This is a genomic window from Xanthomonas sp. XNM01, from assembly GCF_014851915.1.
Lineage (GTDB): Bacteria > Pseudomonadota > Gammaproteobacteria > Xanthomonadales > Xanthomonadaceae > Pseudoxanthomonas.
In genome coordinates, this window is the sequence record NZ_JACVAP010000002.1 from 55,933 (window position 1) to 113,603 (window position 57,671).

The window sequence follows — 57,671 nt, forward strand, 5'->3', positions numbered from 1 at the left end:
TGGGCCTGGAGGAAGCCGGCGTGGCGCTGGGCGAACACGGCGAGGTCGTCGTCGACGCGTACGAGAACACCAGCGTCGAGGGCGTGCACGCGGTCGGCGACGTCAACGGCAAGCTGGCGCTGACGCCAGTGGCCATCGCCGCTGCGCGCCAGCTGATGGATCGCCTGTTCGGCGGCAAGCCCGACGCCCGGCTCGATTACGCGGACGTGCCCACCGTGGTGTTCTCGCACCCGCCGGTCGGCACCGTCGGCCTGTGCGAGGCCAAGGCGCGCGAGCTGCACGGCGACAGCGTGCGCGTGTACGAGAGCAACTTCCGGCCGATGCTGCACGTGCTGGCCGATTCGCCGCAGCGCAGCGTGTTCCGCATGATCTGCGCCGGCGAGGACGAGCGCGTGGTCGGCCTGCACCTGCTGGGCGAGGGCGCCGACGAGATCCTGCAGGGCTTCGCGGTGGCGCTGAAGATGGGCGCCACCAAGCGCGATTTCGACCGCACCGTCGCCATCCACCCGACCTCGGCCGAGGAAGTGGTGCTGATGCGCTGAGCGTCGGCAGGGCGGCGTACGTCTGCAACGCCGGGAATCCGCGATCGATGGTCGGCGCTTCCATGGCCCGTGCGCTCCTTCGCTCCATGCAGCGGCCGCCGCCATGCAGCGGAGAAGATCCACCGGGCCCGATGGCGCCGCGCGGCGGTCGGACCCTTGCTTCCACGCATGGTGAGGCCTACGTCAGCCTTGAGGGCGTGGCGGGCCGGTCGCCGCGACGCGCGGCGTACAATGCGCGCATGGACATCTACACCCTGCACCAGGGCACCGCGCCGCTGCTGATCAGCCTGCCACACGACGGGTCGGCGCTGCCCGAAGAGCTGCTGCCGCGGCTCACTGACGACGCGCGTCGCGCCCCGGATACCGACTGGCACGTCTCCACGCTGTACGCGTTCGCCCGCGAGCTGGGGGCTTCGATCCTCGTGCCGCGCCATTCGCGTTACGTGATCGACCTGAACCGGCCGCCGGACGACGTCTCGCTGTATCCGGGGCAGAACACCACCGGTCTGTGTCCGCTGGTCCAGTTCAGTGGCGAGCCGGTCTACCTGGACGGCCAGGCGCCGGACGCGGACGAGATCGCGCAGCGCGTCGAACGCTACTGGCGGCCGTATCACGACACGCTCGATGCCGAACTGGCCCGCATCCGCGGCGAGCATGGCCGCGTGGTGCTGTGGGAGGGACATTCGATCCGCGGCAGCGTGCCGTTCCTGTTCGAGGGCGCGCTGCCGGAGCTCAACCTCGGCACGGCGGCCGGGGCCAGCTGCACGCCGGCGCTGCAGCAGCGGCTGGAAGCGGTGCTGGCCGCGCAGGACCGCTACAGCCACGTGGTCAACGGGCGCTTCAAGGGCGGCTACATCACCCGCCACTACGGAGTGCCCGAAACCGGCGTGGAAGCCGTGCAGCTGGAACTGGCCCAGCACAGTTACATGGACGAGTACAGCTTCGACTACCTGCCCGAGCGTGCCCGCGCGCTGCAGGACACCGTGCTGCGGCCGCTGCTGCAGGCGGCACTGGGCTGAGGTCGACCTGCGCTGCCGCCTCGGGCGGCGGCGAGGGTCATGCATGCGCATCGTGGCGGTCCGCGACGCGGACGCCGACACAGGTTCGATCAGACGTGAAGCAGCTCCCCGGCCCGGCCACCACGCGGTACGCCTTCATTGCCGTCACCGATGCAGGGCGCGACGCCTCGCGCGGGACATCCGGCTCCCGCTCCGCGGTGCGGGACGCATGCCACGGCCCGGCGTTCCACCTGCCGCACCCGGACGCAGCGACCGCGCCACGCGCAGGCGTCGGCCACGCGCTGCGCGGGAGCCGGCGATGAGCCGCTCCGCCGGTATCGCCCCTGGCGGTGGCACGCACGCGGATCTGCGCGGCATCGCACTGGCCGCCCTCGGCGCGATCCTGTTCTCCGGCAAGGCGATCATCGTCAAGCTCGGCTTCCGCTATGGCACCGATGCGGTGACCCTGCTCGCGCTGCGGATGCTGGTGGCGTTTCCGTTCTTCCTGCTGATGGGCGCCTGGGCGGCACGCAGGTCGGCGCAGCCCCTGGCGCGCGGCGACCGGCTGCGCATCGTCGGGCTGGGCTTCTTCGGCTACTACCTGGCCAGCTTCCTCGACTTCGCCGGGCTGGCGTACATCACCGCCACGCTGGAGCGGTTGATCCTCTACCTGACCCCGACGCTCGTGCTGCTGATCGGCGTGCTGGTGTTCAAGCGCCGGCCCGGCCGGGTGCAGCTGATCGCGCTCGTGGTCAGCTACCTGGGCGTGGCGCTGGCCTTCGGGCACGACCTGCAGACCGGTGGCGAAGGCATCGCGATCGGCGGCGCACTGGTGTTCGGCAGCGCGCTGGCCTACGCGATCTACCTGGTCGGCAGCGGCGAACTGGTCGCCCGGGTCGGGCCGGTGCGGCTCACCGCCTACGCCAGCAGCGTGGCCAGCGTGCTGTGCATCGGCCAGTTTCTGCTGCTGCGCCCGCTCACGGCGCTGCAGCTGCCGCACGAGGTGTACTGGCTGTCGCTGCTCAACGGCACGCTGTGCACCGTGGTGCCGGTCCTGCTGGTCATGCTGGGCGTGGCGCGGCTGGGCTCGGGAATGGCGGCGCAGATCGGCATGCTCGGCCCGGTCTCGACCATCGTGCTGAGCCTGCTGCTGCTCGGCGAGCCGATGGGACCCTGGCAGGTTGCCGGCACCGTGCTGGTGCTGGCCGGCGTGATGCTGGTGACGCGCGCACCCAGGCGCGCTGGCTGATCACGGGGCGCGTTGCCTGTAGCACGCGCCCCGCGCGTGCTTCGCGCGGAGGCACATGCGGCACGAAGCCATTGCGCGGCGTGCGTGGCGTTACGCCGCTGCGCCCGCGCCGTGGGTCGCATCGATCTGGTCACAGTGACGTGCCGGCCACGTGCCGGGGCGGTGCGCGGTCTGCACGCGCCCGGCAATCGGAATGCTGACCGATAACAGATGACGTGGTCGGCGAAGCATCGCGCCGGGTGCGTGGCTGCGGTCAGGCGCGATGGCGCGATCGCGCAAGGCTGCCGGTACGGATGCGGGCCGGTTGTGCAGCACGTCGGTGCAATACCGTTCTCGGCGGTGGCTGTCGGGTGCGTCGGTCCATCACCGTTTGTTGCTGCGGGTGAGGCAGCACCCGCGACAGCATTCAGAGTGAGGCCGGGATCACCGAACCTGCGGACTGACATGTCCGCCCGTGGCGGCTCCGTGTGTGCAGGCGGCAGCACCGCGACCGCTGTCGGGCAAAGCGCGCGCGACGTCCGCCGGCACGCAGCGCCAACGCGTCCGGACCCGTCGGAGGGTGTGTGAGGAAGCGTGAGCATCGGCGAGTCTGCGAGAGCATATCCATCGCAGGTGCACGCCATCATCCGCCGGCATGAGCGGACCAGCGGGCACGATGTGAATCACGAAGTGGATGCCGGGCGGACGCCGGCTCGTCTGTCCGCCGTCGCGCAGGCGCCGCTGCGCTGGCTGCGCGCGGTGCCGGTGAGCGACCCGGTCGACCGGCGCAACGCGCCGATGCTGCAGATCATCCTGGGACTGCTGGCCCTGCTGCCGCCGCTGCTCTGGGGCTACCGCCTGCTGGCGGTCGCGGTGCCGATGCGCGACCAGGAGTACGTGGCGATGGCCAGCGGTCTGGCCCTGTCCGCGCTGGCGTTCTTCGCGTGGTGGTTGGTACGGCGTGGCCGGTTCCGGCTCGCGGTGGGCATCGTGCTGTCGCTGGTGGCCTTGATCGTGCTGCTGACCAATGTCGCCAACGGCATGGGATCGGGCAGCCACGAGCTTCCGCTGATCAGCGTCTGGCTGGTCATGGCCGGCCTGCTGCTCGGACGCCGTGCGCTGTGGGCGCTCTACCTGTGGCTGATGGTGGCGTTCGCGCTCGGGACCTGGACCGACATCCGGCGCGGCAACGACCCCTTCAGCCGGGGCGACCTGATGGTCGGCTGGGTGATCCAGTGCCTGGTCTTCCTGTTCGTCGCGGTGGTGATCGACCGCAGCGTGGCGGCCCTGCGCGAGAGCCTGCGCCTGGCCACCGAGCGCGGTGATGCGCTGGCGCAGAGCAACCTGCAGCTGCAGGGCGAGATGCAGCGGCGCGAATCGCTGCAGACCCAGCTGGTGCATGCGCAGAAGGTCGATGCGGTCGGGCGCCTGGCGGCCGGCCTGGCCCACGACTTCAACCACCTGCTGGGCCTGGTGCTCGGCTATGCGCGGCGGGGTCGCCGGCACAGCGTGGAGGCAGCGGCGGTCGAGGCCTTCGACGGCATCGAGTCGGCGGCGCGTCGCGCGCAGGCGGTCAGCCAGAAACTGCTCAGCTTCAGCCGGCTGGACGACGCGCACGCGGAGGTGTTCGATGCCGCCCAGGTGATCGAGGCCATGCGTCCGATGCTGCGCCAGCTGTTCGATCCGGGCGTGGCGCTGGAGATCGCGACCGGCGACGCGCCGCTGCCGATCCGCTTCGACCGCAGCCAGCTCGAACTGATCGTGCTCAACATCGCCGCCAACGCCGGCCAGGCCATGCCCGGCGGCGGCCGCTTCGGCATCAGCGTGGCGCGCGATGACGCCTGGGCGGTACTGGTGCTGGCCGACACCGGACACGGCATGCCCGCCGAGGTGCGCGAACGGATCTTCGAGCCGTTCTTCACCACCCGCGCGGCCGGAGAGGGCACGGGCCTGGGCATGTCGGTGGCGCACGACCTGATCGTGCAGGCCGGCGGCGACATCGCGGTCGACAGCATGCCGGGGCAGGGCAGCACGTTCCGGCTGCGCCTGCCGATGATGAAGGCCGATGGTCTTTCGGACGCGTGATCGAGGGGCACGTGCGCTGACTGGAGCCGACACGACGTCCTTGCGATTGCTTCATCGCCGAACGGGCGGGCGTGGTGCCATGCGCCGGATCATGTGCGCGGCGTGGGAGCTGCCTGGGCTGCGACCGCCATGCCTGATGCCTCCGCTGCGGCCGAGCCATGGCGGTCGCGTTCGGGCACGCTCCTGACGGCGCGCTGGTGGCGTGGAATGGAGGCGGGTGCGCTGCGCTGGATCACAGGTGTCATGTGGAGTTGCAGTGGTGGCGACGACCAGCCCGGTGGGGCGTTTGGACGAGAGGGGAAGACGGTGTTCGCATCCATGCGCAGTCCTGCCGGCCCTCGCGTCTGGAGACTCCTGTAGGAGGCCGCTCGAGGCCGACCGCCATGCCAGACGTCGTATCGATGCGTCCGCATGGCGACGGTGGTCGCGCAGGAGCGCGCCGCTTGCACGGGCGGCGACGCAGCCCGCACCTGCGATGCGCTGGCCTGGCTGCGCCGCAGGTGCGGGCAGCCCCGTGCCCTCATGTCACGTCGATGCGGTCATCGCCTCAATCGTCGCCTCCCTTCGGCTGCCACGCCGACACCAGCTTCTGCTGCACGTTGCCGGGGACGGGCTCGTAGTGGCTGAAGTCGATGCTGTAGCGGCCGCGCCCGGCGGTCAGCGACTTCAGCTCGGCGGCGAAGGATCCCAGTTCCGACAGCGGCACCTGCGCATGCACGACGGTCTCGCCGCCATCGCCCCCGGTGCCGGTGATGCGCGCACGCTTGGCCGACAGATTGCTGGTGACATCGCCCAGCTGCGCTTCCGGCGCGACCACCTCCAGGTCGACGATGGGTTCCAGCACCAGCGGCCCGGCCTTGGCGATCGCATCGAGGAAGGCCTTGCGCGCGGCGGTGACGAAGGCGATCTCCTTGCTGTCCACCGCATGGTGCTTGCCGTCGAGGATGGTCACGCGCACGTCCTGCAGCGGGTGGCCTGAGACCGCGCCCGAGGCCAGCACCTGGCGCACGCCTTTCTCCACCGCCGGCATGAACTGGCCGGGGATGGTGCCGCCCTTCACCGCATCGACGAAGACGAAACCGGCGCCGCGTTCCAGCGGTTCGATCCGCAGCAGCACCTCGCCGAACTGGCCGGCGCCACCGCTCTGCTTCCTGTGGCGGTGGTGGCCCTCGGCCGGCTGCGAGATGGTCTCGCGGTAGGCGATGCGCGGCGGATGGGTGGTCACCTCCACGCCGAAGCGCGTCTTCAGCCGCTCCAGCATCACCCGCAGGTGCAGCTCGGAGAGCCCGCGGATCACCGTCTCGTTGAGCTCGGCATCGTGCTCGACCCGGAACGCCGGATCCTCGTCGGCGAGCTTTCCCAGCGCCTGCGCCAGCTTCTGCTCCTGGCCGCGGCTGGCCGCCTGCACCGCCAGGCCGAACATCGCCTTCGGAAACGCCACCGGCGCCAGGTGCACGTGGTCCTGGTCGTGGCTGTCGTGCAGCAGCGCGTCGAAATGCACGTCCTCCACTTTGGCCACCGCGGCGATGTCGCCGGGCACGGCCTGCTCGATTTCCGCGTGCTCCTTGCCCTGCAGCCGGAACAGGTGGCCCACCTTGAACGCGCGCCTGCCGTCGTCGACGAACAGCTGCGTGTCGCGCCGGATCGTGCCCTGGTAGACGCGGAACACCCCCAGCTTGCCCACGAAGGGGTCGTTGACCACCTTGAACACGTCGGCGATCACGTGGTCGTCGGCATCGGCATGCGTGTCCAGCGGCGCGCCGCCGTGGCCGTTGCCCTGGCGCAGCAGTGGCGGGTTGGCTTCGGTGGGGTCGGGCAGCAGCGTGCGCGCCACGTGCAGCAGCGCCTGCACGCCCACGCCGGTACGCGCCGAGGCGAAGCACACCGGCAGCAGATGGCCCTCGCGCAGGCAGCGTTCGAACGCGTCGTGCAGCGCGGCGGCGGGGATGCCGTCCTCGCCGTCCTCCAGGTAGCGCTCCATCAGCAGGCCGTCGATCTCGACCACCTGGTCGATGATGCGCTGGTGCCACACCGACACCGGTCCCAGGTCGGAGCAGCCCTCGGCATTGGCGAAGCAGTCGATCACGCCCAGCCCGCCCTCGATCGGCAGGTTCAGCGGCAGCACCGCGTTGCCGAAGGTGTCCTGCAACTGCGCGAGCACGCGCCGGCAGTCGGCATGTTCATGGTCGATCTTGTTGACCACCAGCACCCGGCACAGGCCGCGTTCGCGGGCGCGCGCCATCAGCCGGCGGGTGCCGTGCTCGACGCCGGTGTCGGCATCGACCACCAGCAGCGCGGTCTCCACCGCCGCCAGCGCCGCCAACGCCGGGCCGCGGAATTCCGGGTAGCCGGGCGTGTCGATCAGGTTCATGTGCACCGGATGGCCGTCCACCGCCTGGTCGATGCTGGCGATGGCGATGTCCATCGAGTGGCCGCGCGCCTTCTCCATCGGATCGAAGTCCGACACCGTGGTGCCGCGCTCGATGCTGCCTGCCGTGGTCAGGGCGCCGCCGGCATGCAGCAGGGCTTCGAACAGCGTGGTTTTGCCGGCGCCGGGGTGGCCCGCCAGGGCCATGTTGCGGATGTCGTGGGTACCGTAGGACATGAGGCCGTCTCCCGTTGTCTGGTGAGAGGCCCATGCGCGACAGGCGGGCGGCAGACCGGAAGGCCTGCGGCGTGTCGGGCGGGAACGGGGAAGGGCATGGCGGCATCCCCTGAGCGCCGCCTGCCGTGGTCTGCCCCCGCGCGCCGGCCCGGCGCGGCCCGCACCAGCGTCGCGCAAGGGCGCTGGGGGCCGTCATGGCTGTCCGGAGCGGGCCGCTTCCCGGACGGGGTGAACCCGGCGGGCGGTCATGGCGGACCGCCACCTTAGCGCGTTCCCCCTGGCAGGCACGTTGCGACGCACAAGGGCGGGTGCTGCGCCGGTGCGACGGCCGGGCAGCGCCCGCATCGCAAACGCCCCTGATCCCGGGCGCAGTCCACCGGTGGCCCGGCCGGGCTCTTCCAACTGCGGCTCCACCTCGCCCCGGCCGGAGCGAGGTGAGCGCCGTGCGCGTTACCGCCCCGCACGCTCCGCCCACGCGGCACCTGTGCCGGCATCGCGGTTTCGGGGCTTCGCTGCCGAGGACGTCCGCTTTCTCGGGGGGAAGGGAGAAACTTGCCCGTCAGCGCCGGCCAGGCAGCCACGCGCGAAGGGCTGTTCGTCAGGCAAGGCGTTGCGCGCACTTCACTTGTGCGGGCCCGCTGCAGCTGATGCGTCCTCTCTGCAGCGCAAGGTCAGCCGGCCGAGGCCGACGCAGCAGGAGCGGCGTGCCGGGCAGCCGTTCCCCCATTCGTGGGATGCGCGCCCGCCACGGTGGGCTAACACTCGCGTGGCTAGTGTGACCGACTCCATTCCAACCCCGGGAACATGACGACCATGGGCATTTCGCGCACCGCACACGCACACTGGGAAGGCGACCTCAAGAGCGGCAAGGGCCTGCTGGACACCCCGCAGAGCGGCCTGCTCGACAAGACCCGCTACGGCTTCAACAGCCGCTTCGGCGAGGAGAAGGGCACCAACCCCGAAGAGCTGATCGCCGCGGCCCACGCCGGCTGCTTCACGATGGCGCTGTCGGCCAAGCTGACCGAGGCCGGCTTCCCGCCGACCAGCATCGATACCCGCGCCGATGTGGACCTGTCGATGGAAGGCGGTCCGACCCTGTCGGCCATCCGCCTGAAGACCAAGGCGGTGATCCCGAACATCGACGAGGCGAAGTTCCGCGCGATCGCCGACGACGCCAAGCAGAACTGCCCGGTGTCCAAGGCGCTCTCGGCGGTGCCGATCACCCTGGAGGCCGAGCTGGGCTGAGCGCGTAGCGCCACATCGCGCCGGCCCACAAGGGCAGGGCAGTGGCAGTACCACGACGGCCGCCGGGCAACCCGCGGCCGTCGTCGTTTGCGCTTTCACGCCTCAGCCTCGATCGATCCTCCGCAGGAGCGGCCGGCGCAGCAGACCTCTGTAGGAGCGGCCCCAGCCGCGACCGCCATGCCGCCGAGGTTCCGCACACACCGGCCAGATGGCAGTCGCGGTCCCCCGAAAAGGGGGGGGGCAAGCAAAGCCCGCTCCTGCAAGGACGCAGCCAACCGGCACTGGCGACCCCTCACGCGCCGCCACCCCTGTAGGAGCGGCCCCAGCCGCGACCGCCATGCCAAGGTTCCGCACACACCGGCAGATGGCAGTCGCGGTCCCCCGGAAAGGGGTGCAAGCAAAGCCCGCTCCTACAAAGCGCATCTGCCTGCGGGCAAGGTGGCACCGGGCACCCGGCGGCAGGGCGGCAGGGCGGCCGCCCGCGTAGCGCTGCCTGCCCGTCCCAACCGTCGCCCCATCTCCACCGTGCTGAACGCCCCGCCCACGTCCACCGGACGCAGGGTGGCCCCCGCCACCCGAAACCCGGATAATCCGCAAAAGCCGGTCGGGGCCGCTTCGCCTGAAGCACACCCGCCCGGCTTTTTCCGTGTCTGGGCTCCCGCGATGCCCGAAGCGCCCCGATGGCGCTTCGCCAGGGCAGGGCGACGATCCCCGGCATGGCCCCAATCCCGCGGCCCCGATGGCCGCAGCAAAGAGGAGTTACCCGTCATGGGTCAGTCTGTTGTCGTGATCGGCGCCCAGTGGGGCGATGAAGGCAAGGGCAAGATCGTCGATCTGCTCACCGAAGAGATCGGTGCCGTCGTGCGCTTCCAGGGCGGCCACAACGCCGGCCACACCCTGGTCATCAATGGCAAGAAGACCGTCCTGCACCTGATCCCGTCCGGCATCCTGCGCGACGACGCGCTGTGCCTGATCGGCAATGGCGTGGTGATTTCCCCGGCCGCCCTGATCAAGGAGATCGGCGAGCTGGAAGCGGCCGGCGTGGAAGTGCGCAGCCGCCTGAAGATCAGCCCGGCCGCGCCGCTGATCATGCCGTACCATATCGCCCTGGATCAGGCCCGCGAGAAGGCCGCCGGCGGCAAGGCCATCGGCACCACCGGCCGCGGCATCGGCCCGGCCTACGAAGACAAGGTGGCGCGTCGCGGCATCCGCATCGCCGACCTGCATTACCCCGACCAGCTGGCCGAGAAGCTCAAGGCCGCGCTGGATTACCACAACTTCGTGCTCACCAAGTACCTGGGCGTCGAGGCGGTGGACTACCAGAAGACCTACGACGAGGCGCTGGCCTTCGGCGAGTACGTGCAGCCGATGAAGTCCGACGTGGCCGGCATCTGCCACGACCTGCGCAAGCAGGGCAAGCGCATCCTGTTCGAAGGCGCGCAGGGCGCCCTGCTGGACATCGACCACGGCACCTATCCGTACGTCACCAGCTCCAACACCACCGTCGGCGGCGCACTGGCCGGCACCGGCGTGGGCGCGGATGCCATCGACTACGTGCTGGGCATCGCCAAGGCCTACGCTACCCGCGTCGGCGGCGGCCCGTTCCCGACCGAGCTGGACGACGAGATCGGCCAGGGCATCCGCGACCGCGGTGCCGAGTACGGCGCCTCCACCGGCCGTCCGCGCCGCTGCGGCTGGATGGACATCGTCGCGCTGAAGCGTGGCGTGGCCATCAACGGCATCTCCGGCCTGTGCATCACCAAGCTCGACGTGCTCGACGGCATGGAGAAGCTGAAGATCTGCATCGCCTACGAATACCGCGGCAAGCGCACCGAGTACGCCCCGCTGGACGCCCAGGGCTGGGACGAGATCACTCCGGTCTACCTGGAATTCCCGGGCTGGAGCGAGAACACCCACGGCATCACCGAGTGGGACAAGCTGCCGCCGGCGGCCCGCGCCTACCTGCGCGCGCTGGAAGAACTGGCCGGCTGCCCGATCAGCATCGTCTCCACCGGCCCGGACCGCGACCACACGATGGTGCTGCAGGACCCGTTCGCCTGATCCATCGCGATCCGTAGAGCGGGGCTCGCCCCGCTGCTCGAAGAAGCCCCGCGAAAGCGGGGCTTCTTCGTTCAGGCCTCCCGTTTCGCGACCGCCTGTAGAGCAGGGCTCGCCCCGGCTGCTCATCACCATCGCACGCGAGCGCAACACGCGCCTGCGCCCGCAATCCCGATGCGCCCCCAGCCTCCACGCCGCGAACATCGCGGGACCGGACAAGGACACGCCGCTCGGCCGCTCGCCACCGCCTGCCACGCCGCCGCCGCAGCGTTTCACCACAGAGGCTCAGGATCCGCTAGGATGCGCGCCTGAAGGGGAGTAGCTCCGCGCGCGGACGTCGTCATTACGGGCCATCGGCCCCGGCGCCGCGGCAGGCCAGGCGGCCTGTGAGTCAGACCTTCGCCCATGACGGCGAAGCGTGGCCCCCTTCCGGACCTCCGGACCATGCCCGCTGCCGTTCGCGAAGCACCCGACAACCGGAGTGATGGATGGAAACGATAGGTACGCCCCTGCTGTGGGGCATCTTCACGGTGCTCGTCATCGTGGCCCTGCTGGTGGACCTGGTCTGGATGCGCCATGGCGGGCCGCACCGCGTGACCTTCCGCGAGGCCGCCTGCTGGAGCCTGGCCTGGGTGGCGCTGGCGCTGGTCTTCAACCTGTGGCTGTGGTGGTACACCGGCCAGCAGCTGGGGCCGGAGGCCGGTGGCCGCATCGGCATGGAGTTCCTCACCGGCTACCTGGTCGAGAAATCGCTGGCGGTCGACAACATCTTCGTGTTCCTGATGATCTTCGGCTACTTCGCCGTGCCGGAAGTGCAGCGCCAGCGCGTGCTGGTGATCGGCATCATCATCGCAGTGGTGCTGCGCGCCATCCTGATCCTGGCCGGTGCCATGCTGCTGGCGCACTTCCACTGGATCCTCTACCTGTTCGGCGTGTTCCTGCTGCTGACCGGCGTCAAGATGCTGCTGGCCGCCGGCAAGGAGCCGGACCTGGAAACCAACCCGCTGTTGCGCTGGATCACCCGCCACGTGCCGATGACGCGCGGCTACGAAGGCAGTGCGCTGTCGGTGCTGCGCGATGGTAGGCGGCTGTACACCCCGCTGTTCATCGTGATCGTAATGATCGGCATCACCGACGTGATCTTCGCGGTCGATTCCATCCCCGCCATCTTCGCCATCACCAGCGACCCGTTCATCGTCCTCACCTCCAACGTGTTCGCGGTGCTGGGCCTGCGCGCGATGTTCTTCTTGCTGCAGGGCATGGCCGACCGCTTCCACCTGCTGCCCTACGGCCTGGCCCTGGTGCTGATCTTCATCGGCGGCAAGATGCTGCTGGTGGACCTGTACAAGGTGCCGATCGCCGTCTCGCTCGGCGTGGTGGTGGCCACCATCGGCGCGACGATCGCGCTGAGCCTGCTGCGGCCGGTGAAGGAGGGTGTGTCTGCCTTGCCGCCGGGTGACGCCGGTGGTGCGGAGCAGGGCGTGCCGGAGGCGCGCGGCGACGAACGCCGCTGATCGGAAAACGCGACGCCGAATCCACTCGCTCGATCCAATGCCGGTAGAACGGGGCTTGCCCCGCTGCTCGAAGAAGCCCCGTGAAAGCGGGGCTTCTTTGTTGGTCTGTTCCGGAGGGAGTATCCGCAATTTGCGACTAGTGAATACGCAGCCCAGAGGAGGACCGGGTGGCTTGAACGGCATGTAGCGCCTTGCGATGATGCATCGCAATTGCAACGCATTTTGTGTCCTATGAAGACTGCCACGCTTCCATCCCTTCGTGTCGATCCAGCCTTGCGCGAGGCCGCGGAAGCCGTACTGCTGGAGGGCGAAAGCCTGTCCAGCTTTGTCGAACAGTCCGTGCGTGCCCAAGTGCAGCAGCGGCAGCAGCAGGCGGCTTTCATCGCCCGTGGGCTGGTATCGCGCGACAGCGCCAAGGCGTCAGGTCACTACATCGATGCCAAGGATGTCCTGGCTGACCTACAGGCCCAGTTGGACAGGGCACGCAAGGGCTAAGCCAACGTGGCATTCACCGTCCGCTTCACTCAGGAAGCCCGCGAAGACCTCGCACGCCTTTACGACTGGCTGCTACAAAGTGCCGAAGGCGATTTCACTGCGGCTGAGAGTGCTCTTCAGACAACTCTCGAAACTATTGAGCTTCTCAAGATAGCGCCACTAAGTTGTCGTAAGGCAAACGCGAGTAACCCATTCCTGCGGGAACTCACCGTAGGAGGCCGCGACGGCGGATATGTGCTGCTATACGAGATCGAGGGAGGGCAGCAGGTAACCGCGCTTGCTGTCAGGCAACAGCACGAGAGTGACGGTCTGTAAGGGGGGGGGCGGATTTTTACCTGGGCTCGATATGTGCGAGCTTTCATCGTTCGCTCTTGTAGTTATTTCGAAAGCACTTCCTGCCACGCAATCGTTCTGGCGATTTGCCGAGTATGGATTAGTAGGGGGCATTTATGGATAACGTTTTCCAATTCCGCGACCAGCTCATCGAACGATACGGCAGCTTTTCCCGCAGTTTCGTTCGCATCGCTGCGCCTGATATCCAAGCCGAGGTCGAACATCAATATGTGCAAGGTCGCTATTGGCCTGAGCCGCTGGTGCAGATCAACCCGAATTACCAACGCCAAGGCACGGTGCAGAACCTGGCGGCACAGGGGGTCTTGCATGCTGCCTGCGCAGAGATCTTCCAGGTCGGGAAGTCTGAAGGTTCGCCAGAACCCCTGCATCTTTACAAACACCAGATGGAAGCCTTGGCCAAAGGCCAGGAACGCCAAAGCTATGTGGTCACGACCGGAACGGGGTCGGGGAAGTCCCTGTCCTTTTTCATCCCGATCATCGACCGCATACTCAAGGCCAAGCAATCCGATGGCAAAGCACGTACCAGGGCCATTGTCATCTATCCGATGAATGCTCTGGCCAACAGCCAGTTGGAAGAACTCGACAAGTTTCTGCATGGCTATGCGCCAGAGCTTCGTCCCTTCACCGTCAAGCGCTACACCGGCCAGGAAAGCAAGGCGGAACGCAGCGCCATCGCGGATGACCCGCCCGATATCCTGCTCACTAACTTCATGATGCTGGAGTACATCCTCACGCGCTTCGACGAAGTGGATCGGCGTGTGGTGGAACACTGCGAGGGACTTGAGTTCCTGGTGCTGGATGAGTTGCATACCTATCGTGGCCGTCAAGGGGCGGACGTTGCCTTGCTAGTGCGGCGCCTGCGAGAGCGCTTGAAAGCCGAGCAGCTGGTCTGCATCGGCACGTCGGCCACCATGTCCAGCACAGGTAGCCAAGCCGACCGCAACCGCGTGGTGGCCGATGTGGCTAGCAAACTTTTTGGCACCCAGATCAGCGAGCATGACGTCATCGGCGAGACCTTGGAGCGCGTCACCAACCCGCTCAAGGACGTCAACGCCATCCGCACAGAACTACCGGCGGCCATCACGCGAAAGCAGGATATCTGGGCTGACTTCGACGCCTTTCGCAATGATCCGTTATCCATCTGGGTGGAGTTGAACCTGGGTATCGAACTACCTGCCGACGAGCCTCCTAGGCGGGCGAGACCCATGATGTTGGAAGAGGCCAGTCTCCGTCTCGCCGAAGACGCGGGTTGCCAGCCTGAAGCCGCTCGCACCGCCCTGCAGCGCTTCCTAGTGGCTGCCCATGATGTGCGCACGCCCCAGGGCAGGCCGCCTTTCGCGTTCAAGCTGCACCAGTTCATCAGCGGTCCCGGCAAGGTACTCACCACGCTGGAGGCGCGAGGTAAGCGCCATGTCACGCTCGATGCTCAGCGTTTCGCGCCGGGGCGACAGCAAGAGAATGTGCTGCTTTACCCGACGCACTTCTGCCGCGATTGCGGCCAGGAGTACCTACCTGTCTGGCACGCACAGCAACCGGTCGGCTTCAGCTCACGTGAAATCGACGATATCGCGGCAGAAGACGACGCCAGCTATGGCTTCCTGTGTCCTCTGGTGCCCGGGCAGCAATACGGCGGCCTGCTCGAAGACCTGCCGGAAACCTGGATCGACCTCAGCCGTAGCGAACCCAAAATCAGGCCAGCCTACAAGAATGCCGTTCCCTATATGGTCACGGTCGATGCCAAAGGGCAAACGGGCTCGGGGACGGAGTTCTGGTTCATTACAGGAAAGTTCCGCTTCTGCCTGAACTGCGGCACGACACACGAAGCCCACGGCAAGGATGCCAACCGCCTCTCCAGTCTGTCCGGCGAAGGCCGCTCTTCGGCCACTACCATGATTGCCCTGGCGGCCTTGCAGCAATTGTTCGCACTTTCCGAACCTGCGCCAGGGCAGCCTGACCCACGCAAGTTGCTTGGGTTTACCGACAACCGCCAGGATGCCGCTCTGCAGGCGGGACATTTCAACGACTTCATTTTCCTGCTGACGCTGCGTGCCGGCTTGATCGGTGCACTACAGGGCAGCGGCGGCCAACTCGATGAAGAACACTTGGCCGAAAGCGTATTCAAGGCCCTCGGCTTTCAAGGGGTCGATGAAGCGACCTTGGTGGAGTATCTGCGCACCCCCAAGCTCATGGGACTGGCCCGACAAGAAGCGCAACGCACATTGCGCTTCATCATCGCCTACCGGCTACTGCGTGATCTGCGGCGTGGCTGGCGTTTCAATAATCCGAATCTGGATCAACTCGGCCTGTTGCAGATTCGGTATCGAGACCTAGATGCCTTTTGCGCTGACGCCAGTATCTTTGCTGCAAACAGCACCTTGACCAAATTGACGGCAGTGCAACGGACAGTTCTGTTCGAATTACTGTTCGACGCCTTGCGCCGCCATCTGTGCTTGGAAAGTCGTTACCTCGACCCGGTTGAGCAGGACAAGGCACGCACCAGCGCCCACACCTACCTGAATGAACGTTGGGCCTTCGCTCCAGACGAGAAACTCGATACCGGCCGCTATCTCATCCTCGGCAAGCGTCCGGAATACAAGGGCAAGCCGCGCACCGACTTGGTGACAGGTGGTCCACGCTCCCGTCTGCTACGGCAAATAAAGACGGCCGCCTTCTGGCGCGACAGCGCCTGCGCCAGCGAGGTCGCGCAGTGGAAAGATGTCGAGTGGGCTAAGCTGATCGAAGCGCTGCTGGAATCCGCCAAGGACTATGGTTATGTGCAGCGCCAACCTATCGACGCCCAGCTCGCAGGCTGGCGCCTGAACGCGGCTGCCCTGGACTGGTGCCTGATTGCCGATCAGCCGCAAACTGATAGCAATCGAATCAACCAGTATTTCCGCACCCTGTATCTCGGCATTGCCGACCTGCTGCGTCAGCCCTCGCATCCGCTGTTCGACTTCGAGGCCCAGGAACACACAGCCCAGGTGGATGCGCCACGCCGGCAACTGCTGGAGCAGCGTTTTCGCTACACCGAAAAAGACAGGCAGGACTGGGCGCAGAACCCGGCCCACGAAGCGCCGTTGGAACGTCTGCCGGTGATGTTCTGCTCCCCCACGATGGAGCTTGGCGTGGATATCTCCGCGCTCAACACCGTGTACCTGCGCAATGTGCCGCCGACCCCCGCCAACTACGCCCAGCGCAGCGGCCGTGCGGGTCGCTCGGGTCAGCAGGCGCTGGTCATCACCTATTGCGCGGCGCTCAGTCCGCATGACCAGTGGTTCTTCCACAATGCCGAGCAGATGGTGCATGGCGTCGTGCGCGCGCCAACCCTCGATCTGAGCAATCGTGATCTCATCGACAGCCACCTGCAAGCGGTCTGGCTTGCCAGTACCCAGGTGCCACTGAGCGACAGCATTGCGCCCATGCTGGATCTCGACCAGCCCGGTAAACCACTGAAACAGCCCTTGCACGAAGCACTGCGGGCGCAGGCTGCCCAGCAGCGTGCCTTGGCCAGTGCCGGACGGGTCATAGACCAGCTTGAGGGCGAGCTTGAAGGCAGCGCCTGGTTCACTCCTGACTATGTGCGCCAGGTCATCGACAACGCGGCGCAAGCGTTCTCTGGGGCGCTGGAGCGCTGGCGCGTGCTGTTCGATGCCACCCGCCAACAGATGGATATGGCTGATCGCATCGTCAAGAGCCATACCGCCTCGCATACGGAACGCCAAAATGCCCAGCGCCGCTACGGCGACGCCGCGCGCCAGTACGCCGTATTGCTCAAGTCCGGCAACGGCCAGAACAATGATTTCTATACCTATCGCTACTTGGCCAGCCAAGGCTTCCTGCCAGGCTACAACTTCCCGCGCCTACCGCTGATGGCCTGGATTCCCGCCCGTGGCGGCCAGGCCGTCAATGGCAAGGATGACGAAGGCAGCATGGTCAGCCGGCCGCGCTTCCTGGCCCTGTCCGAATTTGGCCCCCGCAGCCTCATTTATCACCAGGGCCGCATGTACCGCGTGGTGCGTGCCAAACTCAACGTAGGCAATACAGACCACATTTCCGGCAACAGCCAGTTGGCCACCATTGCCTCGTTGGTGTGCAGCCAATGCGGCTACGGCCATCTCGGCGAGCCGGGCGGCGAACAGCCGCTGGTCAATCGCTGCGAGAACTGCGACGCCTTGCTCACCGAGCACGATTGGGTGCGCGAGCTCTACCGCATCGAAACCGTGGAGACCGTGGCCACCGAGCGCATCTCCATCAACGACGAGGAACGCCAGCGTCAGGGCTTCGAGCTGCAAACCACCTACCGCTTTCTACCCGGCCCCGATGGCCGTATCCAGCGGCAGAAGGCCACGATCCAACAAGGTGAGGACGTGCTAGGCGAGCTCACCTACGCGCCCGCTGCGCAAATCTGGCGCATCAATCGCGGCTGGCGCAGGCGCAAAGACAAGGAGCAACTGGGCTTCTACATCAACCCCATCACGGGCACCTGGAGCAAGCAGGACGCACCGGATGCGGAAGACGACCAGGGCGGCGACGATGCTTTGCTGGAGAAGGTGCCCAACCAGCGCATCGTTCCTTTTGTGGAAGATCATCGCAATCTGCTGATCTTCGCTCCCGTACATGCCCTGTCACTGGAGGCCATGGCCACTTTGCAGGCCGCGCTCAAGCGCGGCATCGAAATGACCTTCCAGATCGAGGAATCCGAACTGGTGGTCGAGCCACTGCCGAAGTCCGACGAGCGCCGTGCCTTGCTGTTCTACGAAGCGGCGGAAGGCGGTGCGGGTGTGCTCACTCGCCTGGCAAACAATCGCGACGACCTTGCACTTGTCGCCAGCAATGCCCTGCAACTGATTCACTATCGCAAACCGCAGAGCGGCATTTGGACGCTGGACGATCTGCCGTCGCTGGAACAGACCGATGCACTTGGCAATCATCAGTGCGAAGCCGGCTGCTATCAGTGCCTGCTGTCCTACTTCAATCAGCCGGATCACGAACACATCAACCGCCGCAATGCGGATGCGCTCAAGCTGCTGGCCGCGCTGGCCAATGCCCAGGTACAGCCTGTGGAATGCATCCCTGCCACCGTTGCAGCAACGACCTTGGCAGACGAGCCACTCGACGCCTGGCTGTTCGCGCTCAGCCAGGCAGGGGCCGTGCAACCTGATGCGGTCAACGTGTCCGTCAACAATGGCGCAGCCACTGCGGCGGCCCAGTACAAGGCGTCTCGTGCTTTGGTGTTTCTGTCCGCGGTGGATGAGCAGACCGCCAGTTTATTGCAGGACAAAGGCTGGCAGGTGCTCGATTTTTCGGACGCTTCACGCTGGTCACAACAATTCGCCGCGCACGCCGATGTGTTCGGTTCCAAGGAATAAAGGCGCATGACGATCCTCGAACACGACTTTCTACCCGGCAACCTGGTGCGAGCCCGAGGCCGCGAATGGGTGGTGCAGAGCGACTCCCGCCGCGACTGGCTGCGCCTGCGCCCATTGAGCGGCGCCGATGACGAAAGCATCGCCCTGATCCCCGAGTTGGAACTGCATCCCGTCGAACCTGCCACCTTCGACTGGCCCGATCCTGCACGCGCCGGCAACCATGCCGCCGCGCTGTTGCTACGCGATGCCTTGCGCCTGACCCTGCGCGCAGGCGCCGGCCCGTTCCGCTCCTTTGGCAATATCGCGGTGGAGCCTCGCGGCTACCAACTTGTGCCGTTGCTGATGGCACTGCGCCTGTCCACTGTGCGCCTGCTGATCGCTGATGACGTTGGCATCGGCAAGACTATCGAAGCCGGCCTGATCGCACGAGAGCTCATGGACCGTGGCGAAATCGCCCGCCTGGCCATTCTCTGCCCGCCACACCTTGTCGAGCAGTGGCAAAGTGAGTTGGAGACCCGCTTCAACCTTCAGGCCGTGGCGTTGACTTCGTCTTCGGCCTCCCGCATCGAACGTGATCTTCCGCATGGAGTGCGCCTGTTCGACCATCATCCCGTGGTGGTCATCAGCCTGGACTACATCAAGAGCGAACGCCACCGCGAACAGTTTCTCGCTACCGCCCCCGAATGCATCATCGTTGACGAGGCCCACACCTGCGCCAGCAGCGGCGCAGGTAAGCAATTGCGCTTCGAGTTGCTGCAACGCCTTGCCCGTGACGCGCAGCGACACCTGATTCTGCTGACCGCCACCCCTCACTCTGGTGACGAAACCGCCTTCTACAACTTGCTGTCGCTGCTCGATCCACGTTTTGCCGCATTACAAGGCCGCATGACAGCCTCCGACCCGCTGCGTCAGGAACTGGCCCGCCACTTCGTCCAGCGCCGTCGCAAGGACATCGTTGAATGGCAGGCCGAGACCCATGACGGACGAGGTTTTCCCCGCCGCATGAAAACCGAGCTTACCTACCAGCTCAGCGGCGAATGGGGCGCGCTCTTCGACGCCGTGCAGGATTACTGCCGCGAACTGGCTGAAACCGTTGAGCAGCAAGAACAGCAAGGCGGCGCGCGCCTCATCTGGTACGCCACCCTGGCATTGTTGCGCTGCGTGGCATCGTCGCCCGCAGCCGCCGTCAAGGCGTTGACTACACGGCTGGAAGGCACTGTGCCGGATGAGGCGCTTCTCGGCGATGAGCGCCTGCACGATGGCGAGGCCGATGACCTCTCCGGTAGTGATCTGGAGCCGCCTGCCCAGGTGCAGGACGCTGCGCCGCGCCTGCAAGCCCTGATCGCCGACGCGCAACGTCTTTCCGGTAAGGCCGGTGATCCAAAGCTGGCTGCGCTCCTCCGGCATATTGACCTTCTTGTGAAGGATGGCTACCACCCGGTGGTGTTCTGTCGCTACATCGCCACCGCTCATTACGTGGCCGAACACCTCAAGGCCGCTTTCCCCAAGGCCACCGTCGATGCCGTCACTGGCGAACTCACCCCCGAAGAGCGTCGAGAGCGTGTGGATGAGCTGGAGGATGCCGAGCAACGCATCCTGGTCGCCACCGACTGCCTCTCCGAAGGCATCAACCTGCAACACCTGTTCACCGCTGTCGTCCACTACGACCTGGCCTGGAACCCCACTCGCCACGAACAGCGCGAAGGCCGCGTCGATCGTTTCGGTCAGCAGGCCGATGAAGTGCGCTGCACCATGCTCTACGGGCAAGACAACCCGGTGGATGGCTTCGTGCTCAACGTCATCCTCAAGAAGGGCGAGGCCATTCAGAAGGAGCTCGGCGTACTCGTTCCCATACCCGAGGATGAAGCCCGCATCAATGCCGCCTTGGTCAAGGCGGCATTGATGAAACGCAGCGACAGTCGCACCGCATCGCCGCAGGTCGCATTCGACTTCGGTGAGCCGGAGCAATTGCTCGCTCCTCTGCAAGCCCAATGGCGCGACGCGCTGGAAAAAGTCAAGGCCAATCGCACCGTGTTCGCCCAGCGTCGCATCAAGCCAGACGAGGTGCTGCCCGAATGGCACAAACAGCAGCAGGCCTTGGGCACCCAGGCTGACGTGTCGCGCTTTCTGCAAAGCGCTTGCGTGCGCTTGGGGGCGCCGTTGGAAATCGGCCGCAAGCAGACTGCACGCTTCTTGCCGCATCACCTCCCCGAAGCCCTGCGCCAACGCTTAGCCGACGAGGGCATCGACAAACCCCAGCTCATCGACTTCAGCGAACTGCATCGCAGTCACCCGCTGGTTGGCCTGCTGGCTCAGCATCTGCTGGAAGACGCACTTGGAGGCGAACGTCCGCTGGCCGCCCGCTGTGCTGCCACTCTTACCAATGACGTGGAGGTCGTCACCACCCTCTACCTGCTGCGCCTGCGCCACCAGCTCAGCTACGTACGCCGTCGCGAACCCTTCCAGATGATGGCGGAGGAAACCGTTGCCCTGGCGGTGCAGGGCCGCAACGCTCCTCAATGGCTGGCTGACGACGGCGTGAGTCGCCTGCTCGAATGCGCGCCCAGCGGCAACCTGCCGCCAGAGGCGGCACAGCGCGAAATCCGCATCGCGCTCGATTTCCTCGCCGCGCACCCGCAGCAACTGCAAGTGCTGGCTCGGCAGCGGGCTGATGCCCTGCTGGCCGACCACCAGCGCGTGCGCGAGGCCACCCGTGACGTCGGCCAGTACAGCGTCAGCCCCTGCCTGCCGGTCGATGTGATGGGCGTGTACGTGCTGCTGCCTGACTCGCTATAAGCCTCGGCCTGGAGAAGAACAACCATGAAACGCATCCGCAAGGCCCAGGCCACGCTAAACCTTCCCACCCTCAAGCTCGAAGGCGGGCTATTCCTGCCCGATCAACTGGAAAAAGCCGCTCAGGGCCGCGCCAGCGCCCAGAGCGAGGCCGACTACGGTACCCCCAAGGGCGTTAAGCTCAAGGACGAATACAGCCGCGCTTTCCAGATCGCCTGCGCCCAATGGCAGCACTTCGCCGCGCAAATGGAACGCACTGACGTCGATGCCGCGCAGCTCACCACCGCTTTCGTCCAAGAACTGCTGCGCGACGCCTTTGGCTACGCCGCCTTGCAAGCCGCGTCAGCACAGCAAGTGGGTGAACTGCGTTACCCGGTCAGCCTCATGGCCGGCGCTTTACCCGTGCTGGTGGCCCCGCACACTCTGGGCTTGGACGAGGCCGACGCGCGCTTTGCCGTGCAGGGCGGCGGCAACCGCAAGAAAGCCCCGTTCCAGGCCATGCAGGAATTGCTCAACGCCAGCGAAGCGCTGCAATGGGGCATCGTCAGCAACGGCAGACAGCTGCGGTTGCTGCGCGACGCTGCCTCGCTCACCCGCCCCAGCTTTCTCGAAGTCGATCTGGCCGATCTGCTCGGCGGCCAGCGCTATGCCGAATTCGCCAACGTCTGGCGCCTGCTGCACGCGAGCCGCGCATCCCGCCCTGGCCAGGGCGCTACATCGTGCATCTGGGAACAATGGCGCAGCGAAGGCCAGCAGGAAGGCACTCGCGTGCGCGATGGCCTGCGCAACGGCGTCGAGCAGGCCTTGCTGACCTTCGGCGCAGGCTTCCTGCAACACCCTGCCAACCATGCCCTGCGAGCCGCCCTGAACGACGGCTCGCTCAGCAAGGATGCCTATTTCCAACAACTGCTGCGCCTGATCTACCGGCTCATCTTCGTTTTCACCGTGGAAGAGCGCGGCGTGCTGCACCCGCAGGAAGATAGCGCCGAAGCACAGGTTGCCCGCCGTGCCTATGCCGAAGGCTACGCCCTGGCCCGCCTGCGCGAACTCTGCCTCAAGCGTCGCGCCCGCACCCGTCATGACGACCAGTGGCAAGCCATCCGCATCGTGTTCCGCGGCCTGGTGCAAGGCGAGCCGCGCCTGGCGCTGCCCGCGCTGGGCGGCCTGTTCGCTCCCCAGCAATGCACCGATCTGGATAACGCCAGCCTGGACAACGCCCACCTGCTCGCTGCCCTGCAACACCTGCGCTGGGCGGTGGTCGCGCAAGGCAAAGGCAGCAGCCTTACCCCGGTGGACTACCGCAACATGGGGCCTGAGGAACTGGGCAGCGTCTACGAAAGCCTGCTGGAACTGGTGCCCGCCATCGACCTGCCCGCACGCACCTTCGGTTTTGTCGGCCGCACCGAGGAAGGCAGCACCGCCGGCAATGCCCGCAAGCTCACCGGCAGCTACTACACCCCCGACAGCCTGGTGCAGGAGCTGATCAAGAGCGCGCTCGATCCCGTCATCGAACAGCGCCTTGCCGCCCACCCGGCCAGCCCAACCGAGGCGCTGCTGGCCATCCGCGTCATCGACCCGGCCTGCGGTAGCGGCCACTTCCTGCTGGCCGCTGCCCGCCGCCTGGCGGAAAAACTGGCCCAGTTGCGCAGCCTCGAAGGCGGGCAGGAAGGCGCCATCCAGCCGCAGGACTACCGCCACGCCCTGCGCGAAGTGGTGGCCCACTGCATCTATGGCGTGGACCGCAACCCCATGGCCATTGAGCTGGCCCGCATGGCCTTGTGGCTCGAAGGCTACGAGGAAGGCCGCCCGTTGGGCTTTCTCGACCACCACCTGCAAGTAGGCGACGCCCTGCTGGGCCTGACCGACCTGACCGTGCTGGAACAAGGCATCGCCAAGGATGCCTTCAAGCCCTTGAGCGGCGACGACAAGGACGTCTGCAAAGAACTGGCCAAGGCCAACGCCGCTGGCCTCAAGCAGATCGCCAAAGACCTGCAAGGCAAGCAGATGCTGCTGGGCGTGGACAATCGCAGCGGCCTGGAAGCCCTGCGTGTCATCGAAACCCTGCCCGCCGACACGCCCGAGCAGGTGGCCACCAAGGAACAAGCCTGGCGCCACTTTCTGGAGGAGTCCGCCCACAGCCCGCTGGCCCACGCCGCCGATGCGCTGGTGGGCGCCTACCTCCTGCCCAAGGCGAAGGACACCGCCGAAACCATACCCACCAGCATCACCCTGCATGCACTGCTGACCGCGCCGGAACGTGCCCAGACCGAGCATGCCGCTCCTATCGTTGCGGCCCGCGACGCCTGCGAGCAGGCCCGCGTGTTCCACTGGCCGCTGGCCTTCCCGCAAGTGTTCGCGCAAGGCGGCTTCGACTGCGTACTGGGCAATCCGCCTTGGGAACGCATCAAGCTGCAAGAGGAAGAATTCTTCGCCACCCGCCACCGTGACGTGGCGCAAGCCCGCAACAAGGCCGAACGCGCCCAGCGCATCCAGTGGCTCAGCGAAGGCATGCTGGCACGCCACCTGTACCCCGACCTGGCCCATGAGGTGCATGAGGACGAGGCCGAAAAACGCCTCTACCGCGAATTCGTTACCGCCCGCCGCACGGCGGAGGCAGCCAGCGTGTTCGCCCATGTGAAAGGCGCCGACGGCGGCCGTTATCCGCTGACCGGCGTGGGCGACGTGAACACCTACGCGCTGTTTGCCGAAACCATCCTGCAAATCCATGCCGACAGTGGCCGCGCCGGCTTCATCGTGCCCACCGGCATTGCTACCGACGACAGCACCAAGGCGTACTTCGGCCACATCACCCAGAACCGGCGGCTGGTCAGCCTGTACGACATCGAAAACCGCGAAGCGGTGTTTCCATCCGTACACCGCAGCTACAAGTTTTGCCTGCTCACCTTGGGCGCAGCGGAACAGGCCGAGTTCGTCTGCTTTGCCACCCAAGTCAGCCAACTGGCCGACCCGCGTCGTCGCTTCACTCTCACGCCCGAGGAATTTCGCCTCATCAATCCCAACACGCTCACCTGCCCGGTTTTCCGCAGCGAGCGCGACGCGGAGCTGACCAAGAAGCTCTACCGCGCCGCCCCGGTGCTGATACGTGATGCCGTAACCGCAGGCGAGGGCAAGCAAGCCAAAGTGGTGGAACCTGAGCAAAACACGTGGGGCATTTCGTTCATGCGCATGCTGGACATGTCCAACGACAGTCACCTGTTCAAGGACGAGCCAGCCGCCGACCATCTGCCGCTGTACGAAGCCAAGCTCATTCACCAATTCGACCACCGATGGGCCACCTACACGGCAGACGGCAACAGTCGCGATGTCACACCGCCCGAAAAATCCAACCCGGATTTCACCGTCACCCCGCGCTACTGGGTCAGCCGCGCCGAGGTGGAAGAACGTCTATGTAAACGCGATCGTGATGGCCGTGTGATCTGGCAATGGGAGCGAGATTGGTTTATGGGCTGGCGGGATATTTGCCGTGCAACCGATGAACGAACGGTGATTGCGTCGGTGGTGCCTGTCGCTGGGGTTGGAAACCAAATGCCGATCATGCTGTTCGCAGAGCGTGAGAGTCCTCAACAATTCGCTGCATTGTTGGGGAATTTCTCAGCCATCAGCTTCGATTTTGTTGCGCGCCACAAAACAGGAGGCACGCACATGAATTACTTCATCTACAAACAGCTTCCCGTATTGCCACCAGAGAGATACACCGAAGCCGACCTCGCCTTTATCGTCCCACGTGTGCTGGAACTGACCTATACCGCCCACGACCTTTCCGGCTGGGCACAGGACTTGGGCTACGACGGCGAACCCTTCCCCTTCAACCCCGTCCGCCGCGCCACCCTGCGCTCCGAACTCGACGCCTACTACGCCAAACTCTACGGCCTCACCCGCGACGAACTTCGCTACATCCTCGACCCCGCTGACATTATGGGCGAGGACTACCCCAGCGAAACCTTCCGTGTACTCAAGAACAAGGAGCTTAAGGAGCTCGGCGAATACCGCACTCAACGGCTGGTGCTGGAGGCGTGGGACAAATTGGAAATCGGAGAGTTGGCATGAAATCAATGGAAATTGGTGAATCGGTTGTTGAGGATGTCATCCTGCATCAGGTTGGCAATCGCCTGCGAGAAGAGCCACTGATCTTGGCGAATCAATGCTTCGACATCACGGAAAGCATCGCGAACCTGATACTTGGCGGCTATCTACGAGGCATCGTTAGCGATAAAAATCAGTACATGCTCACCCATGAAAGCGATATGGCGCTGAATGACGTGGCCCACCATGTATCCGCTTTCTTTTCCAGGAAAATCTCTTTCATAGAGCTTTCCAGGAACTTGGCTACACATCTGTACGCTTCGGCACACCACCCCAACATTGCATCAGGTGATCTGTTTGTCATTTTGTTTGACAAGCTGAAACTAGATGGAAAGTACAAATCTGCTGTCGGGGTTTACAAGGCGGAGTCAAAACAGCAATACATTTCTACCCGTGCCGATGGCGAAAATAAGCAGCTTGAAGTGTCAAGTGGCATCAACCCCGACTTGATTGACAAAGGCGTTCTCATTGTTGATGGCTCTGAAATCGTTTATGCCATCGATCGCCTGAGCAGCCGCACAAAATACTGGATTGAGGATTTTCTGAAAGCGAAGCAGGTTCCCAATGAGAACACAAGAACAGCCGTCGCTGCCGGGCTGATAGAGAAGGTTCGGGACAACATCGAAAGCCCCATGGCAAGGCAGGACTTCTGCCGCGAGGTCATTGCCTTGTGTGCAGACCGGGATGAAGTACCTGGCGATGAGATCAGGACGGTGTCAGAGAAATACGTTTCCTCCGACGTATGGAGCACCGAGCTCGCCAGAATCACCGAACGCAAGGGGTTGGTGGATACCGACGAAATCAATGTGCCAACCAGAAACCTTCAGGCCAGGTTGAAAAAAATATTTAATCGCATCAATCTGGGCCAGGATATCGGATTGATACTGCCGGACAGCCTTTCGTTCAATGATGCAAGCTTCAAGGATGACGGGCAAGCCATCCAAATAAGCATAACACTGGGGAAGAAGCATGGGTGAGTCATCGAAGACATCAGGTGAGAATGGCGAGAAGATCACGGAAGAACTCCTGAAGCTGATTGGGTGGAGCAATCTCCTGAAGGGCGTCAGCATTCCATGCAATAAAGCAGCACACGACAAGCAAAGTCATGGCAATGATTTTGTGTTCATCTATGACAATCCGCTCCATGACAGCCGGACAGATGTTGTTTATATCTCCTCGAAAAACGCCAAAAATGGCTACCCCAAAGGAGATCAAGGCGTCAGGACTGCGTTCAAAGGCCACCTGTCGGAGCTTGATGAGATAGTCTCCTGCTCAAAAATCAGCTCAGAAGTCAATCAAGCAATACAAACCTTCGGGGGCCGCAGGCAAAAGAAGCATATAGGCCTGCTCGTGTGGACGCATGGAGACAGGGAGACACTGGGTAAAGACATCAAGCCCGCCTTGAGTCGTATCCAGTTGGATTTATCGTCAAGCTGTCCCTTCTATCTTGTGGACACGGCCCGTGCCTCATTCATCAAAGAGGCGATCAGTCATTTCAGATCAATCAAGCAGGGGCAGCAATACCATTTCTATTACCCCAAGCTTGGAAATGTCATCGCAAACGCAGATGAACGATACGGCGATCTGCTGCCAATCGAGCTTTTGGCTTCAGACCTTATCCCCTTTCGGTTCATGCTGGGAGAAAAAGCCTCTCTCTGCCTGTATGCCAAACAGGCATTCTCGGAAGAATCTCTGAAAAAGCTTTGTAGTCTGGCCTTCGATTTTGCCGATGGCTGGGTGCAGGATATTTTCATCGGTCTGGAAAGCTACCACCCGGCAGACGACAAGCAGGTGAAAGATGCCGTCCTGATGGCCTTCCGGGAAAGGAAAGCAAGCATCAAGGTGTTTTGCTACAAAGAGTCCGTTCTCGATCTTTTGGAGTGCTGATATGGATAAGCCGGCCAAGCAATTTGATTATGAACGGACCATGCTCTGGGGCGATCGTTTGAGAGTGCTGCTCAATAGCGATCACATCAGCAATGGCGAAATCACTGAAACTCTGAAGGAAAAGGGCATATTTATCGGCAGCGGTGAAAAATCCGATACCGTGCCATTGTTGAGTGCCTGCCTTCTCACGCCAAATGAGTTCGTGAACCTTGTCGAAAAATCATTCGTTCGTGAGTCTGGAAAGAAGTACTCATCCAGCAAGTTCAAGCTGACATCTTCAGGTGTCGACTGGAAAACGGAAATCCAAAACAACTTTGACTCGGTGATGGAGGGTATCAAGCTGGGGGATGATCGGGTGTTTGCTTCTGAACCAGCTCTCTCTATTGACCCCGATGGAAACGTAAAAGTCACATATTCCGTGCGCGTCCTCGACTTCAGCAAGGACTGGATAAACCAGGAGATCACTTACCCAGGTGAAATTCTTCTAAAGCAGTCCGGCAATGGCTTGGAAATTGAAGTCAACAAATCCAGAACATCACAAGACACCAACAAGCTCAATGATGTCATCACTGGCGCCATTGGAAAGTTCTGCAAGTCAAAAGGCATTACCACGGATGAAAAGCCGGAGTCCATTCTATTTGATGATTTAACGAACAATGAGCGCATCCGCTTCTTTCTGCAATTGACATCTATCAATACACCCGAGCTCTCCTTCAAGGAGATTGGGGATTTCGAAATCATTCGAGATCAGGAAGCAGGGGCGCTGCCAAAAGAAGAGCGAATTGAATGGATGGAGGGGCATGTCAACAAGATACAGATAAAAGGAAGTGATCTTGGAAAAGTCTTCCTTCTCAAGGAGGAAAGCTATTATCAGTATTACTGCCTGATAAAAATGAAGGCTACATATGCCTTCAAGTTCGGTGCAAACGCTGGCGACTGCGGCATTGAATTTGCCTTCTCTGGAAAAACATCAAGAGACGATAATTACTCTGGGACTGTTTTTGACTTCAGCATTGAGCGACTTCCGCGCCTGGAGGAAGGAAGCAAGAATCGAGTCAGAAAAGACATTATCCAAAGGATTCAAGCAGCAATAGATGCGGCCTTCAAGCATGTCAAGCCATCTGCCGTAGCTGGTTTGGATGGAGAATAGCGCCGTATGCTAACCCACCTCAAACTGGAGAACTTCAAGATCTGGCGCACCACGGGGCCTGTGCGACTTGCTCCGATTACTCTGCTGTTGGGTACCAATTCATCAGGCAAATCCAGTCTGATCCAAAGCCTGCTGCTCATCCGTCAGACCGTCAGAGGCGATGATCCGAGTCTCGATCTCAATCTTGGCAATCCTGATGCTGGCGATTCCGTCACACTCGGCCAGTTCAAGGATGTGCTGTGTCGCCACGGCGCAGCAACGGAAAGCACGGCGTCCAATCAGGTAGGTATCGAGTTTCGCTGGAGCGAAACGGGAAATGCCGCTGAATCGGCGATCTTCTCGGTACGCTACCGTAAAGGCCAATCCGGCAGCGCTGAACTGGAGTTCCTGCGCTTGGGCAAAGACGGTCAAGGCTTCAGCGTGCAACGCCGTAAACCCGGGATTTATCGCCTCGCGCTGGGCAATCAAATCAAGCCTTTGGGGCAAAGTGCGGATTTCCGTCCGCAGCGTTCGTTTGCATTTTCACCCTCTACGCTCAACAAACTGGGTGTACAGGGGGAGGTGATTCGGCCAGTTGGTCCGGCGTTGTTGGACGAGTTGGGCCGCATCATCTACCTTGGCCCCGTGCGCCGCTTGGCCCAGCGTGACTATGTATGGGCAGGGCGTATGCCTGCCCATATCGGCGACGACGGCGCCAAAGCCGTGGATGCGTTGATTGCCAGCGGTGTGGCGTGCCAGCAAGCCAAGAGGCGCAGTCAAGCCTTGCCAGCGGAAGCCTATCTCTTTGAGCAAACGGTTCATTGGCTGAAGGAGATGAATCTGGCGCACGGTCTTTCCATCCACGCCCTTGGCAATTCAGCGCGTCATGAGTTGCTGGTGGAAACCGATGGCCAGGCTAGTAACCTCAAAGACGTTGGAGTGGGGGTGTCGCAGGTGCTTCCTGTCATTGTGGCCGCCCTGTTCGCCCAGCCCGGCCATATCGTGATCGTCGAAGAACCGGAAAGCCATCTACACCCGCTGGCGCAGAGCAAGCTGGCTGAATTGCTGGCGCAGGTAAGCAAGAAACGCAACGTTCAGTTCATCGTCGAGACGCATTCAGAACATTTGTTCCGCCGCATGCAGACCTTGATTGCCCGCGAAGAAGTGTCCGTTGCTGACGCCGCCATGTATTTCGTTGAACGTGATGGCAAAAATGCCAACCTTCTGCCTTTGGAAGTTGATGATCTTGGGCGGGTAAAAAACTGGCCCAAGCATTTTTTCGGAGACACCTTGGGGGAGACTCGCGAGCAAACGGCGTTAGCCATCAAACGAGCGAAAGAGTTGAGAGCAAAAGATGGCGATGTTCCTGATTGATACTAACGTGATGCTCGCCGCGAGTGCGATCTCCGAGCTGTCCAACGTCGCTACACGCGCCATGCCGCGCGAGATTGAATTGCGTGAGTCGGTCTACGAGTGGCTGGTGCAGTTCGATCAGTCGGACGACCATATGGTGCTGGATGACGCCGGGTTGGTGCTGGCGGAGTACGAGCGCAACATGCCGTACAACTGGCAGGAACAGGAGTACGGGCTGCAGGTGTTGCAGAGCAAGCGAGATCGGATGCAGGTTGATGATGTGCCAATCGACACGTTCGAAGGCAATGGGGAACATATCGCCGTGTTGACCGCTGAACACGAAGCAATCGTCACCGACCGTGAGGATCGCAAGTGGGTTGCTTGTGCATTGGCCGCGATGATTATGTTCGAAGAATCACCTCCTATCGTCTACGGTGCGGAGACTGACTGGCATATCGCAAGAACGCAATTGGAGGAATTCGGAATTTTCTTTCTGCCCTTGCTGCCTGCTGCGTGGTATCAGGACAGGGTTGGGTGCCTATGACAGCCACCTTCTTTCGTTTTCCCACCACGCCGCACCTCGCTTGGCTTGCCAAAGACGGCATGCCACGCGACGACAAGGTGTTGTCGCCCACCGAAGCGCAGGCGCTGTTGTCCGGCGATGTGGTCGTGGAGGAGAAGCTCGACGGTGCGAACCTCGGCCTGTCTCTATCACCCGACGGCACCCTGCTTGCTCAGAATCGCGGCCAGTATCTGGGCGAGCCCTATGTTGGTCAGTTTGCGCGTTTACCCGCCTGGCTGGCGCAGCACAAATCCAGCTTGCTTGCCGTGCTGCGTCCTGAGTTGATGCTGTTCGGCGAATGGTGCGCCGCACGCCATTCACTGGATTACGACACGCTGCCCGATTGGTTTCTGTTGTTCGATGTCTATGACCGCAGCAAGAGGCGTTTTTGGAGTACCTCCCGGCGCAACGCGCTGGCCTCAGAAGCCGAATTGTTCACCGTGCCGCGGGTATCGAGTGGCCACACCACCCTGGCGGCGCTGAAGCAATTGGTTATGGATACAGCCAGTCACTATCGCGCCGAGCTGCCGCTGGAAGGTGTGGTGGTACGGCGCGAATCAGCCGACTGGTGCGAGGCGCGTGCCAAGTTGGTGCGCCCGGATTTCGCACAAGCAATCGACACCCATTGGCGCAAGCGCGCCATCGAGTGGAACCGGGTGGATTGGACGCGGACATGAATCCTCTGCAACGCACCATCATCGAAAAATTCGGCCACGACAACGGCTTCGAGCACGTGCTGTCATCTGCTAGCGATGCGGTGATACTGACTTCGGCTCGTCATCGAAGTCAGGCGGTGGTGACAGCATTGGTCGGAGGCTTCGAGGTGCGCTTTCAACCTGCCACGCCCGCGCTGCTGCCGGAGTTGCTGCGCAGCTTCCAACCTTGGGCCGGAGCCGATGACGTGTTTTTTGTGCAGACTCTGCCCGATTTGGCGGCTCTCTTGCGCCGCACGGCCAGCCTGTCGCAAGCCTTGCCGAATCAGGCCGTGCGCGACTACCACGCGGCCGTGGTGCAAGCTGTCGAGACGATGTCTGCCGAAGCCCGGGGCACGGAAGTCGAACGCCTGGTGCGTCAGCGTGTGGGGCAGGCGCGTTACCGCGATGCCTTGCTGACCTACTGGGGCGGTTCCTGCGCAGTGACTGGCGTCGCGGTGACTGAAGCCCTGCGTGCCAGCCATGCCAAACCCTGGGCCGAATGTGCTGACGATGCCGAGCGGTTGGATGCCTTCAACGGCTTTCTGCTGGTGGCCAATCTCGATGCGCTGTTCGATCGCTTTCTGATCAGCTTCGACGATGCCGGGCATCTGCTGACCAGCACCCGCCTGTTCCAAAGCGATCTACCTGGGCTTGGCATTCATTCGGGAATGACGTTGCGCTGGCTGGCCAGCGAGCACCGGCATTATTTACAGTGGCACCGCGAGCGCTTCCTGCTCGGTGCCTGATCGAAGGAAAAACATGGCCAAGGCCGAAGCAAGCGTTGAAGAACTGGTATCCATGATCGAGCGGGGCGAACTGCGCTTGCCAGAGATGCAGCGCCAGTATGTGTGGCGCTCCACGCGAGTGCGCGATCTGCTGGATTCGCTGTATCGCGGCTACCCATCGGGCGCAATCCTGCTTTGGGAAACGGATGAAGCTGTGCCGCTGCAGGATTTCGCGGTCAGCCAGAACACGAATCCTTACCAGAGCACGCGGCTTCTGCTGGATGGTCAGCAGCGTCTGACATCGCTCTCTGCCGTTATTCGCGGCGAGCCAGTATCGGTGCGCGGCCGTCGTCGGCCTATCGACTTGCTGTTCAACTTGGAGCATCCCGACCAGTTGGCGGTCGTGACCGAAGTGGAAGAGAACGGCGACGATGAGGACGATGCCGACCACGATAGCGAACTGATTGGCGATGAGACGGACTCGACCGAGGACGAACTGCTCAAGCGCTTCAACAAGATGACTTTCGTTGTGGCCACGAGGAAGCTGGAGCAGTTGCCGCATTGGGTGAAAGTGTCGGAAGTGTTCAAGACCGACAACGATGCGCCTTTCCTCAAACGTGCCGGTATCAGTGGTTTTGACGATCCGCGGTACGAGAAGTACAGCCAGCGCCTGGCCCGGTTACGTGGCATCCGCAAGTACGTTTATCGGATGGACGTGCTGGAACGCACGCTTTCCTACGATGAAGTCACGGAAATCTTCGTCCGGGTCAATTCACTGGGCGCCAAGCTGCGCAGTTCCGACTTGGCTCTGGCTCAGATTACCGCCAAGTGGCGGCACTCGCTGCAGACGTTCCAGGATTTCCAGAAGGCATGCGCCAAGACGGGCTTTGACCTTGATCTCGGTTTGCACTTGAAGAATCTTATGGCGTTTGCCACCGGTCAATCACGTTTCCAGATCGTGGGTAGCCTGAATGTGGAGAAGCTGCAGAAGGCATGGAAAGAAGCCTGCGATGGCATGGAATTCGCGCTCAACTTCCTGCGCAGCAATCTTGGCATCGATAGCCCGGCACTGTTGTCGTCGCCTTTCCTGCTGGTAGTGCTGGCGTATTTCGGGCATAGCCGCAACTATGCGCTGAGCAACGATGAGGCCCGCCAACTGCGCTACTGGGCGCTGATGGCCAATGCCAAAGGCCGCTTCTCCCGAGGCTCCAGCGAAACCATTCTGGATCAGGATTTGGCAAGTATTCGTCAGGGCGGAGCGGTGAGCGAGCTGATCGACCGACTACGCCTGCAGTTCGGTCGCCTGGACATTACCGCGGAGGAGTTGGAAGGCCGCAACCAGCGCAGCGCGCTGTTCAAGACCATGTTCCTGGCTTTCCGTGCTGCCGGTGCGAAAGATTGGCGCAGCCATCTGACCATTGCTCTGGATCATTCGGGCGCCCAGCATCGCTTGCAGTTCCATCACATCTTTCCCAAAGCCGTATTGAAGACCAGCTTCACTGCCCGCGAGGCGGATGACATCGCCAATCTGGCCTTCATCGGCGGCAAGACGAACCGTTCAATCAGCGACAAAGATCCGGCAGCGTATCTGCCGCCGTTGGTTGAAAGGCTTGGCGAGGCTACATTTGCAGCACAGTGCATCCCCGTTGATGGGGAATTGTTGGAACCAAAGAGTTACAAGGATTTTCTTCTGGAACGCCGCGGGAGGATAGCAGCGGCGCTGAATGCGTTTGTTGGGCTGCCCGATTGACTTGCGTTCGGTGTATGCCTGGCGCTTGACATGTATGGAGGGCCAGTAGCAGTCTTGCTGCACGGAGCCTAGAAACTCCTTGCATAGCGGTACCCACCTCCGAAAAACCGGTGGGTTTTTTGTGCCTGCATGTTTTGCGGGTACAAGCCGACGCGATGCCTGCGTCGGGAGGGCGGCGAATACAACACCCGCAAGGGGAATAAGCCCGCCGGCTATGCACGGTTTCTAGCCTCCCGACTTCCCGTCCGCCGTTCGCGGCGGGCGGCCACTTCATGGAACGAGGAGGCACCGATGTCGACGCATGAAATGCATGCACCGCATGGTTCGCACGATCCGCTGGGCCAGGATGGCCGGCTTCAGTTGACGCGCCTGAGCGCGCATCTCAGATTCCTGGCACGGCTGGCACAGCCATGCGAGATGGACAACACGCATGAGGGCCCGCCTGGCGCAAGCGCAGACGAGCTGGCGTTCTCCCTGCACCTGCTGGCCGACCGGCTGGACGAACTGTCAGGGAATGCGCCGCAACCGCCCTCGCGGGCAGGCATGTCCGGCACGTCAGCGCAGGCAGCCGCGTCGGAAGATGAGGTCGAGGACGATCCGGGCATCGACGACGAAGAGGTCGGGGAGGACGATGCCGATGAGGCGGCAACAGGTGACCTCGTCTTCGGCGTCACGCTGGATCAGATCGACACGCTCAACCGCCTGGTCCACGCGATCACCGCACACGGCGATGTGGTGGCCGCCAGCGACATGGCCGAATACGCCGACGGCACGCTGTCGCAGATGGGGCATGTGGTGTTCGATGCCGGCCTGGAGGTGCGGGCGGTACTGGACGAGGTGGAATCGCAGCGCCTCGCAGAACGCCCACCGCCGCAGCGTGTTCGCGAGCCACATGCCGCCTATGGGCCGGTGGCGCACGTGGCGGCGCGTCTGCACTGAGCCGCTGGCGTGAGGCGGCCTGTCGAGGCATCGCCTTTGGGAGGTGCCTCGGCTTTCATGCATTGCCATTGGGTAAGCGCGGTTGGTCTGTTGGCCCGCCGCGTGGCCGCCGCTGCCTCAGGACTTGCTTCCCCGGACGCTATGCACGGGCCCTTTTCTGGCCTCGGCGTTGATCCCGCCCCGCATCATCTAAGCCAGACTTTGGATTTGAGGGCGCTGAATTCAGCGAGCGTCCCGCTATACAGGCTGCAGCTTGGATTCCTCGGCCTCATCACCTTGCTGGGATGGTGCGCAGACGGATCCTTGTGATCCGACTTGGCGGGCCACGGTCCGGCCGCCTGCATTCACCACGCCTTGCCGCCCGCTCCGCCAAGGTACTGGGCGCTGCGCGACCTTCGGGCTCGCGCTGCATTTCCGCCCACGGTGAGGCCTTCCATGCACACACATCCCGTCGTCGCGGTGCCGGTGTACCGGTCGCTGCATCCGCTGCACCTGCTGCTGGTCAGCAGTGCCTTCCCGCTGTTCCTGTCGGCGCTGGTGGCCGACATCGCCTACGCGCAGACCTACCAGATCCAGTGGACCAACTTCGCCTCGTGGCTGCTGGTGGGCGCGATGCTGTTCGCGGTGCCGGCGCTGGTGTGGGCGCTGGTGTCGCTGATGCTGCCGTCGGCGCGCACGCGCACGCGCTTCCTCTATGTCGGCCTGCTGGCGCTGAGCTGCGTACTGGGCTTCGTCAACTGCCTGGTGCATGCGATGGATGCCTGGCAGAAGATGCCGCAGGCGCTGGTGTGGTCGGTGCTGTGCGTGCTGGCGATCGCCGCGGCGCTGTGGTTCGCATGGGGCGGCACGCTGCGCCGCCGGGAGGTGGTGGCATGAACGGGCCGACGGTTCTTAAGCATTCGAAGCGCTCGCTGCTGGCGCGCGCCCTGGTGCCGGCGCTGGCGCTGTCGCTGGCCGCCTGTGGCGGTACGCCGGACGAGACCTATGTGGGCACGTCGCCGGACCTGCCCAAGCCGCAGCGCGGCTTGTTCCCGACGCTGAAGGTGTCGCTGCCGGCGGAGTGGGGCGACCAGCTGCCGCAGGTGCCGGAGGGCTATGCCATCGCGCCCATCGCCGACAACCTGCTGATCCCGCGGCAGATGCTGGTGCTGCCCAATGGCGACATCCTGGTGGCCGAGGGCCGCGGCGGGCGCGCGCCGAAGCTGACGCCCAAGGACGTGATCGCCGGCGTGATCAAGGCGCGCGGCAACACCCAGGTGCAGAGCGGCAACCGCCTGACCCTGCTGCGCGATGCCGATGGCGACGGCACCTACGAGGGCCGCTCGGTGTTCGCCGACGGGCTGGACGCGCCGTACGGCCTGGCCTTTGGCAACGATTCCATCTACGTGGCCACGCAGGACGCGCTGCTGCGCTTCGACTACACCCCGGGTGCGGTGAACGCCGGCGGCGCGCCGCAGGAGATCACCAGACTGCCCGGCGCGGTGAACCACCACTGGACCAAGGCGCTGACCATCAGCGCCGATGGCCGCTACCTGTTCGTCGGCATCGGCTCGGACAGCAACATCACCGAGCGCGGTCTGGCGGTGGAGGAGAACCGCGCGATGATCTGGCAGGTGGATGCCCAGACCGGGTTCCACAAGGTGTTCGCCACCGGCCTGCGCAACCCGACCGCGCTGGCGATGCAGCCGGGCATGGACCAGCTGTGGGCGGTGGTCAACGAGCGCGACGAGATCGGCCCGGAGCTGGTGCCCGACTACCTGACCAGCGTGCGTCCGGGTGGTTTCTACGGCTGGCCGTACAGCTACTGGGGGAAGAACGTGGACGAGCGCGTGCGCCCGCAGCGCCCGGACAAGGTGGCCAGCGCCATCACTCCGGATTTCGCACTGGGCTCGCACGTGGCCGCGCTGGGACTGGCGTTCTCGGTGCCGGCGATGGGCGAGCAGTTCGCCAACGGCGTGTTCGTCGGCCAGCACGGCAGCTGGAACCGCAATCCGCCGGTGGGCTACAAGGTCTCGTTCGTGCCCTTCAGCAACGGCAAGCCGTCGGGCGAGGCCATCGACTTCGCCACCGGCTTCCTCGGCGAGGACGGCAAGGCCCGCGGCCGCCCGGTCGGCGTGGCGGTGGATCCGCGCGGCGCGCTGCTGGTGGCCGACGACCTGGCGAACACCATCTGGCGGATCACGCGGACGGATGCGGCTGCCGGCGCCGCGCCGGCACCGGGTGACGTGCCTGCGGGAGAGCCCGCGGTACCGCCTGCGGATGCATCCGGTGGGGCTGCGCCCTCGGCGCCGGCGACACCGGCATCGGATGCGCCAGCGGGCGTACAGACGCCGCCCTCCGGCACCACGCCGCCTGCCGACTGATCCACGCTGTACAGCCGCCACGCGCCCGGGATGGGTTCCGGCGCGTGGCGGCTTTTTTTGGGGTGGCGGGGCGATGGCTGGGTGTGTTTCGCAGGTGTTGATGGCTGGCGCGGTTGGTCCGTCCTGCTCAGTGCGCGATTTGTCAGGGTGGTCGCGGCTGGGGCCGCTCCTACAAGGGCGGCGGTTCTCCGTGGGTCGGGCGGCTCCGCTGTCGTAGGAGTGGGCTCTGCTTGCACCCTTTGTCGGGGGATCGAGACCGCCATCGGTCATGCGGTACGGTTCCGATCGTGCTCGATGGTCGCGGCTGGGGCCGCTCCTACAAAGGGCGGCGGTTCTCCGCGGGTCGGGCGGCTCTGCTGTCGTAGGAGCGGGCTCTGCTTGCACCCCTTTTCGTGGGACCGCGGCCGGCATCGGCCATGCGGTGCGGTGCGTGATCGTGCTAGATGGTCGCGGCTGGGGCCGCTCCTACAGGGGCGGCGGTTCTCCACGGGGCTGGTGGTTCAGCTGTCGCGCAGATGGATCGCCCAGTAGCCCAGTCCGATCACGGCGCCGCCGATGATGTTGCCCAGCGTCGACCACAGCAGGTTGGCGCCGGCGGCCGCCCAGCCGAGGTCGGCGGGAAGGGCCGCGTCGCTGGCATGCGCGGCCAGCAGGCCCAGCGGCAGCAGCGACATGTTGGCGACCGAGTGCTCCAGCCCCAGCGCGACGAAGGCGGCGATGGGCGGCACGATCACCGCGACCTTGTCCACGGCCGAGGTCGCGCCGGCCGCCATCCATACCGCCAGGCAGACCAGCATGTTGGCGAGCACGCCGCTGGCGAGGATGGTCGTGGCCGGTTTGCCGGCCTTGTCGGCCGCCAGTTCGATGGCCGATGCGGCCACCGCGCCGTCGCCAGCTAAATGCACGCCGGCGCCGATGGCCAGCAGGACCAGCACCAGCGCGCCGATCAGGTTGGCCAGCCAGACCACGCACCAGGCGCGCAGCAACTGGCCCACGCCGATGCGGCGTTGCGCCAGCGGCAAGGTCATCAGCGTGTTGCCGGTGAACAGTTCGGCGCCCGCCAGCAGCACCAGGATCAGGCCGACCGCGAAGCCGATGCCGGCGACCAGCTGCGCCATGCCGTAGGGCAGGTCCGCCGTGCCGGCACCGAGCAGGGCGGCCATCAGGCTGCCGACGCCGATGTAGGCGCCCGCCAGCAGGCCCAGCCCGACCATCGCGCCAGCCGGCAGCGTGGCCTTGCTCACACAGGTCGCGGAGACGGTGTGGGCGATGTCCTCGGGCGGCGTCATCGCGGGAGAGGCAGGTGCGTTGGCCATGCGTCGGATCCCGGTCGGAGGGGACAGTGATACGCGGCCGGACGTGAACATGGCGGGCATTCGCGCGCCGCCATTGGCCTGCGCAGGCGTGGCGTCCGCGCTCAACCGGCCATTCACGCGTCGCGTGCGACACCACGCATGGATGCGAACGGGAGAGCAGGGTGAGCGAGAAGAGTGCGGTGGCAGGCGTGTCGGCGCAGTGGCCGGCACGGTTGTGGGTGGTGCGGCACGGGCAGAGCGCGGGCAACGTGGCGCGCGACCACGCCGAGGCCGAGGGGTTGTCGCTGATCGAGCTGGAGCACCGCGATGCCGACGTGCCGCTCTCGACGCTGGGCGAGCGGCAGTCGCAGGCGCTGGCCGACTGGGTGGCCGGACTGCCGGCAGGCGAACGCCCTCGCATCGTGCTGAGTTCGCCCTACGTACGCGCCCGCCAGACGGCCGCCGCGGTGGCCGCCGCGCTGGGGCACGCCGACGACGCGCTGGTGATCGACGAACGCCTGCGCGAGAAGGAGTTCGGCATCCTCGACCGCTACACCTCCGCCGGCATCCGCAGCACGTTTCCCGAGCTGGCCGAACAGCGCCGGCTGGTGGGCAAGTTCTACTTCCGCCCACCCGGCGGCGAGAGCTGGTGCGACGTGATCTTCCGGCTGCGTGCGGTGCTGGCCGACCTGCAGCGCAACCACGTGGGCGAGCGGGTGATGATCGTCGCCCACCAGGTGATCGTGAATTGCTTCCGCTACCTGGCCGAGGGGCTGGACGAAGCGACGATCCTGGCGATCGACCGCGAGGGCGATGTGCCCAACTGCGGCGTCACCGAGTACGCGACCACGGCCGACGGCCAGGCGCTGCGGCTGGTGCGCACCAACTTCGTCTCGCCCGAGGTGGCCGACGAACCGGTGACCCGCGCGCCCGACCAGCCGGCCGGGGCGCGCTGACATGACCGCGCCGCGCGTGCGTGCGCTGACCCCGCAGGCGCTGCGGCGGATGCCGCTGCCGCCGCCGGGCGAGGACAAGGAGGAACGCGGCCGCGCGCTGGTGATCGGCGGATCCAGGCACGTGCCCGGCGCGGCGCTGCTGGCAGCCGAGTCCGCGCTGCGCGCCGGCGCCGGCAAACTGCAGGTGGCGACCGCCGCCAGCGTCGCCACCGGGATGGCGCTGGCGGTACCCGAAGCGCTGGTGCTGGGCCTGGCCGAGGACAGGCGTGGCGAGATCGCCCGCGGCCACCGCGACGTGGACGCCGCGCTGCGCGCCTGCGCGGCGGTGGCGATCGGCCCGGGCATGCGCGACGGTGCCGGCACCCATGCGCTGGTGCAGCGCGTGCTGGCGCTGTCGCGCTGCACGGTGGTGCTGGACGCGGGTGCGTTGACGGCCGATCTCGATGCACTGCCGGCTGGCCGCTGCGTGCTGACGCCGCATGCCGGCGAGATGGCCGCCATCACCGGGGCCAGCAAGGAGCAGATACAGGCCGCGCCGGCCGATCACGCACGTGCGCTGGCCTTGCGCATCCGCAGCGTGGTGATCCTCAAGGGCGCGGACACGCATGTCGCCGACGCGGACGGCGGGTTGTGGCGGCATCGCGGTGGCGTGCCAGGGCTTGGCACGTCGGGCTCGGGCGACACACTGGCAGGCCTGATCATCGGCTTCGCCGCGCGTGGTGCGGACCCGCTGCAGGCCGCGTTGTGGGGCGTGGTGGTGCATGCGCAGGCCGGGCGTGCGCTGGCGCGCAGCGTCGGGTCGCTGGGGTTCCTTGCACGCGAGATTCCGCCGCAGGTGCCGGGGATCCTGGACCGGCTGCAGCGCGGCGCGCGCTGACCCCGGTCAGCGACGGTAAGCGGCGCGCTTTTCCTGCACCTTGCCGGCGTGCGCGGTCACGATGCGGGGGCGCAGCCAGTCGGCGAACGCCTGTTCCTCGACGTCTCCGGCCGCCAGGCCGACGTACTGCGGATACAGCTCAACATCGTCGGCCTGCAGGCGTGCGCCGTTGAGACGGATGAGCACTTCGCAGGCGACGGCGGCGGTGCGCTTGTTGCCATCGACGAACGGGTGGTTGCGGGCCAACCCATAGGTCAGGCTGGCCGCAAGGTCGGCCAGGTCCGGCGGTGGATCGCCATACACATGCCGTTGTTGTGGGCGGGCCAGCGCGGATTCGAGCAGTGCCTCGTCGCGCACGCCGGTGCCGCCGCCATGTTCGGCCAGCTGCCGTTCGTGGATGGCCAGGGCCAGCCTGCGATCGATCCAGATGATCATGGCTGCCTCCTATTGGGCCAGCTTGTGCAGCAGCGTGCGGCGCTCGCGCATGACCTCTTCGGCGAGCTCCATCTGCGCTGCGAGATCCGGATCGTAGGTGGTCAGCCGGATGCCATCCGGCGTTTCCAGCGCGTGCAGCTCGTCGCCCTTGTCCACGCGCAGGCGGGCGAGCAGTTCCTTGGGCAGGATGACGCCGGCGGAGTTGCCGATGGCGGTGATCTTGAGTTTCATGGGGTGGGCCTGAGGTTATAACGAACGTTATGCTGCGCCGGGTTCCGCATGCCTGCAACTCCCGGGCAGCAGGTCAGCCGCGACGGCCCGGCCCATGCATGCGCTGCCGTCAAACGCAGTTGGTCTGCGGGAGCTGGCCATGCCGGAAGCCGATGCGTCGCGCCTGCAGCCAGCGGCGGTTGTCACATGGGGCCGCCATGGCAACCCGCTGCCCGCAGCCGGGAACGCCCCCGTTCGCAGAGCGCTTCCACGATCGAGCGGATAATCACCCGCTGCTTTCTGCTTCCGATGTCCGCCCATGCCCCGTTCCAGATCTTCCGCACCATCGTCTCCCGGGTTCGTCCGTGTCCGCGGCGCGCGCGAGCACAACCTGAAGGACGTCGATGTCGACATCCCGCGCGATGCGCTGGTGGTGTTCACCGGCGTGTCGGGCTCGGGCAAGTCCTCGCTGGCGTTCGGCACGCTGTTCGCGGAGGCGCAGCGGCGCTACCTGGATTCGATTTCGCCCTATGCGCGGCGTCTGATCGACCAGGCCGGGGTGCCGGACGTGGATGCCATCGAAGGCCTGCCGCCGGCGGTGGCCCTGCAGCAGCAGCGCGGCGCGCCGACCACGCGCTCGTCGGTGGGCAGCGTGACCACGATCTCCAACTCGCTGCGGATGCTGTACTCACGCGCCGGCGACTATCCGAAGGGCCAGCCGATCATCTACGCCGACGGGTTTTCGCCGAACACGCCGGCCGGCGCCTGCCCGACCTGCCATGGCCTGGGCCGGATCTACGACGCGACCGAGGCCTCGATGGTGCCCGATCCCTCGCTGACCATCCGCGAGCGCGCGGTGGCGGCGTGGCCCGGCGCCTGGCACGGGCAGAACCAGCGCGACATCCTGACCACTCGCGGCATCGACGTGGATGTGCCGTGGTCGAAACTGCCGAAGAAGATCCGCGACTGGATCCTGTTCACCGACGAGCAGCCGGTGGAGCCGGTGTATGCCGGCTTCACCCTGGACGAAGTGAAGGATGCGCTGAAGCGGAAGATGGAACCCAGCTACATGGGCACCTTCACCAGTGCGCGCCGCCACGTGCTGCACACCTTCGCCACCACCCAGAGCCCGCAGCAGAAGAAACGCGCGGCGCAGTACCTGGTCAGCACGCTGTGCCCGGACTGCGACGGCAAGCGGCTGCGGCGCGAGGCGCTGTCGGTGACCTTCGCCGGGCTGGACATCGGTGCGCTGTCGCAGCGGCCGCTGGACGAGGTCGCCGCGCTGCTGGCACCGGCCGCGCAGGGCAGGGCGCATCGCGCGGATGGCCATCCCGAGCAGCAGCTCGCCGCGCAGCGCATCGCCGAGGATCTGCTGGCGCGCATCGCGATCCTGCAGGACCTGGGGCTGGGCTATCTGACCCTGGAGCGCAGCACGCCGACGCTGTCGCCGGGCGAACTGCAGCGGCTGCGGCTGGCCACCCAGATCCGCTCGCAGTTGTTCGGCGTGGTCTACGTGATGGACGAGCCGTCGGCCGGCCTGCATCCGGCCGATGCGCAGGCGCTGCTGCGCGCGCTGGACCAGCTGAAGGCGGCGGGCAACTCGATCTTCGTGGTCGAGCACGAGATCGACGTGATCCGCCATGCGGACTGGATCGTCGATGTCGGTCCCGCGGCCGGCGCGCACGGCGGGCAAGTGCTCTACAGCGGGCCGCCGGACGGGCTGGCGCAGGTGCAGGCCTCGTCGACGCGGAATTATCTCTTCGGACAGCGGCCGGCGCCGCACAGCCGCGAACGCGCGGCGAGCGCGTGGCTGCAGCTGCGTGGCATCACCCGCAACAACGTCGCCGGGCTGGATGTGGACATTCCGCTGGGCGTGTTCACCACCGTCACCGGCGTCAGCGGCTCGGGCAAGTCCTCGCTGGTCAGCCAGGCGCTGGTCGAGCTGCTGGCCGCGCATCTGGGCCAGGCGCAGGACGCCAGCGGCGACGAGGTCGATCCGCTGGAGCGCGGCGCCGACGTGCCGACCGGCGGGCGCATCGCCGGCGGGCTGGCGCACGTGCGCCGCCTGGTGCGCGTGGACCAGAAGCCCATCGGCCGCACGCCGCGCTCCAACTTGGCCACCTACACCGGCCTGTTCGACCATGTGCGCAAGCGCTTCGCCGACACGCCCGCGGCGAAGAAGCGCCGCTACGACGCCGGCCGCTTCTCGTTCAACGTGGCCAAGGGCCGCTGCGAGACCTGCGAGGGCGAGGGTTTCGTCAGTGTCGAACTGCTGTTCATGCCCAGCGTCTATGCGCCGTGCCCGGCCTGCCATGGCGCGCGCTACAACGCGAAGACGCTGGAGATCACGCTGCGCGACAGGAACATCGCGCAGGTGCTGGACCTGACCGTGGCCCAGGCTGCGGAGTTCTTCGCCGAGGACGTGGCGGTGCTGCGCCCGCTGCAGGTGCTGATCGAGGTTGGCCTGGGCTATCTGCGGCTGGGCCAGCCGGCGACCGAGCTGAGCGGCGGCGAGGCGCAGCGGATCAAGCTGGCGACCGAGCTGCAGCGTGCCCAGCGCCGCGACACGGTCTACGTGCTGGACGAGCCCACCACTGGCCTGCATCCGGCGGACGTGGACACGCTGCTGCGCCAGCTGCACGGCCTGGTCGATGCGGGCAACAGCGTGGTGGTGGTAGAACACGACATGCGGGTGGCTGCCGGCAGCGACTGGATCATCGACATGGGACCGGGCGCGGGCGACAGGGGCGGCCAGGTGGTCGCGCAGGGCGCACCGGCGAAGATCGCGAAGGCGAAGGGCAGCCGCACCGCGCCGTTCCTGCGCGCCGAACTGGATGGTGCGGCATCGGCGAAGGCGGGCGGCTGAGCATGGCGCGCGGGCTGCCGGCCCCGGACGACGCGGTGCCGATCGACGGCCGCTGTTTCGCCTATGTGTTTCCGTGCCGCTGGGAAGACCATTGCAAGATCGGCTTCTCCAATGACCCGCTGGGCCGGATCGGCGCGCTGCATCCGCGCTGGTATGAATTCTTCGATGTCGGGCACGGCACGCTGGTCGAGGCCGAATCGGTCCGCGACGCGCGCGACCTGGAGCTGGAACTGCGGGCTTCGCTGCGCGAATACAACGCGCCGGCACCGCTGACGATCAGCGTGCCGGCGGGTGGGAAGACCGAGTGGTTCCGTGGTGTCGGCAACCTGCTGCAGGAGCGTATCGCCGTGCTGGAGGCGCGTGGCTACCGGGTCTACCCACTGGACCGCTGGCTGCGCACGATGCTGGTCGCCCGCAGCGACCGGCTGCACGAGTGGTCGCTGGCGATGCTGGGTGTGGACGAGCTGGATGGGCTGGTTGGCCGGACCCCGGCGCAGCGCAAGCTGCGTGACGCACTGGATGCCTACCGCGCGCTGGACGTCGACATCGCTGCGCTGCTGCCGGATGCCGTGCTGGACTGGTATCGACGTCCGGGTTGAGCCGGGGCCTTCGGGTCGGCGGCATCCTGGTGACCGCGACGGCGCGCTCCCTGGCCCGGTCTGTGTGGAGCCGGGCAAGATGTCGCGGCCGGCAGGACGCCGGCGAAGTGACTGCGCGCGTGGGCGGTGCGGCGATGGGCGGCGGCCCCGCCGGTGGTCGACGCATGCCGTGGCGTCGTGCCGTTCATTCGGCAGATGGCTACGCCGGCCCATCGCGGCGCGACGCTCACGGCGCGCGGGCTAGGTTCGTTCCACCCCACCAAGGAGCGTTCCATGCGCTTGAAGACCTGCACGATGCTGCTGACCTCCGCGTCGCTGGCCCTGGCGCTTGCCGCGTGCCAGAAGAACGACCCGGACACGGTTTCCGACAACCCGGTCCCGACCGCCGACTCGCACGAGCCGGTGGCGCCCAGCCCCTATGGCACCGACGCCCAGGAAACCCGCAGCCACGAAGAGGCCAAGGAGGCCGACACGCCGAACGACGATCCGGACGAGACGCCCTGACCGTTGGGCGGGGCGTTCCAGCGGCATGCGGTCGTCGCCAGCGGCGATGGAGATGGAGATGGAGATGGCAGCACCGTCGGCCAGTCCGGTCAGTCCTGACATGAGCGTCCGCTGGCCGCGTCATGCCGGCTGGGCGGTGCCCAGAGCGGCAGCGTGGCACTGCCGGTGTCACGCGATGGATCTGTCGACAGGCGATGCGACAGATTGCACGGTCCATTGACCGGAGCGTTGTTACACCGCATGCGTCGACCAGCAGGAGACGCGACATGCCGGAGCAGAAGACACGCAAGGCGGCGGCGCGCGACAAGCGCGAAGGCAAGGCGGCCAGTACCCAGGCCGGGGAATACGTCAAGGAAGAAATGGAACACGTGCGCGAAGGCAAGCACGGCGCAAAAAGCACGAAGCAGGCCATCGCCATCGGCCTGTCGAAGGCACGCCGCGACGGCGTGGATGCCAGACCGTCGAAGACCGCATCCAAGGCGACGAAGAAGAAGGCCGCCCAGGACAGCAAGGCGGCGACATCGAAGAAGGAGCCATCCGCGACACGCTCGGCTGGTGCGAAGAAGGCGCTGAAGACCGCGTCGAAGAAGACCACCGCGAAAAAGGTCGCAGGCACGAAGGCGTTGTCGCGTCAGGCGAAGAAGGCGGCTGGCGAACGCAGCGCGAGCAGCCGCTCCGCCGCGGCGAAGAAGGCAGCGAAGACCAAGGGGCCCGCGGTGCGTAAGGCGGCGGCGAAGAAGGCCGCGAAAACGAGGAAGCAGGAGAGTTGATCCTGCGCGGCAGAGTCCGGGACCAACGAGGCTATGCGTGCCGTGGGTTGCGCATACCGCCGATGTCGTCCGCCGGCCGCGTTATGGATCCCGCCATGGCGGTCGGCCTCGAGCGGCCTCCTACAAAGCGTGTGGAGGACCGTAGCCGGTGGTTGGTCTAGAGCGCTCTCCACGAGCGGGCATGTAGGAGGGGCCACAGCCCCGACCGCCGTGTCACCGGTCAGACCGCATCAATCATGTGTGGCTGATGATCCAGACGGATGCCTGCGGATGACGGTCGGCCTCAAGCGGCCTCCTACGTGCGTGTGGAGGACCGCAGCCGGCGGTTGGCCTGGAGCGGTCTCCCAACGGGCGGTCATGTAGGAGGGGCCACAGCCCCGACCGCCGTGTTACCGAGCGAGCTGCATTGATCATGTGTGGCTGATGATCCAGACGGGAGTCTGCGGATGACGGTCGGCCTCAAGCGGCCTCCTACGTGCGTGTGGAGGGCCGTAGCCGGTGGTTGGCTTGGAGCGGTCTCCAACGAGCGGGCATGTAGGAGGGGCCACAGCCCCGACCGCCGTGTCACCGGTCAGGCCGCCTCGATTCCCGTGTGGCTGATGATCCAGACGGATGTCTGCGGATGTCTGCGGATGTCTGCGGATGACGGTCGGCCTCACGCCTCCTACGTGAGTGTGTGCGGAGGACCTTGGCCCGTGATTGACTGGCAGCGGCCCCCTGCGAGCGAGCGTGCAGGAGGGCCGCAACCGTGCCGCGATGGAGCATCGGCACACCGCTCAGGCCAGCGTCCGCACCTTCTTCTCGCGGTCCCACTGGCGGGTCTTCGCGGCCGCGATGAAGGCATCGACGTTCCCGGCATCCACCACGCCTGCATCCCTGCCGACGCCACCTGCCTTGAGCACGGCCTGGGCGCCGGCATCGGCGGCGATGGCCTTCAGGTGGCCGAAGGCATCGCGGACGAAATCGACCGCGGCGGCCTCCTTCGCCAGCTTCTTGCCGCTGTCGGCCGACAGCACCACCGCCACCGCATCGAACACCACCGACGGCGTGCCGGCGAGCTGGCCGTCGGCGGCCAGCTTCTTCCCGTCCGACAGCAGCGCACCACCGAGCTTCGGCGCGACGATCTTCACCATCGCACCGGCGGATTCGGCTGCCTTGCGCAGTGTCTTGACCGTCGCCGCATCGGAGCCGTCATCGACCAGGATGCCGACGCAGCGGCCATCCAGCGTCGGCTTCATCCGGTCGACGATGCGCAGGGCGGGAGACAGCGGCAGATCCTGCGTGGGCACCTTCGCGTCCGGCGCCGGCGGCAGCGCGTCCATGCCCAGGCCATCGGCGACGCGCCGGGCCAGACCGTCGTCGATATGGCGCAGATGTCCGACCACGGCCTCGCGCACGTGCGGCGTCTCCACCTTCGACAGCTCGAACACCAGTGCGCTGGCCAGGTGCGCCTGCTCGATCGCGCTCTGGCTGCGGAAGAACTGCCGCGCCTGGCTGTAGTGGTCGGCGAAGCTCTCCGGCCGCAGGCGGCCCTTGGCGCCATCGTCGACGGTGGCGTGGTGGCGGAAGCCGACTTCGCGCGAGGCGCGCGGGCTGTCGGCCTGCAGCGAGCTGGGCTCGTAGTTCACCCGGCCCTTGGGCACCTGCATCTGCATGTGGCCGTCGCGCTGGTGGTTGGCGAACGGGCACTTGGGCGCGTTGATCGGGATCTGGTGGAAGTTCGGCCCGCCAAGGCGGATCAGCTGCGTATCCAGGTACGAGAACAGCCGGCCCTGCAGCAGCGGATCGTTGCTGAAGTCGATGCCGGGCACGATGTTGGCCGGGCAGTAGGCGACCTGCTCGGTCTCGGCGAAGAAGTTGTCCGGCCAGCGGTCCAGGGTCATCCGGCCGATCACCTGCAGCGGCACCAGCTCCTCGGGGATCAGCTTGGTCGGGTCGAGGTGGTCGAACGGGAAGGCGTCGGCCTCTTCCTCGGTGAACAGCTGCACGGCCAGGTCCCAGGCCGGGAAGTTGCCGGCCTGGATCGCCTCGAACAGGTCGCGGCGGTGGAAATCGTTGTCGGCCGCCTGCAGCTTCAGCGCCTCGTCCCAGACCGTGGACTGGATGCCCAGCACCGGCCGCCAGTGGAACTTCACGAAGGTGCTGTTGCCGTCCTTGTCGAGCAGGCGGAACGAGTGCACGCCGAAGCCTTCGATCGTGCGCAGCGAACGCGGAATCGTGCGGTCGCTCATCGCCCACATGATCATGTGCATGGTCTCGGGCGTGAGCGACACGAAATCCCAGAACGTGTCGTGCGCGCTGGCCGCCTGCGGGAACGCGCGGTCCGGCTCCATCTTCACCGAGTGCACCACGTCCGGGAACTTCATCGCGTCCTGGATGAAGAACACCGGGATGTTGTTGCCGACCAGGTCCCAGTTGCCTTCCTTGGTGTAGAACTTCACCGCGAAGCCGCGCACGTCGCGCGGGGTGTCGACCGAGCCGGCGCCGCCGGCCACGGTGGAGAAGCGGGTGAACACCGGGGTGGACTGGCCGACCTCGGTCAGGATCGACGCGGTGGTGTACTTCGCCAGCGACTTCTTCAGCACGAACGTGCCATGGGCGGCGCTGCCGCGCGCATGCACGATGCGCTCGGGAATGCGCTCGTGGTCGAAGTGGGTGATCTTCTCGCGGAGGATGAAATCCTCCAGCAGGGTCGGCCCGCGCGGGCCGGCGGTCAGCGAGTTCTGGTTGTCCGCGACCGGGATGCCCTGGTTGGTGGTCAGCAGCGGATGCTCGCCGCCGGCCTGCTGCTGCAGTTCGTCGCCGTTGCCACGCGGGTTGCGCACGTCTTCCGGCTCGGCCGTGCGGCGGGTCCGCGGCGGTGCGGGCTTGGCTGGCTTGGCGGGGGCGGGCTTCTTGCTGGCCATGGCGGTTCCTGGTCGGGTTGAACCATCGAGCCTCGCCAGCGCGGCGTGAGCGTACCGTCGAGCATGCGTTGCGCCTGCGTGACGGGTCGCGATGCGCGTCTGCCGAGTGCGTGGTCTCTGGCGCGGTGCACGCTGACAACACCGGCCGCGCCCGCTACCCTGCCGCGTTGCAGATCAAGAGGAGGGGCCGATGAAATCCATCGTGATGACAGCGCTGGTCATGGCGTGCGCCGCACCGGCGTTCGCGGCTGGGAATGCAGGGGCCGGCACGGTCACCGTCTACACCACGGCGCAGGGCGCGCCGGAACAGATGCGGCGCACCCAGGTCGCCGCGCCACGCGCCGGGCATGCGCTGACCGAGGCCGAGAATTCGATCTTCGTCGAGCCGTCCAAGCGCTTCCAGACGCTGCTCGGCATCGGCGGCGCGATCACCGACGCCACCGCCGAGACCTTCGCCAAGCTCGACAAGGCCCGCCAGGCCGAACTGCTGCGCGCCTACTACGACACCGAGCAGGGCATCGGCTACACGCTGGGCCGCACCACCATCCACAGCTCGGACTTCAGCAGCGGCAGCTACACCTACATCCGCGAGGGCGACAAGGCGCTGGAGAGCTTCTCGATCGCGCCGGACCGCAAGCACCGCATCCCGATGATCAAGCGCGCGATCGAGGCGGCCGGCGGCACGCTGCCGATGATGGCCAGCCCGTGGAGCGCGCCGGCCTTCATGAAGGACAGCAACCACATGCTGCAGGGCGGCAAGCTGCTGCCGGAGTACGCCGCCGCGTGGGCGCAGTACTACACGAAGTTCATCGCCGCCTACGAGGCCGAGGGCATCCCGATCTGGTCGATCAGCCTGCAGAACGAGCCGATGGCCAGGCAGACCTGGGAGTCGATGCTGTACACGGCCGAGGAGGAGCGCGACTTCCTCAAGCACCACCTCGGCCCGACCATGCACGCGGCCGGCTACGCCGACACGAAGATCGTGGTGTGGGACCACAACCGCGACATGATGGTCCACCGCGCCAACGTGATCTTCGGCGATCCGGAAGCATCGAAGTACGCCTGGGGCATGGGCTTCCACTGGTACGAGACCTGGGCCGGCTTCGAGCCGATGTTCGAGAACGTCGGCAAGGTCCACCAGGCCTACCCGGACAAGGTGCTGCTGCTGACCGAGGCCACGGTGGAGAAGTTCGACTTCGCCCACCTGCAGCGCTGGAGCAACGGCGAGCGCTACGGCACCTCGATCATCAACGACCTCAACAACGGCGCGGCCGGCTGGATCGACTGGAACATGCTGCTGGACGAACGTGGCGGCCCGAACCACGTCGGCAACTACTGCTTCTCGCCGATCCACGCCGACACCCGCACCGGCGAGCTGATCTACACGCCGAGCTACTGGTACATCGGCCACTTCTCGAAGTTCCTGCGCCCGGGCGCGGAGCGGGTCGGCGTGGCCAGCAGCCGCAGCAACCTGCTGGCGACGTCCTTCCGCAACCAGGACGGCAGCCTGGCCACCGTGGTGATGAACCCGACCGACGTGGCGATCACCTACAACTACTACGTCGGCAGCGCTTCGACCCGGGTCGAGATCCCGGCGCACGCGATCCAGACGCTGGTGCAGTGACGCACGCCGGTGCGGCATGGCCGCGCCGGCTGCAGCGCATGAGGCGTGCGGCGGCGGGAGCATCCGCACACACCGCATCCCTGCTCATGCGCCCTGCAACCGCGGAATACCGCTGCTGCCGGCATGTAGAGTGATGCTCCTCCCTCCACTGCGCTTGCACGCATGACGACCTTCCACGATTTCAGCGCCACCGACATCGCCGGCCGCCCGCTGGCGATGTCCGAATTCGCCGGGCAGGCCGTGCTGGTGGTCAACACCGCCAGCCGCTGCGGATTCACCCCGCAGCTGGAAGGGCTGGAGGCGCTGCACCAGGCCTACGCGAGCCGCGGCCTGGTGGTACTGGGGTTTCCCTGCAACCAGTTCGGCGGGCAGGACCCGGGCAGCGAAGCCGAGATCGCGCAGTTCTGCCAGGTCAATTACGGCGTGAGCTTCCCGATGATGGCCAAGGTCGAGGTCAACGGCCCGGGCGCACATCCGCTGTGGCAGTGGCTCAAGGCCGAGCGTCCCGGCCTGTTCGGCACGCAGCGGATCAAGTGGAACTTCACCAAGTTCCTGGTCGACCGCGACGGCCATGCGCTGCGGCGCCATGGCCCGCGGACCAGGCCTGCGGCGCTGCAGGCCGATATCGAGGCGATGCTGGCGCGCTGACCACGGAAGGCCGATCCGCTTGATGCGCCGCGTGGCCCGCCGGTGCGCGGATGCGGCATCCGATCCGGGCCCGGCAGCGGCGCCTGGCACGTGCGTGAGTCGCACCGGCTGCACCATCGCCACCCAGATCCTGATCCGCTGAAACGGCTGCGCAGGGACGCGGCCTGCGGTTCTGGCGCCTGCCTGCATCCACGGCAGGCGCAGCGCTCCGCCCCGAGCCCGGCCGCGCGTGTCGCCGATCGTGGCGCGCCCGGATCATTGGCGATCAGCGTTGCGGCCCGCAGCAGCACGCAGGGGCTGGATCCGGCGCGTAGCGGTCGTGGTGGCGGACCCAGGCCATGCCGTGCTCCAGGCCTTCCTCGTGACGGCCGCGCGGGGTCAGGTCGATCAGCCGGTAGGCGCCCATCATGGCTTCCACGCCGCGGCCGTAGGTGGAGTAGGTGTGGAACACCGCGCCGGCGGCGTCCATGGCGAACACGCTGATGCCCGGCGCCTCGTCGCCCGGGAACGGCTGACGGACATGGTTGTAGTCGACCTTGCCGTCGACGCGGTCCTGCGCGGCGAAGCCGACCCCGAAATCGCGGTTGAAGCTGCTGCGCTGCGAGGACACCCAGGGAAAGCGCCAGCCCATCCGGGCGCGGAAGCGCTCCAGCTCGTGCAGTGGCGCCGAGGAGATCGCCACGCAGGCGATGTCGCGCGCGGCCAGATGCACGGCGATGCCGTCGATGTGGTCGGCCATGAACGAACAGCTCGGGCAGCCGTCCTCCCAGCCCGGGCCGAACATGAAGTGCTGGACCAGCAGCTGGCTGCGGCCATCGAACAGGCTCGCCAGCGGGCGCAGGCCATCGGGTGCATCGAACACGTAGTCCCTGGCGAGGCGGACCCAGGGCAGGGCGCGGCGCTCGCGGGCGACCTCGTCCTGCAAGCGGGTCAGGGCCTTCTCGCGTTCCAGCAGGCGCAGGCGCTGCGGCAGGCACTGCGCGGGTGAGGCGATGCGGTGCGACGTGTCGGTCGGCTGCATGGGGATCTCCTGTCGACGATGAGGGACGCGCGCCCGGCGCTGCCGCGGCACGCGCCGGGCTGGCCCGTCATGCGTGTCCCACGGAAGGTGGCAACGGGGCGCGCGCGGCGGGGCGGCGCGGCTAGCGGCTGCTGCGACGTGGACGCCGCACCGCACGCACCATCCGGCTCGGGCCGCCACCGCAGTAGAAGAGGTCGGCGCCGTCCGATTCCAGGCCGCTGACGCCCAGGCCTTCGGGCAGCTGCAGGCGTTCGAGCACCTCGCCGCTGGCGGGATCGATGCGGCGCAGGTCGCTGGCATCGTCTTCCCAGGTGCCGTGCCAGAGTTCGTCGTCGACCCAGGTCACGCCGGTGACGAAGCGGTCGGAGGCGATGCTGCGCAGGATGCGGCCGCTGGCCGGATCGACCTGGTGGATCCGGCGGTCCTTGTAGGCGCCGATCCACAGGCTGCCGTCGGCCCAGGCCATGCCCGAGTCGCAGCCCTGGCCAGGTGCGGGGATCGAGTGCACCACCGCGCCGGTGGCCGGGTCGATCCGGTCGATGCGCGCGCCGGCGATCTGGTACAGGTGGGTGCCGTCGAAGGCGGTGCCCGCATCGGCGGCGTGTTCGAGCACGCGGCAGGTCTCGCCACTGTCCGGATCGAAGGCGAGCAGCCGCGCTCCGAGTGCGGCCCAGACCCGGTGGCCGTCGTGGCTGACGCCGTGGACCGCATCGGCGCTGTCGAACGGACCGTACTCGCGGACGATCTCCGCAGGGCGGGAAGGTGGCATCGGGTGGCTGTCCATCGAAGCGTCTCCGTCTGGCGCCGGGCAGGCGCGGCAGGCCCCACGTTAGTCGTCCTGCATCAACGCCGGGAGTAACAATGTCGTCGCGAAACCGGCGGCCGGTGGCGCCAGCCAGCGCCGGCTCCGGGTGTGGCCGATGGCGCGCACCTGACCGTCGGCCAGCAGCCCGGCCAGGGTGCGCTGGACGCTGCGCCGGCTGCTGCCCAGCGCCACCGCAAGCGAGGCGGTGGACCAGGCCTCGCCATCGGCCAGCACGGCCAGCAGCGCGCTGGCCGGGCCGTCGGCCGGCGGCAGGAGCACGGCCACGCCGCGTCCGTCGTGGGGGCGCAGCGCATAACCGGCGCGGGTGGCGTGCAGCGCCGCCCAGGGAGCCAGCAGCGTGCGCAGCCGTCCGATCTCCACCCGCAGCCGCGCCCGGTGGGTGTCGTCGATGCCGCGCAGGCCGAAGGCGGCCGCGATCAGCGCGGCGCGGGACGCGTCGGCGGGCCAGGCGGCGGCCAGCGCATGGGCCAGGGCGAACAGCACCGGGCGCCGCGCCAGTGGCAGCCAGGCATCGGCGACGCGCACGCGCAGGCGGCAGGCGTCCACGACCAGCAGGCCCGAGGCGAACAGTGCCTCGACCTCGGCCAGGTGCAGCGGCTGCCCGGTCGCGTCCGCGCCCCGGCGCGCCACCGGCTGCCGCAGGCTCGAACGGACGGCCTCCACTTCCGCGGCCAGCGAGGCGATGCCGGCGCGCTGCGCGGCGGCGGCGGCCCGCTCCAGCGCCTCGCGCGCGGGCGCGCAGCGGATCGCACGCAGGGCCAGTTCCGCCGCCGACAGGCTGGCGCGGGCGGCCAGCGCCGGGGGCAGCAGGCATCCATCCAGCCGTGCCAGCGTGGCGCGCGCATCGGCCAGGCGACCGAGCAGCAGCAGGCGGCGGACCTGGATGACGCGCCCATGGGTGGCATTGAGGGAATCGCCCCCGGCATCGAGGACCTCGATGGCGCGGTCCAGCACCTGGTCGGGGCGGTCGAGATCGCGCATCGCCAGCGCGATCTCCTCCAGCGCGAGCACGCAGCGGGCGCGTGCTGCGCGAGCCCGCGGGCCGAAGCGGCGGATCGCCCGCTGCAGCAGGCCGCGAGCCCGCGGGTGGTCGCCCAGCTGGGCCATCGCGATGCCCTGCATCGCCAGGGCAGGAGCGTCCTCGCGCAGCGCGACGTGCCTGAGCACGCCCAGCGCATCGCCCCGGGCGAGCGCCTGCGCGGCGGTGGCGAGGGTGGGATCCATTCGCCGCAGGGTACCTGCGACACGGCGATGGCGGCGGCAATCCGCGCAGATGACGGCTTGCCCCGGTTCCTGCCGCGGGCGCACCTGTACGCGGCATGGATGCGCAGGGAACGGCGTCTCGCCTCCTGCGACGCAAAGGTGTACAAATGTACACCCCGGGGTGCCCACTGCCGGGCCCGGCATCCGGCCGGGTGTCTCCACTGCCCGGTCCGCCCCGATGACGCCTGCCGATCCGCTGTCCCCGCAACGTGCCGCCGTGCTGGCCTTCCTGCGCGAGCGGCTGGCCCAAGGCCGGCCGCCGAGCCTGGCCGAGATCGCCGAGGCGTTCGGCTTCGCCTCGCGCAATGCCGCGCAGAAGCACGTGCAGGCGCTGGCCGCGGCCGGGCTGATCGTGCTGGAAGAGGGCGTGCGCCGCGGGATCCGCCTGCCGGAGCGGGCGCGGCCGGATGCGCTGCTGCCGCTGCCGGTGCTGGGGCGGGTGGCGGCCGGCCTGCCGATCGGCGCCGACATCGGCCTGGAGGCCGGGCCGGACGACACCCTGTGGCTGGACCGGCGCCTGTTCTCGCCCCGGCCGGACTACCTGCTGCGGGTACAGGGCGATTCGATGATCGACGACGGCATCCTCGACGGCGACCTGGTCGGCGTGCACCGCACGCCGGACGCGCGCGACGGCCAGACCGTGGTCGCGCGGATCGATGGCGAGCTGACGATCAAGCGCCTGCAGCGCGGCCGCCACGCGATCCGGCTGCTGCCCCGCAACCCGGCGCATGCGCCGATCGAGGTCGCGCCGGACCAGGAGTTCGCGATCGAAGGCGTCTACTGCGGCCTGCTGCGGCAGGGCTGAGATGGGCGAGGTCCTGGCCCTCGATGAGCTGCTGGCCGCACGCACGGTCTGGCGCGCGCGGCAGGCGCCGTCCGGCGGCGACGGCGAACCGACCGGACACGCCGCGCTGGACACGGTGCTGCCGCAGGGCGGCTGGCCGCGCGGCGCGCTGACCGAACTGCTGCTGCCGGCCGATGGCATCGGCGAACTGGGCCTGCTGCTGCCGGCACTGGCGCGGATGACCGCGGCCGGCGGCCGCGTGGCGCTGGTGGCGCCGCCCCATGTTCCGTACGCGCCGGCCTGGCAGGCCGCGGGCGTAGAGCTGGGCCAGCTGGAGGTGATCGACACCGATCCGCGCCAGGCGCTGTGGGCGCAGGAGCAGTGCCTGCGCAGCGGCGCCTGCGAGGCCGTGCTCGGCTGGCCGCCCGGTGGCGACGACCGCGCATTGCGGCGGCTGCAGGTGGCGGCCGACAGCGGCGACTGCTGCGGCTTCGTGCTGCGCGACCGCCGCCACGCGGCCAATGCCTCCCCGGCCGCGCTGCGGCTGCTGGCCGAGGACGGCGGCTGGCGCGTGCTGAAGTCGCGCGGCGCGCAGCCGCATGCCGGCCTGCTGCGGCTGGCGCACTGAGATGGCCACGCATCGGCAACCGCTGCCGTGGAATCCGGCCTGCCGCGCCGACGGCGTGATGCGCGCAGGACGTTGCTGCCACGCGCTGGGGGTCGCATCGATTGAACGGACGCCCGGTGGGCGGGTAGGGCGTAGAGCACGCGATCCGGCAGCGCAGCCTCTGTCGGCGGCGCTGTGGACGCGTCCGCTTGCCAGGACGGAAGCCATCATCGGGGCGCGTGCTGTCGCTGCATGGCGCTGCCGCACAAGTGCCGTGCATCAGCGGCGGTGCGTGACTTCTGTCGTGTCTGCACGGCGTGCGTGGCTCCATCGTGCCGGCACGTATGGCATGGGCTTCAATGCCTCTGTGCCGCAGCGCCTGCCGAATCCAGGAGCTGTCGCCGTACTCCGCGCATCTGCGGGGCCGCACTGATGCTGTGGGCCTGCATCCTGCTGCCGCAGCTGGCGCTGGACGCCGTGCTGCGCCGCCACCCCGATGCCGAGGCGCCGCTGGCCCTGGTCGGCGGGCCGGCGCAGCTGCGCAGCCTGCATGCGGTCAATGCCGCTGCGGCGCAGGCCGGGCTGGCGCCGGGCATGCGTCTGACCGCCGCGCACGCGCTGCTGCCGCAGTTCGCTATGGTCGACCACGATCCGCAGGACGAGGCGCGCACCCACCGGTTCCTCGCCGCATGGGCCTACCGCCACAGCTCGCTGGTCAGCCTGCAGTGGAACGCGGCGATCGTGCTGGAGGCCGGCGCCAGCTTCCGCCTGTTCGGGCCGTGGCCGCAGTTCGAACAGCGGCTGCGCAGCGAACTCGACCGGCTCGGCTTCCGTCACCGCATCGCGCTGGCGCCCACCCCGCGCGCGGCGCGGGTGCTGGCCGGCCTGCGCGACGGCATGGCGGTGATGACGCCCGATGCGCTGCCGCGCCTGCTCGATGGCGTGCCGGCCCGGCGTGCGGCGCTGCCCGACGACAGCGGCGTGCGCCTGCAGCGCATGGGCATCCGCACCCTGGGCCAGCTGCGCGCGCTGCCGGCCGATGCGCTGCGCCGCCGCTTCGGCCTGCCGCTGCTCGAGCATCTGCAGCGGCTGTACGGCGAGGCCGACGATCCGCTGGACTGCTACCTGCCGCCGGATCATTTCGACGCGCGCGTCGAGCTGGGCTACGAGGTCGAGACCCACACCGCGCTGCTGTTCCCGCTGCGCCGGCTGGTCGGCGACCTGTGCACCTACCTGTCGATCCGCGATGGCGGCGTGCAGCGCTTCGTGCTGCGGCTGGAGCACGAGCAGGGCCACACCGATGTCGCCGTCGGCCTGCTGGCGCCCGAGCGCAGCCCGGCGATGCTGTTCGAACTGGCACGCGGGCGGCTGGAGCGGGCCGAACTGGACCGGCCGGTGGTCGCGCTGCGCCTGCTGGCGCGCGAGTTGCCGCCGTTCGTGCCGGCGATGCAGGACCTGTTCGCGCAGCGCTCGCAGCAGGCGCTGGACTGGCCGCAGCTGCGCGAGCGCCTGCGTGCGCGGCTGGGCGATGGCGCGGTGTACCGGGTCGCGCCGCAGGGCGATCCGCGCCCGGAGCGCGCCTGGGCGCGCGTGCTCGGCGACGAGGCCGTGCAACAGGCGCCGGTGCGCCCGCCGCGGCCGACCTGGCTGCTGCCGGCGCCAGTGCCGCTGCACGATGCGCGCCTGCGCGTGCTGTCCGGCCCGGAGCGGCTGGAGAGCGGATGGTGGGACGAGGGCGACGTGCGCCGCGACTACTACGTGGTCGAGACCGGGCGTGGCCAGCGCGGCTGGGCGTTCCAGCAGGCCGGCGAGCGCGACGGCGGCTGGATGCTGCACGGCTGGTTCGCATGAGCTGGGACGATGCGGTCGACGGCGTCGATGCCGACACACCCGGCGGGCGCATGCCGCGTGCCTGGCAGGTGGCCGCGCGCCTGCGCGGCGCCGCCAACGACGATGCGCCAGCGCCGCGCGGCGACGACGACCTGCCGGCCTATGCCGAGCTGCACTGCCTGTCCGACTTCTCGTTCCTGCGCGGCGCCAGCGATGCCGAAGCCCTGTTCCAGCGTGCCGTGCAGTGCGGCTACAGCGCGCTGGCGATCACCGACGAGTGCTCGCTGGCCGGCATCGTGCGCGCGCTGGAGGCCTCGGAAGCCACGGGGCTGAAGCTGGTCGTCGGCAGCGAATTCACCCTGGTCGACGGCCTGCGCTGCGTGCTGCTGGTCGAACACCGCGCCGGCTACACCCGCCTGTGCGAGCTGATCACCACCGCCCGGCGTGCGGCGACCAAGGGCCGTTACCGGCTGGGCCGCGACGATGTGGAGCGGGTGATCGCCGCGGCGGCCGCGGAGCGGGAAGCCGCTGCTGCCGACGAGGAGCGGCTGCCGGAGGCTGGTGTCGGCGAGCGGCCAGCCGCTTCTGTCGACGCTGGTCAGCTGATCGCCTCTGCTGCGTTGGAGCAGACCTTCACGCCGGTTGCAGGGAGGCAGACGGCCGCTACCGTGGTGCCGAACGCCATCCGCGCGCCTGCGCCGGTCGGCACCGGTGGTGACGGGGATGCTGCCCGCGGCACGGGCGGACGCCATTGGGACCTGCACGACCAGGCCGTCGTCGCGCGTGGTCTGCCCCACCATGTGTTGGCGGAACAGGTGGACGGCGAACACTTGGATCACGAGCAACGCCAAGCCCCG

General features: G+C 66.5%; 42 protein-coding genes and 1 pseudogene (2 of these 43 only partly in view). 35 read left to right on the top strand and 8 right to left on the bottom strand.

Annotated elements, in window-relative coordinates:
- From gorA to IB242_RS20830, 4 genes are all read left to right on the top strand, one after another.
- A protein-coding gene (gorA, locus tag IB242_RS07840) for a glutathione-disulfide reductase (RefSeq protein WP_192277909.1) crosses the window boundary here: on the top strand, positions 1 to 542 show its 3' end. The gene continues 847 nt to the left of window position 1, outside the view; the window shows 542 of its 1,389 coding nt (coding positions 848-1,389); the start codon falls outside the window, past its left edge; it ends in the stop codon at positions 540 to 542.
- Positions 543 to 781: 239 nt separating this feature from the next.
- Positions 782 to 1,561, top strand: a complete 780-nt coding sequence (gene hutG / locus IB242_RS07845; protein ID WP_192277910.1) for an N-formylglutamate deformylase — start codon at positions 782 to 784, stop codon at positions 1,559 to 1,561.
- A gap of 298 nt (positions 1,562 to 1,859) precedes the next feature.
- Complete coding sequence (locus IB242_RS07850) at positions 1,860 to 2,789, top strand: DMT family transporter (RefSeq protein ID WP_192277912.1); 930 nt, start codon at positions 1,860 to 1,862, stop codon at positions 2,787 to 2,789.
- A gap of 612 nt (positions 2,790 to 3,401) precedes the next feature.
- Positions 3,402 to 4,853, top strand: a complete 1,452-nt coding sequence (locus IB242_RS20830; RefSeq protein WP_192277914.1) for an ATP-binding protein — start codon at positions 3,402 to 3,404, stop codon at positions 4,851 to 4,853.
- A 547-nt stretch (positions 4,854 to 5,400) separates the two neighbouring features.
- Here the strand turns inward: IB242_RS20830 and fusA are convergent.
- Positions 5,401 to 7,458 (bottom strand): elongation factor G, encoded by a 2,058-nt coding sequence (fusA, locus tag IB242_RS07860; RefSeq protein ID WP_192277915.1) that lies wholly within the window; start codon positions 7,456 to 7,458, stop codon positions 5,401 to 5,403.
- 813 nt (positions 7,459 to 8,271) lie between these two features.
- On the opposite strand from fusA, the gene IB242_RS07865 reads away from it, so the two are divergent.
- The 19 genes and pseudogenes from IB242_RS07865 (at position 8,272) to IB242_RS07955 (ending at position 36,793) form a co-directional block, all read left to right on the top strand.
- Positions 8,272 to 8,703: an OsmC family protein gene (locus tag IB242_RS07865; protein WP_192279211.1), complete on the top strand. Its 432-nt coding sequence runs from the start codon at positions 8,272 to 8,274 to the stop codon at positions 8,701 to 8,703.
- A 768-nt stretch (positions 8,704 to 9,471) separates the two neighbouring features.
- Positions 9,472 to 10,764 carry an adenylosuccinate synthase gene (locus IB242_RS07870; protein ID WP_192277916.1) on the top strand — a complete coding sequence of 431 codons (1,293 nt, stop codon included), beginning with the start codon at positions 9,472 to 9,474 and terminating at the stop codon, positions 10,762 to 10,764.
- A gap of 485 nt (positions 10,765 to 11,249) precedes the next feature.
- Positions 11,250 to 12,185: pseudogene (locus tag IB242_RS07875) on the top strand (TerC family protein); the annotation flags it as partial.
- Positions 12,186 to 12,506: 321 nt separating this feature from the next.
- Entirely contained in the window at positions 12,507 to 12,770 is a 264-nt protein-coding gene (locus IB242_RS07880; RefSeq protein ID WP_192277920.1) for a YlcI/YnfO family protein, read from the top strand.
- A gap of 6 nt (positions 12,771 to 12,776) precedes the next feature.
- Positions 12,777 to 13,085, top strand: coding sequence for a type II toxin-antitoxin system RelE/ParE family toxin (locus IB242_RS07885; RefSeq protein WP_192277922.1), 309 nt, complete (start codon positions 12,777 to 12,779; stop codon positions 13,083 to 13,085).
- A gap of 134 nt (positions 13,086 to 13,219) precedes the next feature.
- Positions 13,220 to 18,493 (top strand): DEAD/DEAH box helicase, encoded by a 5,274-nt coding sequence (locus tag IB242_RS07890; protein ID WP_192277924.1) that lies wholly within the window; start codon positions 13,220 to 13,222, stop codon positions 18,491 to 18,493.
- A gap of 6 nt (positions 18,494 to 18,499) precedes the next feature.
- Complete coding sequence (locus tag IB242_RS07895) at positions 18,500 to 21,289, top strand: helicase-related protein (RefSeq protein WP_192277926.1); 2,790 nt, start codon at positions 18,500 to 18,502, stop codon at positions 21,287 to 21,289.
- A 24-nt stretch (positions 21,290 to 21,313) separates the two neighbouring features.
- Complete coding sequence (locus IB242_RS07900) at positions 21,314 to 25,354, top strand: N-6 DNA methylase (RefSeq protein WP_192277927.1); 4,041 nt, start codon at positions 21,314 to 21,316, stop codon at positions 25,352 to 25,354.
- Entirely contained in the window at positions 25,351 to 26,367 is a 1,017-nt protein-coding gene (locus IB242_RS07905) for a nucleoid-associated protein (RefSeq protein WP_192277929.1), read from the top strand. The genes IB242_RS07900 and IB242_RS07905 overlap by 4 nt, the downstream gene beginning before the upstream one ends.
- Positions 26,360 to 27,277: a hypothetical protein gene (locus tag IB242_RS07910; protein WP_192277931.1), complete on the top strand. Its 918-nt coding sequence runs from the start codon at positions 26,360 to 26,362 to the stop codon at positions 27,275 to 27,277. The genes IB242_RS07905 and IB242_RS07910 overlap by 8 nt, the downstream gene beginning before the upstream one ends.
- Position 27,278: 1 nt before the next feature.
- A complete protein-coding gene (locus IB242_RS07915; RefSeq protein WP_192277933.1) occupies positions 27,279 to 28,427 on the top strand; it encodes a hypothetical protein in 1,149 nt (382 codons plus the stop codon).
- Between the two features lie 6 nt (positions 28,428 to 28,433).
- Complete coding sequence (locus IB242_RS07920; RefSeq protein WP_192277935.1) at positions 28,434 to 29,780, top strand: DUF3696 domain-containing protein; 1,347 nt, start codon at positions 28,434 to 28,436, stop codon at positions 29,778 to 29,780.
- The gene (locus IB242_RS07925) at positions 29,761 to 30,303 is read left to right on the top strand and encodes a hypothetical protein (RefSeq protein ID WP_192277937.1); all 543 of its coding nucleotides are present in this window, start codon (positions 29,761 to 29,763) and stop codon (positions 30,301 to 30,303) included. Before IB242_RS07920 ends, IB242_RS07925 begins: the two co-directional genes overlap by 20 nt.
- Positions 30,300 to 30,998 carry an RNA ligase family protein gene (locus IB242_RS07930; protein WP_192277939.1) on the top strand — a complete coding sequence of 233 codons (699 nt, stop codon included), beginning with the start codon at positions 30,300 to 30,302 and terminating at the stop codon, positions 30,996 to 30,998. The genes IB242_RS07925 and IB242_RS07930 overlap by 4 nt, the downstream gene beginning before the upstream one ends.
- Complete coding sequence (locus IB242_RS07935) at positions 30,995 to 31,762, top strand: HNH endonuclease (protein WP_192277941.1); 768 nt, start codon at positions 30,995 to 30,997, stop codon at positions 31,760 to 31,762. The genes IB242_RS07930 and IB242_RS07935 overlap by 4 nt, the downstream gene beginning before the upstream one ends.
- Before the next feature lie 13 nt (positions 31,763 to 31,775).
- Positions 31,776 to 33,491: a DUF262 domain-containing protein gene (locus IB242_RS07940; RefSeq protein WP_192277943.1), complete on the top strand. Its 1,716-nt coding sequence runs from the start codon at positions 31,776 to 31,778 to the stop codon at positions 33,489 to 33,491.
- A gap of 291 nt (positions 33,492 to 33,782) precedes the next feature.
- On the top strand, positions 33,783 to 34,430 hold the full coding sequence (locus IB242_RS07945) for a hypothetical protein (RefSeq protein WP_192277945.1): 648 nt from the start codon (positions 33,783 to 33,785) through the stop codon (positions 34,428 to 34,430).
- A gap of 435 nt (positions 34,431 to 34,865) precedes the next feature.
- On the top strand, positions 34,866 to 35,306 hold the full coding sequence (locus IB242_RS07950; protein ID WP_192277947.1) for a DUF2231 domain-containing protein: 441 nt from the start codon (positions 34,866 to 34,868) through the stop codon (positions 35,304 to 35,306).
- Positions 35,303 to 36,793: a sorbosone dehydrogenase family protein gene (locus IB242_RS07955; RefSeq protein WP_192277949.1), complete on the top strand. Its 1,491-nt coding sequence runs from the start codon at positions 35,303 to 35,305 to the stop codon at positions 36,791 to 36,793. Before IB242_RS07950 ends, IB242_RS07955 begins: the two co-directional genes overlap by 4 nt.
- 500 nt (positions 36,794 to 37,293) lie before the next feature.
- On the opposite strand, the gene IB242_RS07960 is transcribed toward IB242_RS07955, so the two are convergent.
- Positions 37,294 to 38,109 (bottom strand): formate/nitrite transporter family protein, encoded by an 816-nt coding sequence (locus IB242_RS07960; protein WP_192277951.1) that lies wholly within the window; start codon positions 38,107 to 38,109, stop codon positions 37,294 to 37,296.
- A 161-nt stretch (positions 38,110 to 38,270) separates the two neighbouring features.
- Here IB242_RS07960 and IB242_RS07965 point away from each other — a divergent pair, with 161 nt between their 5' ends.
- Together IB242_RS07965 and IB242_RS07970 are read left to right on the top strand one after the other, a co-directional pair.
- On the top strand, positions 38,271 to 39,044 hold the full coding sequence (locus IB242_RS07965) for a histidine phosphatase family protein (protein ID WP_192277953.1): 774 nt from the start codon (positions 38,271 to 38,273) through the stop codon (positions 39,042 to 39,044).
- 1 nt (position 39,045) lies between these two features.
- The gene (locus tag IB242_RS07970; RefSeq protein WP_192277955.1) at positions 39,046 to 39,921 is read left to right on the top strand and encodes an NAD(P)H-hydrate dehydratase; all 876 of its coding nucleotides are present in this window, start codon (positions 39,046 to 39,048) and stop codon (positions 39,919 to 39,921) included.
- A gap of 6 nt (positions 39,922 to 39,927) precedes the next feature.
- Here the strand turns inward: IB242_RS07970 and IB242_RS07975 are convergent, their stop codons facing one another.
- A complete protein-coding gene (locus IB242_RS07975; protein WP_192277957.1) occupies positions 39,928 to 40,356 on the bottom strand; it encodes a type II toxin-antitoxin system death-on-curing family toxin in 429 nt (142 codons plus the stop codon).
- A gap of 9 nt (positions 40,357 to 40,365) precedes the next feature.
- Positions 40,366 to 40,587: an AbrB/MazE/SpoVT family DNA-binding domain-containing protein gene (locus tag IB242_RS07980; protein WP_192277959.1), complete on the bottom strand. Its 222-nt coding sequence runs from the start codon at positions 40,585 to 40,587 to the stop codon at positions 40,366 to 40,368.
- 298 nt (positions 40,588 to 40,885) lie between these two features.
- Here IB242_RS07980 and IB242_RS07985 point away from each other — a divergent pair, with 298 nt between their 5' ends.
- The 4 genes from IB242_RS07985 to IB242_RS08000 all read left to right on the top strand — a co-directional run bounded on the left by IB242_RS07985 (position 40,886) and on the right by IB242_RS08000 (position 45,305).
- Positions 40,886 to 43,432 carry an excinuclease ABC subunit UvrA gene (locus tag IB242_RS07985; protein ID WP_192277961.1) on the top strand — a complete coding sequence of 849 codons (2,547 nt, stop codon included), beginning with the start codon at positions 40,886 to 40,888 and terminating at the stop codon, positions 43,430 to 43,432.
- Between the two features lie 2 nt (positions 43,433 to 43,434).
- On the top strand, positions 43,435 to 44,031 hold the full coding sequence (locus IB242_RS07990) for a GIY-YIG nuclease family protein (RefSeq protein WP_192277963.1): 597 nt from the start codon (positions 43,435 to 43,437) through the stop codon (positions 44,029 to 44,031).
- A gap of 273 nt (positions 44,032 to 44,304) precedes the next feature.
- Complete coding sequence (locus IB242_RS07995) at positions 44,305 to 44,535, top strand: hypothetical protein (RefSeq protein ID WP_192277965.1); 231 nt, start codon at positions 44,305 to 44,307, stop codon at positions 44,533 to 44,535.
- 266 nt (positions 44,536 to 44,801) lie between these two features.
- Positions 44,802 to 45,305: a DNA-binding protein gene (locus tag IB242_RS08000; protein ID WP_192277967.1), complete on the top strand. Its 504-nt coding sequence runs from the start codon at positions 44,802 to 44,804 to the stop codon at positions 45,303 to 45,305.
- A gap of 776 nt (positions 45,306 to 46,081) precedes the next feature.
- On the opposite strand, the gene IB242_RS08005 is transcribed toward IB242_RS08000, so the two are convergent.
- A complete protein-coding gene (locus IB242_RS08005; RefSeq protein ID WP_192277969.1) occupies positions 46,082 to 48,211 on the bottom strand; it encodes a catalase in 2,130 nt (709 codons plus the stop codon).
- A 220-nt stretch (positions 48,212 to 48,431) separates the two neighbouring features.
- On the opposite strand from IB242_RS08005, the gene IB242_RS08010 reads away from it, so the two are divergent.
- A complete protein-coding gene (locus IB242_RS08010) occupies positions 48,432 to 49,835 on the top strand; it encodes a glycoside hydrolase family 30 protein (protein ID WP_225540418.1) in 1,404 nt (467 codons plus the stop codon).
- A gap of 162 nt (positions 49,836 to 49,997) precedes the next feature.
- On the top strand, positions 49,998 to 50,483 hold the full coding sequence (locus IB242_RS08015) for a glutathione peroxidase (RefSeq protein WP_192277971.1): 486 nt from the start codon (positions 49,998 to 50,000) through the stop codon (positions 50,481 to 50,483).
- Positions 50,484 to 50,748: 265 nt separating this feature from the next.
- Here IB242_RS08015 and IB242_RS08020 read toward each other — a convergent pair whose 3' ends face one another.
- The 3 genes from IB242_RS08020 to IB242_RS08030 all read right to left on the bottom strand — a co-directional run bounded on the left by IB242_RS08020 (position 50,749) and on the right by IB242_RS08030 (position 53,554).
- Positions 50,749 to 51,504 carry a thioredoxin family protein gene (locus IB242_RS08020; RefSeq protein ID WP_192277973.1) on the bottom strand — a complete coding sequence of 252 codons (756 nt, stop codon included), beginning with the start codon at positions 51,502 to 51,504 and terminating at the stop codon, positions 50,749 to 50,751.
- Positions 51,505 to 51,625: 121 nt separating this feature from the next.
- A complete protein-coding gene (locus IB242_RS08025; protein ID WP_225540340.1) occupies positions 51,626 to 52,273 on the bottom strand; it encodes a glutaminyl-peptide cyclotransferase in 648 nt (215 codons plus the stop codon).
- Positions 52,274 to 52,333: 60 nt separating this feature from the next.
- Positions 52,334 to 53,554: a helix-turn-helix domain-containing protein gene (locus IB242_RS08030; RefSeq protein ID WP_192277977.1), complete on the bottom strand. Its 1,221-nt coding sequence runs from the start codon at positions 53,552 to 53,554 to the stop codon at positions 52,334 to 52,336.
- 217 nt (positions 53,555 to 53,771) lie between these two features.
- On the opposite strand from IB242_RS08030, the gene lexA reads away from it, so the two are divergent.
- The 4 genes from lexA to IB242_RS08055 all read left to right on the top strand — a co-directional run.
- Positions 53,772 to 54,398, top strand: a complete 627-nt coding sequence (gene lexA, locus IB242_RS08035; protein WP_192277979.1) for a transcriptional repressor LexA — start codon at positions 53,772 to 53,774, stop codon at positions 54,396 to 54,398.
- Between the two features lies 1 nt (position 54,399).
- Positions 54,400 to 55,005 (top strand): translesion DNA synthesis-associated protein ImuA, encoded by a 606-nt coding sequence (gene imuA / locus IB242_RS08040; RefSeq protein ID WP_192277981.1) that lies wholly within the window; start codon positions 54,400 to 54,402, stop codon positions 55,003 to 55,005.
- A gap of 411 nt (positions 55,006 to 55,416) precedes the next feature.
- On the top strand, positions 55,417 to 56,835 hold the full coding sequence (locus IB242_RS08045; RefSeq protein ID WP_192277983.1) for a DNA polymerase Y family protein: 1,419 nt from the start codon (positions 55,417 to 55,419) through the stop codon (positions 56,833 to 56,835).
- Positions 56,832 to 57,671, top strand: partial view of an error-prone DNA polymerase gene (locus IB242_RS08055; RefSeq protein ID WP_225540341.1) — the 5' portion only. 2,868 nt of this gene lie beyond the right edge of the window; 840 of the gene's 3,708 nt are visible here — the first part of the coding sequence; its start codon is at positions 56,832 to 56,834; its stop codon lies off the right edge, out of view. The genes IB242_RS08045 and IB242_RS08055 overlap by 4 nt, the downstream gene beginning before the upstream one ends.

Excerpts from the sequence above, each read along its gene's own strand:
- IB242_RS07960 (WP_192277951.1), bottom strand. The coding sequence starts at position 38,109 with ATGGCCAACGCACCTGCCTCTCCCGCGATGACGCCGCCCGAGGACATC.
- IB242_RS07920 (WP_192277935.1), top strand. The coding sequence starts at position 28,434 with ATGCTAACCCACCTCAAACTGGAGAACTTCAAGATCTGGCGCACCACG.
- IB242_RS07870 (WP_192277916.1), top strand. The coding sequence starts at position 9,472 with ATGGGTCAGTCTGTTGTCGTGATCGGCGCCCAGTGGGGCGATGAAGGC.
- IB242_RS07975 (WP_192277957.1), bottom strand. The coding sequence starts at position 40,356 with ATGATCATCTGGATCGATCGCAGGCTGGCCCTGGCCATCCACGAACGG.
- IB242_RS07990 (WP_192277963.1), top strand. The coding sequence starts at position 43,435 with ATGGCGCGCGGGCTGCCGGCCCCGGACGACGCGGTGCCGATCGACGGC.
- IB242_RS07850 (WP_192277912.1), top strand. The coding sequence starts at position 1,860 with ATGAGCCGCTCCGCCGGTATCGCCCCTGGCGGTGGCACGCACGCGGAT.
- IB242_RS07955 (WP_192277949.1), top strand. The coding sequence starts at position 35,303 with ATGAACGGGCCGACGGTTCTTAAGCATTCGAAGCGCTCGCTGCTGGCG.
- IB242_RS07925 (WP_192277937.1), top strand. The coding sequence starts at position 29,761 with ATGGCGATGTTCCTGATTGATACTAACGTGATGCTCGCCGCGAGTGCG.
- hutG (WP_192277910.1), top strand. The coding sequence starts at position 782 with ATGGACATCTACACCCTGCACCAGGGCACCGCGCCGCTGCTGATCAGC.
- IB242_RS07945 (WP_192277945.1), top strand. The coding sequence starts at position 33,783 with ATGTCGACGCATGAAATGCATGCACCGCATGGTTCGCACGATCCGCTG.
- IB242_RS07985 (WP_192277961.1), top strand. The coding sequence starts at position 40,886 with ATGCCCCGTTCCAGATCTTCCGCACCATCGTCTCCCGGGTTCGTCCGT.
- IB242_RS08030 (WP_192277977.1), bottom strand. The coding sequence starts at position 53,554 with ATGGATCCCACCCTCGCCACCGCCGCGCAGGCGCTCGCCCGGGGCGAT.
- IB242_RS07970 (WP_192277955.1), top strand. The coding sequence starts at position 39,046 with ATGACCGCGCCGCGCGTGCGTGCGCTGACCCCGCAGGCGCTGCGGCGG.
- IB242_RS07940 (WP_192277943.1), top strand. The coding sequence starts at position 31,776 with ATGGCCAAGGCCGAAGCAAGCGTTGAAGAACTGGTATCCATGATCGAG.
- IB242_RS07915 (WP_192277933.1), top strand. The coding sequence starts at position 27,279 with ATGGATAAGCCGGCCAAGCAATTTGATTATGAACGGACCATGCTCTGG.
- IB242_RS08015 (WP_192277971.1), top strand. The coding sequence starts at position 49,998 with ATGACGACCTTCCACGATTTCAGCGCCACCGACATCGCCGGCCGCCCG.
- imuA (WP_192277981.1), top strand. The coding sequence starts at position 54,400 with ATGGGCGAGGTCCTGGCCCTCGATGAGCTGCTGGCCGCACGCACGGTC.
- IB242_RS07980 (WP_192277959.1), bottom strand. The coding sequence starts at position 40,587 with ATGAAACTCAAGATCACCGCCATCGGCAACTCCGCCGGCGTCATCCTG.
- IB242_RS08045 (WP_192277983.1), top strand. The coding sequence starts at position 55,417 with ATGCTGTGGGCCTGCATCCTGCTGCCGCAGCTGGCGCTGGACGCCGTG.
- IB242_RS07890 (WP_192277924.1), top strand. The coding sequence starts at position 13,220 with ATGGATAACGTTTTCCAATTCCGCGACCAGCTCATCGAACGATACGGC.
- IB242_RS07895 (WP_192277926.1), top strand. The coding sequence starts at position 18,500 with ATGACGATCCTCGAACACGACTTTCTACCCGGCAACCTGGTGCGAGCC.
- IB242_RS07930 (WP_192277939.1), top strand. The coding sequence starts at position 30,300 with ATGACAGCCACCTTCTTTCGTTTTCCCACCACGCCGCACCTCGCTTGG.
- IB242_RS07910 (WP_192277931.1), top strand. The coding sequence starts at position 26,360 with ATGGGTGAGTCATCGAAGACATCAGGTGAGAATGGCGAGAAGATCACG.
- IB242_RS08010 (WP_225540418.1), top strand. The coding sequence starts at position 48,432 with ATGGCGTGCGCCGCACCGGCGTTCGCGGCTGGGAATGCAGGGGCCGGC.
- IB242_RS07935 (WP_192277941.1), top strand. The coding sequence starts at position 30,995 with ATGAATCCTCTGCAACGCACCATCATCGAAAAATTCGGCCACGACAAC.
- IB242_RS07865 (WP_192279211.1), top strand. The coding sequence starts at position 8,272 with ATGGGCATTTCGCGCACCGCACACGCACACTGGGAAGGCGACCTCAAG.
- IB242_RS07995 (WP_192277965.1), top strand. The coding sequence starts at position 44,305 with ATGCGCTTGAAGACCTGCACGATGCTGCTGACCTCCGCGTCGCTGGCC.
- IB242_RS07880 (WP_192277920.1), top strand. The coding sequence starts at position 12,507 with ATGAAGACTGCCACGCTTCCATCCCTTCGTGTCGATCCAGCCTTGCGC.
- IB242_RS08020 (WP_192277973.1), bottom strand. The coding sequence starts at position 51,504 with ATGCAGCCGACCGACACGTCGCACCGCATCGCCTCACCCGCGCAGTGC.
- IB242_RS07905 (WP_192277929.1), top strand. The coding sequence starts at position 25,351 with ATGAAATCAATGGAAATTGGTGAATCGGTTGTTGAGGATGTCATCCTG.
- fusA (WP_192277915.1), bottom strand. The coding sequence starts at position 7,458 with ATGTCCTACGGTACCCACGACATCCGCAACATGGCCCTGGCGGGCCAC.
- IB242_RS07950 (WP_192277947.1), top strand. The coding sequence starts at position 34,866 with ATGCACACACATCCCGTCGTCGCGGTGCCGGTGTACCGGTCGCTGCAT.
- lexA (WP_192277979.1), top strand. The coding sequence starts at position 53,772 with ATGACGCCTGCCGATCCGCTGTCCCCGCAACGTGCCGCCGTGCTGGCC.
- IB242_RS08005 (WP_192277969.1), bottom strand. The coding sequence starts at position 48,211 with ATGGCCAGCAAGAAGCCCGCCCCCGCCAAGCCAGCCAAGCCCGCACCG.
- IB242_RS07900 (WP_192277927.1), top strand. The coding sequence starts at position 21,314 with ATGAAACGCATCCGCAAGGCCCAGGCCACGCTAAACCTTCCCACCCTC.
- IB242_RS08000 (WP_192277967.1), top strand. The coding sequence starts at position 44,802 with ATGCCGGAGCAGAAGACACGCAAGGCGGCGGCGCGCGACAAGCGCGAA.
- IB242_RS08025 (WP_225540340.1), bottom strand. The coding sequence starts at position 52,273 with ATGCCACCTTCCCGCCCTGCGGAGATCGTCCGCGAGTACGGTCCGTTC.